We start from the raw sequence: 57671 nt of genomic DNA, 5'->3' as shown, positions 1-57671 counted from the left end.
TCCACGTTTTTATGATGTGACACTTGGAAAAATCTTAGTAGATGGAGTTGATGTAAGAGATTATAACCTTAAATCACTTCGCCAAAAGATTGGATTTATCCCCCAAAAAGCTCTTTTATTTACAGGGACAATAGGAGAGAATTTAAAATATGGAAAAGCTGATGCTACTATTGATGATCTTAGACAAGCGGTTGATATTTCTCAAGCTAAAGAGTTTATTGAGAGTCACCAAGAAGCCTTTGAAACGCATTTAGCTGAAGGTGGGAGCAATCTTTCTGGGGGTCAAAAACAACGGTTATCCATTGCTAGGGCTGTTGTTAAAGATCCAGATTTATATATTTTTGATGATTCATTTTCTGCTCTCGATTATAAGACAGACGCTACTTTAAGAGCGCGTCTAAAAGAAGTAACCGGTGATTCTACGGTTTTGATAGTTGCTCAAAGGGTGGGTACGATTATGGATGCTGATCAGATTATTGTCCTTGATGAAGGCGAAATTGTCGGTCGTGGTACCCACGCTCAATTAATAGAAAATAATGCTATTTATCGTGAAATCGCTGAGTCACAACTGAAGAACCAAAACTTATCAGAAGGAGAGTGATTGTATGAGAAAAAAATCTATTTTTTTGAGATTATGGTCTTACCTAACTCGCTACAAAGCTACTCTTTTCTTAGCGATTTTTTTGAAAGTTTTATCTAGTTTTATGAGTATTCTGGAGCCTTTTATTTTAGGGTTAGCGATAACAGAGTTGACTGCTAACCTTGTTGATATGGCTAAGGGAGTTTCTGGGGCAGAATTGAACGTTCCTTATATTGCTGGTATTCTGATTATTTATTTTTTCAGAGGTGTTTTCTATGAATTAGGTTCTTATGGCTCAAATTATTTTATGACTACTGTCGTTCAAAAAAGTATCCGTGATATCCGTCATGATTTGAATCGTAAAATCAATAAAGTTCCTGTATCGTATTTTGATAAGCACCAATTTGGAGATATGTTGGGACGTTTTACAAGTGATGTTGAAACGGTCTCAAATGCTTTACAACAGAGCTTTTTACAGATTATCAATGCTTTTTTAAGTATTATTCTAGTAGTCGTTATGGTACTTTATCTAAATGTACCATTAGCCATGATTATCATTGCTTGTATTCCTGTAACTTATTTTAGTGCACAAGCGATACTAAAAAGATCCCAACCTTACTTTAAAGAACAGGCAAAGATTCTGGGAGAACTGAATGGTTTTGTACAAGAGAAATTAACTGGTTTCAATATCATAAAATTATATGGTAGAGAAGAGGCGTCTAGTCAAGAATTTCGTGATATAACGGATAATCTACGTCATGTAGGTTTCAAAGCTAGCTTCATTTCAGGAATTATGATGCCAGTATTGAATAGTATCTCTGATTTTATTTATCTTATCATTGCATTTGTTGGCGGTTTACAAGTTATTGCTGGTACCTTAACAATTGGTAACATGCAGGCATTTGTGCAGTATGTTTGGCAAATTAGTCAACCCGTTCAAACCATTACACAATTAGCAGGTGTTTTGCAAAGTGCAAAATCTTCCTTAGAACGTATTTTTGAAGTCTTAGATGAAGAAGAGGAAGCCAATCAAGTCACTGAAAAATTGAGCCATGACTTAACCGGTCAAGTCAGCTTTCATGGTGTCGATTTTCACTATTCTCCGGATAAGCCACTTATCCGCGACTTTAACTTAGATGTAGAACCAGGGCAAATGATTGCAATTGTAGGGCCAACAGGTGCAGGTAAGACAACACTTATAAACTTACTCATGAGATTCTACGATGTTAGTGAAGGTGCTATCACCGTAGATGGTCACGATATTAGACACCTATCACGCCAAGATTTCCGGCAACAATTTGGCATGGTGTTGCAAGATGCTTGGTTATATGAAGGTACAATAAAAGAAAATCTTAGATTCGGTAATCTTGAAGCCAGTGATGAGGATATAGTTGCTGCTGCCAAAGCTGCGAATGTTGACCACTTTATTCGAACGTTACCTGGTGGCTACAATATGGTGATGAATCAAGAATCAAGCAATATCTCCTTAGGACAAAAGCAACTGTTGACTATTGCACGTGCTTTATTAGCAGATCCTAAAATTTTAATTTTAGATGAAGCGACTTCATCTGTTGATACAAGGTTGGAATTGCTTATTCAAAAAGCTATGAAAAAATTGATGGAAGGAAGAACTAGTTTTGTCATTGCACACCGTCTATCAACGATTCAAGAGGCAGACAACATTTTAGTTCTAAAGGATGGTCAAATCATCGAACAAGGTAATCACCAGAAACTCCTAGCAGATAAAGGATTTTATTACGAATTATATAATAGCCAATTTTCAAATAGTAAATGACGTCATCAATAGATAAAAAAAGGACACGAAACATGTCCTTTTAATAATTAATACGAGTAAAAGTGTAAATAGCCGAAGCTCCAATTGCTATTAATATAAAGGCTACAAATCTTCCAATGATGGCTGCTGATAAGGTAGGTTGAACCAGTAAAATAATACCTAAAATGAGTGCAATATAAGCCGAACGTTTATAGGATTTGGCACCTGGGAAATTAATTTTTTGCATTTGGAAACCACCCAAAAGTCGTAAAATACCAGATACCAGTAGCCAGTATGCTAAAATAGTCATGACAGTATTTGAAAGTGACATTGCTGAGCTGGATAGTAAAATGATACCAAAAATAATAGCAAGGATACTCTGAACCAGATACCAAGGGCTACGGTGATAAGAATCAGCTTGCAAGTAGCGTACTAAATTTGAAATGCCATAAATAAAGATAAATAAAGCAATGAACCAACCCAGAGTTGCAACAACCGTTACAGGATTTATAAAGAGATAGAAGCCAGCTAATAAGGCAATTATACCTCCAACAAGTGGGAACCATTTCATATAGATACTCCAATCAAATATTTGTCTCATTATAGAACGAAAGTCAGTAAAAGTCAAATAATTACCTTTAAAATTGCTCCTAATAATGATACCATAGCAAATAGTTGACAAGAAAATTCTGACAATTTATAATGCTAACTATATTAAAACAATACGGAGGAAAATAAATGACAAGCGGAAAGACATATGTAGCAAGTGTTTTAGAGAAAGTGAAGAAGCAAAATGAGCATGAGGAAGAATTTCTACAAGCGGTTGAAGAGGTTTTTGAGTCACTAGTACCAGTTTTTGATAAATACCCTCAGTACATTGAAGAAAATCTTTTAGAACGTTTGGTTGAGCCTGAGCGCGTGATTTCTTTTAGAGTTCCATGGGTAGATGATAAAGGCCAAGTTCAAGTTAACCGAGGATATCGTGTACAATTTTCATCAGCTATTGGTCCTTATAAAGGTGGTTTACGTTTTCACCCTACAGTAACACAATCTATTGTCAAATTTTTAGGATTTGAACAAATTTTTAAGAATTCACTGACAGGTCTACCAATTGGTGGTGGCAAAGGAGGGTCGAACTTTGATCCAAAAGGGAAATCAGATAATGAAGTGATGCGTTTCACACAAAGTTTTATGACCGAACTTCAAAAATACATTGGACCAGATTTAGATGTGCCAGCTGGCGATATTGGAGTAGGTGGACGTGAAATTGGTTATCTTTATGGTCAATATAAGCGTTTAAATGGTTATCAAAATGGGGTTTTAACCGGAAAAGGACTGACTTATGGTGGCTCTTTGGCTCGTACAGAAGCAACTGGTTATGGGGCAGTCTATTTTGCTAAAGAAATGCTGGCAGCGCGTGGTCAAGATTTAACTGGCAAAGTTGCACTGGTTTCGGGATCTGGTAACGTGGCTATTTATGCTACTGAAAAATTACAAGAGTTGGGTGCAACTGTTGTAGCTGTGTCAGATTCTTCAGGTTATGTTTATGATCCAGACGGTATTGACCTTGAAACATTGAAACAGATAAAAGAGGTTGAAAGAGCACGTATTGTTAAATATACGGAGAAACATCCAAAAGCTAATTTCACACCAGCAGATCAAGGTAGTATCTGGTCTATTAAAGCAGATTTAGCTTTCCCGTGTGCTACTCAAAACGAATTAGACGAAGAAGACGCTAAGTTATTAGTTGAAAATGGTGTCTTGGCAGTAACAGAAGGAGCAAATATGCCATCTACCTTGGGTGCTATTAAAGTTTTCCAAAAGGCAGGGGTTGCTTTTGGTCCTGCTAAAGCTGCCAATGCAGGAGGAGTAGCTGTTTCAGCGCTTGAAATGGCACAAAATTCTAGTCGTAGGGCATGGACTTTTGAAGAAGTTGATCAAGAATTGCAACGTATTATGAAAACTATTTTTGTGAATGCTTCCAAAGCGGCTGATGAATTTGGCGATAGTGGTAACCTGGTTCTAGGTGCTAACATTGCAGGCTTTTTAAAAGTTGCTCAAGCTATGTCTGCACAAGGTATTGTTTAATCTCTTATCATAGTCCTTAGCTAACCTATGGTATACTAGTATTATCATAATAGAGTTAGGTTAAAATAAATGATAAAACCAATTGTTAGAGATACTTTCTTTTTACAACAAAAATCACAAATGGCTAGTAGAGCAGATGTGAGCTTAGCAAAAGATTTACAGGATACTTTGCATGCTAATCAAAATTATTGTGTAGGTATGGCAGCCAATATGATTGGTAGTCTGAAGCGTGTCATTATCATCAATGTGGGTATTACAAATTTAGTAATGTTTAACCCTGTATTAGTTGCAAAATCGGATCCATATGAGACAGAAGAATCTTGCCTTTCTCTCGTAGGTTGCAGAAGTACACAACGATATCATCACATTACGATTTCTTATCGTGATATCAATTGGAAAGAACAGCAAATCAAGTTGACAGATTTTCCAGCTCAAATTTGTCAACACGAGTTAGATCATTTGGAAGGCATATTGATATAAAAATAGGTTTGGATATTTTATCCAAACCTATTTTTATTATTTCATATGTTTTTTCTTTGTATTTAAAGCAATTCCTATAAGTCCAACACCAAAGACAGACATAAGGAATGATTGTCCATATTCAGAGTTTGTTTTTGGTAATTGTTTTGATTTTACAGTAGTGGAGTTTGATGGTTTGCCATAATTTCTCATAGGGTTAATAGCTGTAAATTGGTGTAATTGTTTTTTGTGAATTGTAGTTACAGGGTTGATTTTTGTAGATTTTGATTTTGTTTGGTTTAAAGTGTCTGATACAATCTCTTGTGCTACAATATTTCCTTGTCGATCTAAATAAAGTTTCTTAATAATGCTATATGTACCATCATTTTGTGTAATAGTTTCATTAACCATCTTCATAGTGACATAGATTTTAGGTTTATTATTTGGAATGCTCACTTTTTTACCAGCTTTTTCTAAATCAGTGATATAGGCCATAAATACCTCTGTATCGGGATTAATGGCTCCTAGAAGTTTGGCATTTCTGAAGCTTGCAAAGCCATCACCACCACCGAATAAAAAGTCATTGATAACTAATTTGTATTTTGCATCAGGATTGATTTCCTCACCATTTGATTTATAAGCTTTTACAACTTTAAATGGTGTTTCTTCCCCGCCCTCTTTATTATCTGTGTAAGTGTATCGCAGACCAGCTATTTGAAGGAAGAAATTTTGTTTTTGGTCGTATTGTTCGTTGAGTGCTTTATAAAGATCTCTACCAGTAATTTCGACGACTTGTAAGATATTACCAAAAGGTTGAACTGCTTGTGCAGCTCCCCAGGTGATTGTTCCATCTGGTTTGATGAGTAAGTCAGCACGAATGCCACCATTATTTGTCATGGCAAAATCGATATCTGGCCAGCTTTTTCGAGCAATTGCTAGTTGAGCCTCTGTGATGAGGCTGCCTACCGGACTAACATTATCTTGATCAACAGAACGCGTAATCATGCCACTTACCTCGGCAGTACCAATTTTAGCTTCTGTTACTTGTTTAACGATAGTATTAGCTTGGTCAACAATGGCTTGAATATCGGCACTACCTGTTTTTTTACCAGGAGCAACTGCAATTACTTTAGCTGAAGGGGTTTCAATGAAATCTTGTGTATCAGTATCTAGGACACCACGTACATCAGCATAGGCTTTTCCTTGAGAGAGCGCTTGTACAATACGAGTTTTACCAACAAGACCATTTGTATATTGATGATTGTGTCCAGCAAAGACAATATCTACGCTATTTTCAGGGAAGAGTTGATTGACTTTTTTCATCATTTCTGCTGCTTCACCTTCAGCAATATCATCCTTGCTTGTTGCAGGTACATGAGCAAGGACTACAATAGCCTTGACATTTTTAGCTTGTAATTCTTTGGCGTATTTAACGATTGTTTCAGCTTCATCTAAAAATTCATATTGTTCATAATTTTTACGTAAGACAAGGTTTGGGATGTCTTTGGTAACGATTCCGATAAAGCCAACGTTCACACTTTTGTTATTTACAGGAATATTTTTAATAGTGTAAGGTTTCCAATTGTAAGGGATTTGTTTGTTAACTTTATCAATAACGTTTGCCACTACAATTTCTTGTTTTGCAGCTTCGTGTGGGTATGATTTCGTAATATTATTTATATTAGAATCTGGAGCAGGGGCCTTTCCAGTAACGATACGATTGTATTCTGCCAAACCTTCATCAAATTCATGGTTACCTAATGTGCCATACTCAACATTCATTGCATTAAATGTTTTAACGGTTGGTTCATCTTGAAGAAGCCCTGAGTTAGCTGGACTTGCTCCAACCATATCACCAGCTTGAACTCTAATGCTTTCACCATTAGGGTTAGTTTGTTTGAAATCTTTTTGAGCATCATCCATATAAGCATCTAATTGAGCAGCAGTGCCAGCATTAGTAACTTTTCCGTCAGGCATATTTGCTGTTCCAGTATTGTCAAGTGCACCATGAAAGTCATTGACGCCTATAACTTGGACGCCGACTTGGTCAGCGAATACGCTTGAGAACATAATAGAAGTCCCAGCGACTAAACCAAGGACACTACTTTTCAAAATAATTTTCTTTTTCATTTAAATCTCCTGTAAATTAAATAAGTATTACATTTGTATTTTACTATCATTTACATTAAAAATCAATATAAATTTATAATTAAAAATATAAAAAGCGAACATATATTTTTAATATTAAAAAGTAAGCGAAATCATTTTTTATTTGACGAATGATAGGTGTTTTTTAGAAATATTAATGTAAAAATAGTTCTCACGGTAACTTTTAATTGACAATTAATAAAGGTTGTTTTAAAATAGTTCTCACGATAACTATTAAAGGAGTATTATTATGGAGAATCCTCTTCAAAAAGCACGAATACTTGTTAATCAACTTGAAAAGTATTTAGATCGTTATGCAAAAGAGTATGATGTTGAACATTTAGCGGGTCCACAAGGACACTTAGTGATGCATCTCTATAAACATCCTGACAAGGATATGTCTATAAAAGATGCTGAAGAAATTTTACACATTTCTAAGTCTGTAGCGTCTAATTTGGTAAAACGGATGGAAAAAAATGGATTTATTGCGATTGTTCCATCTAAGACAGATAAGCGTGTGAAATACCTTTATTTGACTCATCTAGGTAAACAAAAGGCTACACAATTTGAAATTTTCTTAGAAAAATTGCACAGTACCATGTTAGCAGGTATTACTAAAGAAGAGATACGTACTACCAAAAAGGTTATTAGAACATTAGCTAAAAATATGGCGATGGAAGATTTTGATTAACTATTTTAGGATAATAGGATAAATATGAAAGTAAAAGGAGTTTGCGATGTTTAATATTTTCAAGCGACTCAATGGTAAAGAATGGTTGATGATTGTGGCGAGTACTATATTAGTGTGTCTAGCGGTTTGGATGGACCTAAAGACTCCAGAATATATGTCTGATATCACACGTATGTTGCAAACTAAAGGTACAAAGTTAGAGGCTCTTTGGGATCCTGGACTAAAAATGCTTGCTTTTTCATTTGGTAGTTTTTTAGTAGCAGTAATGGTAGGTTTTTTAGGTGCTAGGACAGCAGCTAGTTTTACTAGTCGATTACGTTCAGATATTTTTAACCATGTGATGGATTATTCTGATGCAGAAATTAAGCGATTTTCTATCCCCTCTCTATTAACGCGCACAACTAACGACTTGACTCAGCTACAGATCCTTATTGTAATGGGAATGCAGGTTGTTACCCGTGGACCAATTATGGCAATATGGGCCTTGACTAAAATTGGGGGTAAAAGCGATCAATGGACTGGGGCAGTTGGAGTAGCGGTTATTATCGTTATGATATTACTTAGCGTTCTACTCTTACTTGCTTTTCCGAGACAACGTCAAATCCAAGGTTTTACAGATGCGCTTAATGCAACTACTAGAGAGGCACTCTCTGGTGTTAGAGTTATTCGTGCCTACAATGCTGAAAAGTATCAAACAGATAAGTTCAAACGTGAAAATGACGATTTAACAAAATTGAACCTTTTTGTTTATAGATTGATGTCGCTTATGAATCCTGTGATGACAGTGGTTTCATCTGGATTGACTTTAGCTATTTATTGGATTGGCTCTTATTTGATTAATGATATTTCTGTGCCTAAAGTTACAGGAACAAGTGTATCTGTATTGGCTGCTAAATCAGCTATCACTGATCGAGTGGATCTTTTTTCAAACATGGTTGTTTTTTCATCTTATGCTATGCAAGTTGTTATGGGATTTATGATGATGGTAGCTATTTTTATCATCATGCCTCGTGCTTTAGTATCGGCTAGACGTATTAATGAGGTACTAACTTTAGCCCCAACAGTAACTTTTAAAGAAAATAGTCATATCCAAAGTGCACCAAAAGGTCAAATTGAGTTTCAAGATGTGTCATTTCATTATAGTAAAGATTCTGAAGCGGTTATTGAACATGTATCTTTCAAAGCAGATACTGGTCAGACAGTGGCATTTATTGGGTCTACAGGTTCTGGAAAATCCACTTTAGTCAATTTAGTTCCACGTTTTTATGACGCCACAGAGGGGTCAATTAAACTTGATGGCATTGATATAAAGGAATACTCTCACAATGATTTGAATAATAAAATTGGCTATATTCCACAGAAAGCTGTTCTCTTTAGTGGGACAGTACGTTCTAATATGATTTTTGGAGAGAGTGGCAGGGAGGAACTTAGTGATGAACAAATTTGGCAAGCACTCGAATTAGCGCAAGCTAAAGAATTTATAGAAGCTAAAGAAAAAGGATTAGATACAGAAGTCGCTCAAGGTGGTAGTAACTTTTCAGGAGGACAAAAACAACGCTTGGCAATCGCACGTGCTTTAGCACGTCACCCTGAAATTCTCATTTTTGATGACTCATTTTCAGCGTTAGATTATAAAACAGATCATATTTTACGCCATGTGCTGAAAGAAAAAACAGCTGCTATGACGAAATTAATTGTCGCTCAACGCATTTCAACTATCATGGATGCTGATCTCATTTTAGTGCTAGATCAAGGTAAAGTTGTTGGGCAAGGAACACATAAGGAATTGTTATCAAATAATGAAGTATATCAAGAGATAGCCTATTCTCAATTGTCTAAGGAGGAATTGGAAAATGAAAACTAAATCACAAAAAACGTCTTTTTTCTCTAATTTATCTCCGTACCTCAAAGGTTACAAACTTCTTTTTGCGTTAGCAATTGTGTTAGCAACTTTATCAAGCTTGACAACAGTTATAGGACCAGACCGTCTTAAAGAGATGACGGATCTTATGGTAAAAGGCTTGGCTGGTAATATTGACTTAGCCAAAATCGGTCATATTGCAGGGCAATTGGCAGTATTATATGTTTTAGGTGCATTAGTATCCTATCTAGCAAGTTTTATTGTGACGACTATTATTCAAAAATTTGCTCAAGGTATGCGCAATGCTATTGCTGATAAAATCAATAAAATACCTTTGAGTTATTTTGATAGCCATACTCAAGGTGATACTTTATCTCGTGTTACAAATGATGTGGATTTGATGACACAGTCTTTTAACCAAAGTTTAGTTACTATGGTTGCATCTACAGTGTTATTGGTTGGTTCATTAATTATGATGTTCAAAACAGATTGGCATTTAGCAACAACGGCGATTATATCGGTATTTTCAGGATTCGCTCTTTCTTCAATCATTATGGTGAAGAGTCAGCCTTTATTTAAAAAGCAACAGGTGAATTTGGCTAATATATCTGGATATGTAGAAGAAATTTACTCAGGACACAACATTGTTACTAGTCATAATGCAAGACAGCAGGCTAAGTCAGATTTTCAACTATTAAATGATAAACTTCACAGTTCCATGTGGAAATCACAATTTTTCTCTGGAATTATGATGCCTCTGATGCAGTTTATTGGTAATTTTGGTTATGTGATGGTGTGTGTGGTTGGTGCCATGTTAGCTATCAAAGGAACAATTACTATGGGTACAATTGTTGCTTTTATGACCTATGTTCGTATTTTTACACAGCCTATTGGTCAGATTGCTCAAGGAATTACACAATTACAGTCTGCTAGTGCAGCCATGGGACGTGTTTTTGAATTTTTAAATGAAACAAATATGCAAGAGGATAAACACAAAGTGTTAAATCTTCCTAAGTTTAAGGGGCATGTGTCCTTTGAACATGTCAAGTTTGGTTATAGTGATAACAAGACTATTATTCATGACTTTACTTCGGAGGCACAGCCTGGTCAGAAAGTTGCTATTGTAGGACCAACTGGCGCAGGTAAAACGACAATTGTTAATTTATTGATGCGTTTTTATGATGTTAATTCAGGTAGTATTTCCATAGATGACATCAATATCCAAGACATGAAACGTAGTCAAGTTCATGATGCTTTCTCGATGGTTCTTCAAGATACATGGTTGTTTGAGGGAACTATTAAAGAAAATTTGATTTTTAACCAGACGACAATCAGTGATGATGAGGTTCAAGAAGCTGCTAAGGCAGTCGGTATACATCATTTTATAATGACACTACCTAAAGGGTATGATACTGTCCTTGATGACGCTGTGACATTGTCAGTTGGACAAAAGCAATTATTAACCATTGCTCGAGCTCTTTTGAAAAATTCTCCCTTACTTATCTTAGATGAAGCAACTTCATCTGTTGATACACGTACAGAAGAGTTAATTCAAAAAGCTATGGACAAACTTATGGAAGGAAGAACATCATTTGTTATCGCACATCGTTTATCAACGATTAAAAACGCAGACTTGATTTTGGTCATGAAAGATGGGAATATCATTGAGCAAGGCAATCATGATGTTTTGATGTCTCAAAGTGGTTTTTATGCTGATCTGTATAATTCTCAATTCGAATCAGCTTAACATAAACATTTTAGAAGGAAATGGGAAGAAAAAATTCTCATTCCTTTTTAGTTTGCCTTAAGTTTCTATGATATAATGGAGCTTAAGAGAGAATAGGAAGGTTTCTTATGGAAACAAATATTTATGGAGATTATGGTCGATATCTACCATTAATTTTAGAAGATTTCAGTCAGCGTATCCAATTAGAAAATGATAAAGCTAAGGTTGAAACAGGCTATAAATTGTACGAACATATCATTGGTCGTATTAAGACATCAGATAGTATGATAGAGAAATGTCGTCGTAAACAGTTACCTGTAACAGTAGATTCTGCACTAAAAGTTATTAGAGATAGTATTGGAGTCCGTATTATTTGTGGTTTTGTTAACGACATTTATCAAATTGTAGAACGTATTAAGACATTTGATGATTGTCGTATTGTAGTTGAAAAAGACTATATCCAGCATGTTAAGCCAAATGGGTATCGCTCTTACCATGTGATTTTAGAAATTGATACTCCCTATCCGGACTGTTTGGGTAATTCAGAAGGTAAATATTACATGGAGATTCAGTTGCGTACAATTGCGCAAGATTCTTGGGCTAGTTTAGAACATCAGATGAAATACAAGCATGATATTGAAAATCCCGAACGAATTGTAAGAGAATTAAAACGTTGTGCTGATGAAATAGCATCTGTTGATTTAACGATGCAAACGATTCGTCAATTGATAGAGAGTGGAACAAAGAAGGAATAAAATGAGAGTATTAATTGCAGAAGATGAAGAACAGATGTCACGTGTCCTTAGTACGGCAATTAGTCATCAAGGTTATGTTGTTGATGTCGCCTACGATGGTCAGACTGCTATTGATTTAGCTAATCAAAATGCATATGATGTCATGGTTATGGATGTCATGATGCCTGTTAAAACAGGTGTTGAGGCTGTCAAAGAAATTAGACAATCAGGAAATAAATCTCACATTATTATGCTAACAGCCATGGCAGAAATTGATGATAGAGTAACAGGTCTAGATGCTGGTGCAGATGATTATTTAACAAAACCCTTCTCTCTAAAAGAATTATTAGCAAGGCTTCGCTCTATGTCCCGAAGATTGGAAGATTTCACACCTAATGTATTGTCATTGGGAAGAGTAACCTTATCAGTCGGTGAACAAGAGTTGCAATGTGAAAACACTATTCGTCTAGCGGGTAAAGAAGCTAAAATGTTAGCATTTTTCATGTTGAACCATGATAAAGAATTATCTACACAACAACTTTTCGAACATGTCTGGGGAGCAGATAAGGACCAAGAAGATGTAGATGAGGGATACATCTTTATCTATGTTTCTTATTTGAGACAAAAATTGCAGGCAATTGGTGCTAACTTGGAGATTATTGGTCAAGAAGGTAGTAGCTATAAATTAAGTGAAATAAATGGTGGCTAATGTTTAGAAATTTACGACTTCGTTTTATCGGAATAGCTGCGCTAGCTATTCTTGTTGTCTTATTTTCAGTAGTCGGTGTCCTCAACTCTGCTAATCACTATCAAACGAAGAATGAAATTTATCGTGTGTTAACTATCCTTGCAGACAACAATGGACGTATACCGAATAAACTTGAATTTAGTAAAGAATTAGGTGATGACCTATCAACGGACGCTATTTTCCAATTCCGTTATTTCAGTGCGCGAACAGATGCAAAAGGTAACGTGACTAGTTTTGATTCTAGAAATATCTTTGAAGTAAGCGATAGGCAAATAAAAAATTATGCCAAGCGTATCGTATCACAAAATAGTCATTCAGGTCATATCACCTATAATTTTAGTACTTATTCTTATCTACTAAAAAAGGTTGGTAAAAATGATTATTTAGTGGTATTTTTAGATACAACCAACCAATATCTTGATAATCAAAGATTATTGCAACTTTCAATATGGATGTCCTTGGTAAGTTTTATCGTCTTCATGGTAATTGTTTCAGTTTTATCAGGGAGAGTTATCTTACCATTTGTTGCTAACTATGAAAAGCAAAGGCGTTTTATTACCAATGCAGGACATGAACTAAAAACTCCACTTGCTATCATCTCCGCTAATAATGAATTGGTGGAAATGATGAGTGGTGAATCAGAGTGGACTAAATCTACAAATGATCAAATCCAACGTTTAACGGGTCTAATTAATGGCATGGTCAGTCTTGCCCGCTTTGAAGAACAGCCTGATATAAGTATGGTTGACTTAGACTTTTCACATATTACAAAAGATGCTGCAGAAGATTTTAAAGGTCCAATCATTAAAGATGGTAAAGACTTTATAATGAGTATCCAACCAGGTATTCATGTCAAAGCTGAAGAAAAATCATTATTTGAATTGGTTACATTATTGGTTGATAATGCTAATAAGTATTGTGATCCTATGGGGACTGTGACAGTTAAGTTATCACGTTCAAGTCGTTTGAGACGAGCTAAGCTTGAAGTTTCAAATACTTATAAGAATGGTAAAGACATAGACTATAGCAAGTTTTTTGAACGATTTTATCGAGAGGATGAGTCACATAATAACAAAAAATCGGGATATGGTATTGGTCTTTCTATCGTAACTAGTTTGGTGCATCTATTTAAAGGAAGTATCGATGTGAATTATAAACATGATACCATTACCTTTGTCATTTACATTTAAGATTAAAGGGACTGCAATTGTAGTTCCTTTAATTTATGTTATTATCACGTTAAAGTCGCTTTTTTTAAGGATTTATATTAAAATAGTAAGGTAATAGAATTGTAAAGAGAAAAAGATGAAAGAAAAGTTTGGTATAGGAAAGGCTCATAGCAAGATTATCTTGATGGGTGAGCACTCAGTAGTATATGGTTATCCAGCCATTGCTATTCCTTTAAAAAATATTGAAGTAACTTGCCTTATTGAAGAGGCTCCTCAATTAATAGCATTAGATATGACTGATCCTTTGTCGACAGCCATTTTTGCTGCCTTGGACTATTTAGGTAAAACTTCTTCTAAAATTGCATATCATATTGAGTCACAAGTCCCAGAAAGACGTGGTATGGGATCATCAGCTGCAGTTGCTATTGCAGCTATTCGTGCAGTTTTTGATTATTTTGATGAAGATTTGGAGGCAGATTTGTTAGAATGCCTTGTTAATCGAGCAGAAATGATAGCACATTCAAATCCGAGTGGATTAGATGCAAAAACTTGTCTTAGTGAAAATACTATTAAATTTATCCGCAATATTGGTTTTTCAACAGTACCCATGCATTTGAATGCTTATTTAGTTATTGCTGATACAGGAATTCATGGGCATACTAAAGAAGCAGTGGATAAGGTGAAATTATCTGGCGAGGCAGTACTACCCTTTTTAAAAGAATTAGGTTATTTAGCAGAGGCATCAGAGGATGCTATTCATAAAAGTGATTCCAAACAACTTGGTAGCTTGATGACTAAAGCACATCAAAGTTTAAAACAATTGGGTGTCTCAAGTTTAGAAGCTGATCATCTGGTAGAGGTAGCTATTAGTTGTGGTGCTCTAGGCGCTAAAATGAGTGGCGGCGGATTAGGTGGTTGTATTATCGCACTTGTAAAAGAAAAAAGAGAAGCTGAGCGCTTAAGTCAGCAATTAGAAAGAGAAGGAGCTGTCAACACATGGACGGAAAAAGTATAAGTGTTAAGTCTTATGCTAACATTGCTATTATCAAATATTGGGGAAAAGCAGATGCTGAAAAAATGATTCCAGCTACCAGTAGTATTTCTCTAACACTTGAAAACATGTACACTGAAACACGTTTGACTGCCCTTGGGAAGGATGCTAAGAAAGATGAATTTTACATCTCTGGTGTTCTTCAAAATGATCATGAACATGACAAAATGTCAGCTATCTTGGATCGCTTTCGACAAAATAGGTCCGGCTTTGTAAAGATTGAAACAACTAATAATATGCCAACAGCTGCAGGCTTATCATCGTCATCAAGTGGTTTATCAGCCTTAGTAAAGGCCTGCAATGATTTTTTTGGTACTAACCTTAGCCAATCACAGCTAGCTCAAGAAGCCAAGTTTGCTTCAGGCTCCTCTTCACGCTCTTTTTTTGGACCTGTTGCTGCTTGGGATAAAGATAGTGGTGATATCTATAAAGTTCACACTAATTTAGATTTAGCTATGATTATGCTGGTCTTAAATGACAAAAGAAAGCCGATTTCAAGCCGTGAAGGTATGAAAATCTGCACCGAAACTTCAACTACTTTTAATGAATGGGTAAGGCAATCTGAACAAGATTATCAAGATATGTTAGTATACCTAAAAAATAATGATTTTCAAAAGGTAGGTCAACTGACAGAGCGTAATGCACTTGCAATGCACTCAACAACTAAAACAGCAACTCCAGCCTTTTCATATTTGACAGAAGAGACATATAAAGCTATGGATGTTGTGAAGAAACTTCGCGAAAAAGGTCATGAATGTTATTATACGATGGATGCGGGTCCAAATGTTAAAGTACTTTGCTTACGTCAAGACCTTGAGGCATTAGCTGCTATCTTGGAGAAAGATTATCGTATTATTGTTTCAACGACAAAGGAATTAGCAGATGGTTAAGGTGCAAACAGGTGGCAAATTATATATTGCAGGTGAATACGCGATACTGTATCCTGGGCAAGTAGCTATTTTAAAGAACGTTCCTATTTATATGACTGCATTAGCTACTTTTGCAGATAACTACAGCCTTTATTCTGATATGTTTAACTATACGGCAAGCTTACAGCCAGATAAGCAATATAGTCTCATTCAGGAAACGATATTGCTTATGGAAGAATGGTTGATTAATTTTGGCAAAAATATAAAACCGATTCACCTCGAAATTACGGGAAAATTAGAGCGCTATGGACTTAAATTTGGTATAGGCTCTAGCGGAAGTGTTGTCGTTTTGACTATTAAAGCTATGGCTGCGCTTTATGAGATAGAGATGCCAAGCGACTTGCTTTTTAAATTATCTGCCTATGTTCTCTTAAAAAGAGGTGATAATGGCTCAATGGGAGATATTGCTTGTATTGCTTATGAGCATTTAATTTCTTATTCAGCTTTTGATCGTAGGGCTGTTTCAAAAATGATTGAAACAAAACCTTTGGAACAAGTATTGGAAGCTGAATGGGGTTATCGTATTACCAAAATACAAGCTTTATTGGAGATGGATTTTTTAGTGGGATGGACAATGCAACCGTCCATTTCAAAAGAAATGATAAATATAGTTAAATCAACTATTACGCAGCGTTTTTTAGATGATACAAAGTATCAAGTTGTCCAGTTACTTTCAGCCTTTAAAGAAGGAGATAAAGAAGCGATTAAGAGATGTTTAGAAGAAATTAGCTTGCTATTATTTAATCTTCATCCATCTATTTACACCGATAAACTTCAAAAGCTTAAAGAGGCAAGCAAAGGCCTAGATATAGTCACAAAATCTTCAGGATCTGGAGGAGGCGATTGTGGTATAGCCATATCCTTTAATAAAAATGATAATCAAACTCTAATCAAGCGTTGGGAGAGTGCTGGTATTGAACTACTTAGTAAGGAGACACTGTCATGACAAATCGAAAAGATGATCACATAAAATATGCTCTTAAATATCAGTCGCATTATAATAGTTTTGACGATATTGAGTTAATACATTCATCCTTACCAAAATATAATGTCAACGATATCGATTTATCAACACATTTTGCTGGTCAAAGCTTTGAATTTCCTTTTTATATCAATGCTATGACAGGCGGTAGTGAAAAAGGGAAAGCAGTCAATCATAAATTGGCACAGGTTGCTCAAGCTACAGGGATTGTTATGGTGACAGGTTCATATTCGGCAGCTCTCAAAAACGATGAAGATGATTCCTACCCAACAACAGACTTGTATCCTGATTTAAAACTGGCGACAAATATAGGGTTAGACAAGCCTGTACCAGCAGCAGAGTCAACCGTTAAGGCTATGAACCCCATTTTTTTACAAGTTCATGTTAATGTGATGCAAGAACTTTTGATGCCTGAAGGAGAGCGTGAATTTCACATGTGGCGTTCTCACTTAAAAGAATACGTCGACAATATCCAATGCCCACTTATTTTAAAAGAGGTTGGTTTTGGGATGGATTTACAATCAATAAAGGATGCTTACGATATAGGTATCACAACTGTAGATATTTCGGGGCGTGGGGGGACTAGTTTTGCTTACATCGAAAATCAACGTGGACGCGACCGTTCGTATCTCAATACCTGGGGGCAAACAACAGCTCAATCCTTAATAAACGCTCAATCTATGATGGACAAAATGGATATCCTAGCATCTGGTGGCATTCGTCATCCTTTAGATATGGTAAAATGTTTAGTGTTGGGTGCTAAAGCTGTTGGACTTTCTAGAACAGTTTTAGAATTAGTTGAGCGTTATCCTGTAGATGATGTTATTGCAATTCTCAATTCTTGGAAAGAAGATTTAAGAATGATAATGTGTGCACTGAATTGTAAAAAAATAACTGATTTACGACAAGTCAATTATATATTGTATGGTCAATTGAAGGAAGCCAATGCTAAATGATATTATTTTTGTGAAGTAGATATAGCTTCCTGTCAAAGTTTCCTTGTAAAACGTCAGAGGTAATAAGATGATTAAACTGTATTATAAAGATGCTTACGACACTGAACGATGCCAAGTTTTTGAAAATCCAAATGATTTTATTCGAGTTTTAATGGGATGTGTTACTGTTCCTGACAATTATCCTATTACGAAAATGACTTATAAAGATAAAGATATTGCTTACAGTGGTACTTATGGAGATCTCTTCAAGACTTTTATTGAATTTGATTGGTCCACTTTGGACTAGTATAGCTAAAAAGCTAAGGCTGTGAATTGCCTTAGCTTTTTAGCTTTATTTTTCCCATTTTGCCATATTTGGACCTGTTGGGACGATGGTATGATGACGAACAGCTCTTCCAAATTTGCCTAAGTAATAGTTATTTTTTATGGATTGTGGATTGGTTAATGTTTTTAAATTAAAGTCATTGTATAAAGTTTTAGCCCAAGAAAAAATATTTGGGTAGTCTTCTAGCGCTTTCTGATTAAGTAGTAGAAGATCACGCCCAGCAATATCCCATCGGACTAATGGTGTAAAGAAATGAATATCAACCTCACTTAGATTATCTCCGAGCAAGAAAGGACGTTGTCCTAGTAAGTGTTCTTTTTGATCTAGAAAAGTGAAGAATTCCTTACTATAAGTATCATAATCTGCTTGTTTATCAAGAAAAGCTAACTTATACATTAAGCTTTGGAAGTTCTTATTAATGTCTTTAATGTCATTATCAATAAGTGAAGCAGTTTCTTGGCTGAAAAGGACAGGAGCATCCTCTTGATGCAAATCAGAGAAATCTGTAGTAAAAAGTCGAAGCAAATCTGCAGATTCCTTACAGACAATACGATTATCGGTCTTGTCAATTAAAATTGGGATAGTATAAGGACCTTGGTAGGTCGGGTCAGTCAAATGATAAATATCACGAAGCGACTTAGCACCAGTGACCTGTTCTGGTTGGCTAAAAATAAGTCCTATATCACTTGGAACATCATCCACAAAACTGATAGAAATATGTTTATCCAAACCAAGCAGTTGGCGCGCAATCTGCGGACGTTGTGCATAAGGACAAAATTCCCCAACAATCATATGGTAGCGACCTGATTCTACTGGGACTTCCCACTCTTGGTCAATAAATTTAGCAGTAAATGTTGTCATCGTATACTTCCTTTCAATGATATTTATTGCTTTAAGTATAACAAAAAAGAACCTAGACAGATAGTATTTACTCTAATACTTATGTCTAGGTCCTTTTATATTATGGTAATGAGTTAGGAATGATAAACTTTAAGGCTTTAGGGATGACTTCAACTTTTACAGGTAATTGGTCACCTGGATCGCCATCAATACGAACTTTAGGGATAGCTGATTTTTTACGTTTAAAAGTTGAAATAGTCAGATTATTGGTATGAAAATGTTTTATCTCCTTTGCTTGACTAAAATCTCCCTTACGAAATTGTCTTAGATGCAACAATAATTTGAAGAAGTGAATATGTTCCATAGTGTAGACTCTAAAAAGTCCATCATCAATTGTTGCTTCTGGAGAGAAGGCTGGCATACCGGCAATCGAATTGGTCATGGTAATAAGGAGTAACCGCGTGCGTAAAGACCGTACATTATTATCGTAAGCAAGAGTGATAGAATATGATCGATTACGCTTTAATATACGGTAGGCATCACCTAAGAAAGCAAAAGGGCCTAATTTACGCTTCATTTCAGAAGTGACATTAGCAGCAATATCAGCAAGGAGACCAAGTGTTAAACTGCTAATCATGTAATCGTCATTAACTTTACAGATATCTACGGACTTTACATGACCGTTTAGAAGGTTTTCAAGAGCGAGATTCCTCTCTTGCGGGATGTTCAAAGCTTTTGAAAAGTTATTGACGGTCCCGGCAGGTACTAGTCCGATAGTAGGATAAGCACCACCAGCGTAGACACCACCACAGATTTTATTAATAGTGCCATCTCCCCCTAAAGGAATAACCAAGTCGATATGGTCTTCAGATGCTTTTTTTGCTAAGGCGACAGCTTCCTCAACAGATGAAGGTGTAATAATACGAACATAATCGTCTTGAAAATCATGTTCTATTAAATAAGATTTTACTTCTTTTGCCAATGCTTGTTCATCTTTACCAGATTTTGGATTAAAAAAGATATAAGCACTTTTCATATGTCCACGCCTTCTCTCTAAGATTTAGATGATTATTATTATATCATGGTTTAGCAAAAAAATAATCAATAAAATGTAGTTAAATTTTATAGCATGAAGTAGACAATTCCAATGTATTGTAAAATAGAAGCTAATAGAATAAAAAGGTGCCAAATCATGTGATCATAAGGACGTTTGCGAGCATAAAAGAGTGCACCGATAGTATAGCAAATACCACCAGCCAAGAGTAATCCCCAAAAAGCTGGTCCAGTTTTTGTGATAATAGCAGGGAAAATAAAGATAACCAGCCATCCCATAATGAGGTAAAGTACAAGGCTAAATTTATCATTGATTTTGGGAGCGAAGATTTTATAAAGGATACCAAATAATGTAATCCCCCATTGTAAAAAAATGATGAGATATCCTAACCAGCCGCCAATAAGTGACAATGCGACAGGAGTATAACTACCTGCAATAGCAATATAAATCATAGAGTGATCAATCATGCGTAGAACATATTTTTGAAGACTGTTATAAGTCATGGAGTGGTAAATACTTGATGATAAAAACATCAAAAATAAAGAAGTGACGAATATTGAGGTACCAAGTGCTGCTTGTAATCCGAAGTGGTTGTGACTATAGACAGCGGTGATTGGTAATAGGATTAGCATAAGCAAAGCTCCTACAGCGTGAGTGATACTATTTGCAAGCTCTTCGCCAAAGGAAAGTTGAGGACTTAATTTGATAGACATTTCTTTAAGCATTTTTATTTTTTCCTCCTAGTTCTAAAACTAATTTTTGTGTTTCTTGATAAAGGTTCAACGTCTGACAGGCACTAATGACAACTGGTGGTAAATCGTGAACCTCTTCTTTGTTCATACAAGCAGCAAATCCGTTATATGCTTCTTCAGAATGATTGTCAGCTGTCAGAAGTTCTAATGTTTGACTGATTTCTTGAATAGCAAAAATTTGTTTAAAAGCTGTAATAACAATCAATCGTGCTACTTGACGGCGATTGTATTTTTTTTTTATAGGTTTGGATATATAATTATGTTTGACATAATTGTTGATCATCGAAGCGGTGAGTAGTTTATCGTTAGTTATTGTTTTAGGATTAATTAATTGATTCACATAGAGAAGTACTTGGTCAAGATACAAATCTAGTTCAGGTAATTCTTCCCATTTTGGGTATTGATTTTTATTCATTTTAAAACTCCATATAATCTAGTCTTTATAACTAGATTATACACTTATGGAAATTCAAGTCAAGTAAAAAAAGAATTTGAGATGATTTTTCTCAAATTCTTTTTTTACTTTTAGTAAGTTTATTGACAATTTTTTGTGCTGTCTCTAGATTCATGTGTTTAGAGTCTAGAAGCTGTTTAACGACTTCTGAAATTTGTTCTTCTTTAGCTCCAGCAAGTAGTGCCAACGACTTTGCTTGAAGTTTCATGTGACCAGCTTGAATTCCTGTGCTAACCAATGCCTTAAGAGCCGCAAAATTTTGAGCTAGTCCAATCGAAAGAATAATACTTGCCAACTCTTTAGCATTAGGACGACCTAGTAGATCGTGAGCTAGGTGGACACTAGGGTTAATACCAATGGATCCACCTTTTGTTGCAACAGGCATCGGTAGCGTCAGAGTACCTTCTAGGCAATTATCATCAACCTTATAAGACCATCTAGATAATCCTCGATATTGCCCATCTTTGACAGCATAGGTATGCGCTCCAGCTTCAATAGCTCGCCAATCATTTCCAGTAGCTAAGACGATAGCATCAATGCCATTAAAAATACCTTTATTATGTGTGCTAGCACGATAAGGGTCTACTTGAGCTAATTGACTTGCCATCGTCATTTTTTGAGCTAACTTGATGGCCTCCTCTTTTTGGCGACTTAGAAATCTTAAATCAACTCGGCATGTAGCAGTCACTAAAGATTCGGTAGCATAGTTAGATAAAATTGACATTAAGCTTTTGCCTTTTGAAATGTCTTCTAATGGCGAAGATAATGCTTCCATCATGGTGTTAACCATATTAGCACCCATGGCTTCTTTTGTATCAACCATAAGGTAAACAATCAAAAAGTCTTCTTTAATCTCAATAGTTAGGTCGCAAGCACCGCCTCCACGCTTGACTATTGATGGATGAGCAGCGTTGGCTATTTCTAATAATTGCTGTTTTTGATTTAATATAGATTCTTTAGTGTGTTGACTATCTTGTACATCATAAAGGGCTACTTGTCCAATCATTTTACGATTATGGACGGTTGTCAGAAAACCACCAGATCGTTTTATAATTTTAGCAGCAAAACTTGCAGCAGCAACAACTGACGGTTCTTCAGTGACATATGGGACTTGATAGACTTTACCGTTAACCAAAACATCTGGGACAAGTGAAAATGGTAAGGCTATTCGACCGATGACATTTTCAGCCATTTGATTGGCTAGTGATAAAGAGAGTAAGTCCTGATTCGTCACTATTTCTAGGGAAGAATCAGCTAAAAAATCTTGTTCTTCAAGGTAATGAATACGTTCTTCAGGGGATTTTTTTGAAAATCCTGTCCAGGAAATTTTTGTCATATTAATTATTAATTTTCTTGTAGATACGTTGATGTTCGCAAATAGAGTCTAGAGAAAAAGTGCCAGTCCGGTAGGTGTTGAAGTTAGCATTTCCATTTTCGTCTAGGATTGTTTTTTCAAAGAAGAGTTTCTCATACTCAGTTACTGTAATTTTTTGACGTTTATTGAGTTGATCCATACGATCGCTCTGAAGTTTATTTTGGTAGCCGTCTACTAACTGACCGGTAAAAATTTCAGCAACAGCTCCGCTACCGTATGAAAAGAAGGCAATTTGATCACCTGCTTTTAAATTTTGACTATTTTCTAGTAACGATAGAAGTCCTAGATACAATGAGCCAGTATAGCAATTTCCAATTTTCTTACTATAGGTAATAGAGTGCTCAAAATTTTCTTGTAGTTCAGCTTTCTTTTGTTCATCTAAGTTATTATCTAGAATTTTATTAAAGCCCTTTAAAGCTAATTTTGGAAAAGGAATATGGAAACAAAAAGCAGCATAGTCACTTAGACTAGTATTAAAACGTTTTTGATATACTTTCCAAGTAGTTTTTAGCATATCTAGATATTGTTTTGTTGAAAACATGCCATTAACATAAGGAACATCAGAATAATTTGGTCGCCAAAAGTCCATAATATCACGGGTTTGCGCTAGATGGTCCTCTTTTAGCTCTAGAATGGATGGATTTTGACTAATAAGCATAGCGATACTGCCTGCACCTTGAGTGGATTCTCCAGTAGATTTAATGCCATATTTAGCAATATCTGAAGCTATCACTAATACTTTAGAATCTGGATGTTTTTCTACATGTAATTTAGCGTAATCAAGAGCAGCAGTTGCGCTATAGCATGCTTCTTTCATCTCGAATGACCTTGCGAAAGGTTGAATCTCTAAAAGTTGATGTACATAGACAGAAGCCGCCTTACTCTGATCGATACTTGATTCTGTAGCGACAATCACCATATCAATAGTTTCTTTGTCCTCATCAGATAAAATATCATTAGCTGCAGAAGCTGCAAGTGTAACGATATCTTCTGTAACTGGCGTAATACTAAGTGAATCTAACAATAATCCCTTGCTGAATTTTTCAGGGTCAACTTGGCGAGCAATAGCCAAATCAGTCATTTCAAGGACATATTGACTGGTTGCAAAACCAATCTTATCAATTCCTATTTTCATTGGTAAACCTTTCTGAATAAAAGTCATTTTTGCTAAATTCCATTTTACCATAAAGAAGCTAAAAATATGAAAAAAAGCTTTAACCTTCAAAGTCTTGTTTCTCACTAGAATATCTTTTTAAAATCTGATAAAATAAGACTTTGGAGGTATCTCATGACAAAAGCCGATTTATTATTTAAAGACAATATCACGAAAATTATGTCTGAAGGTGTATTTAGCGAGCAAGCCAGACCTAGATATAAAAATGGGGAAATGGCTAATTCTAAGTATATTACAGGTGCCTTTGCAGAGTATGATTTATCAAAGGGTGAATTTCCTATTACAACTCTACGTCCAATTCCAATAAAATCTGCTATTAAAGAAATTTTCTGGATTTATCAAGATCAGACAAATGATTTAGCAGTTTTGAATGATAAATATGGTGTGACATACTGGAATGATTGGGAAGTTGGCCATACTGGCACGATAGGTCAGCGCTACGGTGCAGTTGTTAAAAAACATAATATTATATCAAAACTCTTAAAACAGCTTGAAGATAACCCTTGGAATCGTCGTAATGTTATTTCATTATGGGACTATGAAGCATTTGAAGAAACAGAAGGCCTACTACCTTGTGCTTTTCAAACGATGTTTGATGTGAGACGCGTTAATGGTGAGCTTTATTTGGATGCCACATTAACACAACGTTCTAATGACATGTTAGTTGCACATCATATTAATGCTATGCAGTATGTAGCACTTCAGATGATGATTGCAAAGCATTTTGGTTGGAGAGTTGGGAAGTTTTTCTATTTTATCAATAATCTTCATATTTATGATAACCAGTTTGAACAAGCTCAGGAACTCTTAAAACGCCAACCGTCTGAGTGTAACCCCAAACTAGTATTGAATGTTCCAGATGGAACAGACTTTTTTGATATTAAACCAGATGATTTTGCGTTAGTTGATTATGACCCAATTAAACCTCAATTACGTTTTGATTTAGCAATCTAACTATCTCATGTTTTTTAACAAGCAATTTGAGGTAAAATTTGTTAGAATATCTAGAGATAAGTTAGTGAGGAAAAAAGTCATGACAAAGCAAATAATTGCCATTTGGGCTGAAGATGAAGACCATTTGATTGGAGTTAATGGCGGTTTACCATGGAGGCTTCCTAAAGAGTTACATCACTTCAAAGAAACGACCATGGGGCAGGCTTTGCTTATGGGACGAAAGACCTTTGATGGAATGAACCGTCGTGTTTTACCTGGTAGAGAGACAATCATCTTAACAAAAGATGAACAATTCCAAGCAGATGGAGTGACAGTCCTAAATAGTGTTGAACAAGTTATAAAATGGTTTCAGGAACATAATAAGACCTTATTTATTGTAGGTGGTGCAAGTATTTATAAAGCATTTCTGCCTTATTGTGAAGCAATCATAAAAACTAAAGTTCATGGAAAATTCAAAGGTGATACCTATTTTCCTGATGTTAATCTATCTGAGTTTAAAGTTATCTCTAGAGATTATTTTGAAAAGGATGAGCAGAATGCTCATGCTTTTACTGTGACATATTTTGAAAAATAAGGAAGGAATACTATTCAATGCAACGTAGCCTTTTTGGGGTCTTTACCGCATTTTTAGCTGTGATTTGTGTTTTATGTGCAATTCCTGCTATAAAGAAAAAAAGATATGGATTAGGAACAGTTTTTTTGATGAATGCTTTCACTAACCTTGTCAACACAATCCATGCCTTTTATGGAACATTATTTTAAATTAAATGAATAGAAAAGTTGAGGAAAAAATGGCTGGGAATCGTAATAACGATATGAATGTCTATTGTTCATTTTGTGGCAAAAGCCAAGATGAAGTAAAAAAAATTATTGCAGGTAATGGTGTTTTCATTTGTAATGAATGTGTGGCCTTATCACAAGAAATTATTAAGGAAGAATTAGCTGAGGAAGTACTGGCTGATTTAGCAGAAGTACCAAAACCTAAGGAACTATTAGAAATATTAAATCAATATGTTGTAGGGCAAGATCGTGCTAAACGTGCTTTAGCAGTTGCTGTCTACAATCATTACAAGCGTGTTAGTTATACCGAGAGTAGTGACGATGATGTAGATTTGCAAAAATCCAACATTTTGATGATTGGTCCAACTGGCTCAGGAAAAACCTTCTTAGCACAAACACTGGCTAAAAGCCTTAATGTACCGTTTGCTATTGCAGATGCGACTTCATTGACCGAAGCAGGATACGTTGGAGAAGATGTTGAGAATATTCTTCTTAAATTGATTCAAGCTGCTGATTATAATGTCGAACGTGCTGAGCGTGGTATTATCTACGTTGATGAAATAGATAAAATTGCTAAGAAAGGCGAAAATGTTTCTATCACACGTGATGTGTCTGGTGAAGGTGTACAGCAAGCCCTTCTTAAAATTATTGAGGGTACGGTAGCAAGTGTTCCCCCACAGGGTGGGCGTAAACATCCTAACCAAGAAATGATTCAAATTAATACCAAGAACATCCTTTTTATTGTCGGTGGTGCTTTTGATGGTATTGAAGACCTTGTGAAGCAACGTTTAGGCGAAAAAGTTATTGGTTTTGGACAGACAAGCCGTAAAATTGATGACAACGCTTCTTATATGCAAGAGATAATTTCTGAGGATATTCAAAAGTTTGGACTGATTCCAGAGTTTATTGGCCGTTTACCAGTAGTTGCAGCGTTAGAACTTCTTACTGCAGAAGATCTGGTTCGTATTCTGACAGAACCACGCAATGCTTTGGTTAAACAATACCAAACCTTATTATCTTATGATGGTGTAGAATTGGAATTTGACCAGGATGCTCTATTGGCTATCGCTGATAAGGCTATCGAGCGCAAGACTGGTGCACGTGGTTTACGTTCTATTATTGAAGAAACGATGCTTGATATCATGTTTGAAATTCCAAGCCAAGAAGATGTAACAAAAGTTCGTATCACAAAGGCTGCTGTTGAGGGTACTGACAAGCCTGTTTTAGAGACGGCTTAGGGAGATAGAGATGGCAGAAGAATTTTTAAATACTCATAATGCGTCTATTTTATTGAGTGCAGCTAACAAGTCACATTATCCTCAGGATGATCTCCCAGAAGTTGCTCTCGCTGGTCGTTCAAATGTTGGTAAATCAAGCTTTATCAACACGCTTCTTGGTCGTAAAAACCTAGCGCGTACGTCGAGTAAGCCAGGTAAGACACAACTGCTCAACTTTTATAACATTGATGACAAACTGCGTTTTGTCGATGTCCCTGGATATGGCTACGCTAAGGTGTCTAAAACTGAGCGTGCTAAGTGGGGCAAGATGATTGAAGAGTACCTTGTAACACGTGATAACCTTCGTGTTGTTGTTAGTTTAGTTGATTTTCGTCATGATCCAAGTGCGGACGATATTCAAATGTATGAATTTCTTAAGTACTATGAGATTCCAGTAATTATTGTAGCGACAAAGGCAGATAAAATACCTCGTGGCAAGTGGAATAAACATGAGTCGTCTATTAAGAAGAAGTTAAACTTTGATAAAAAGGACCATTTCATCGTCTTTTCATCTGTTGACCGCACAGGTCTTGATGAATCATGGGATACTATTTTATCTGAGTTATAATTTGAGAGTTTATGACAAAAAGAGCTTTGCAGTAGCTGTTGAGACTACTGCAAAGCTCTTTTTAATTTTTTAAATGATTGATAATATCGAAGGAAACTTGAGTTAATTCTTCGATACTTGTTTGGCAGTCCTGATGAATCCACTCAATTAGAACACTGAAAATACCACCAATCGCAAATCGCTGAGCATAGGTATTGGAAGATAAATCACCACGACCTAACTCTATCAAATCAATATGTCGGAACCAGGATTGTTGAAATTGAGGGAGTAGGTCATTCTTTCTAAGAATGAGAAGAAGGGATTTATAATCAGACCAATAACTAAAAAAATTTTGGAAAACTTGGCTAAAAGTAGGTTGCTCCAATTGACCAAGTTGCTTAAAGAGATTTAATGTTAGTCTTTCGATGAAAAGGGTAAGTAGGTCATCTCGACTGTCAAAGTGTCGGTAAAAGGTCCTTCTAGCATAGCCAGATTTCTTGGCAATTTGGCTAATCTGAATTTTCTCATAGGGATACTCTTCCAAAAGTTGGCCAAAAGCTGTTAAGATATCCTCTTGTGTTTGAGTGATTTGTTTTATTCTCTTTTTATTAACTGTCACACTTTCAGTCATTTGTGCATAAAACCTCCAAAGGTATTGATATTATAGGTTCACTTGATTATACTATATGGTATCAAATGTCACAAATCTTGGAGGTCATCTTATGAAAGCATTGATAACAAAATGGTACCTCTTTTGTCCCTATCTTGCTTCTCTTTTTGCCTTAGCATTATTTTTTGGAAATTGAGATTTACGAGTGCAGTCACTACTTATTTCGGGACTTTTTATTCAATTACACTTTTTCGAAGAATTTGGTTTCCCTGGAGGTTTTCCGCTTATCACTATGCTAGTTGAACTTAAATCGGTTGAAACTGATACTAGTAAGTGGGACTTAAACCATCTATCAGCCTTTTTCGGGAATCAGTGGTTTGCAGTGATTGTTTATCTTTTGCCGATTTTTTGTCCCAATATACCATTTTTAACACTTGCAGTCATGATTTTTGCATTTGCAGAACTTGCCATGCATCTTTTCTTTTTTAATCTTTCCTTGAAGAAGTGGTATAATCCAGGACTTCTTACGACCTTAGTAGGTCTTGTCCCTGTTTCTGTCTATTATTTAGCTCATGATTGGAAGTTGTATTCTGGACTTGATTGGTTTTTAGGCTGATATGGATTGTTCTTAACTACTTTATAGCCTTTCGTTCCCCAATCTATAAGCGTTTAGGTCGACATTCAAATTACGCATTTAGTGATGTTGATCTTTCACGCTCAAAACCATTTTTAACACATTTTCGTGAAACACAGTTTAAATAGGAGGTATTATCATGTCATATTTTAGAAATTACTGGTATCGTTTTGGAGCAATTTTATTTATTATTTTAGCAGTAATATTGCTTGTTTTTAGACCTGACTGGTCAATGCTTCACTATCTATTGTATTTTTACTTTATGGCACTTCTAGCGCATCAATTTGAAGAATATCAGTTTCCCGGTGGGGCATCACCTATCATTAACTATGTTGTTTATGATGAAGAAGAGCTGATGGATTGTTTTCCAGGCAATACTCAGTCTATTATGTTGGTTAATACTATTGCTTGGTTGCTTTACATTGCTAGTATTGCTTTTCCTCAAGCTTATTGGCTTGGATTAGGAGTCATGTTCTTTAGTCTAACGCAGCTCTTGGGTCATGGTTTTCAGATGAATATTAAACTTAAAACTTGGTATAATCCTGGTCTAGCAACGACAGTATTTCTCCTAGTACCAATAGCTTGCGCATACATCTATCAAGCTAGTGCAGAAGGAATGCTCACTTGGGGAGATTGGCTAGGTGGTTTTATCATGTTGATTGTCTGTGTACTAACTAGCATTATTGCACCTGTACAGCTATTGAAGGATAAGGAGACCAATTATATTATTAGTCCTTGGCAAATGGACCGTTTTCATAAGGTCGTTAATTTTGTAAGGATAAAAAAATAAGGTTACCGCTATTTATGATTCGCTGATTTTTTGTAATAGTTTTTCTTTATCATATATGATAGCTAATACCTATTCCCCAATACGACTAGATTGTGGTAGGATAAAAGTATTAGTTTCTTGGAGGTTGTTATGGAAAATCATCGTTATGAAGATGAAGGTAAATTCCAGCGTAAGATGACCAGTCGTCATCTCTTTATGTTATCGCTAGGTGGTGTTATCGGGACTGGGCTTTTCTTGAGTTCAGGTTATACCATTGCACAGGCTGGTCCGCTTGGAGCTGTGCTGTCTTATTTGATTGGTGCCGTTGTGGTTTATTTGGTCATGCTATCACTTGGGGAATTGGCGGTTGCCATGCCGGTGACGGGGTCATTCCACACTTATGCCACTAAGTTTATCAGTCCTGGAACAGGTTTTACTGTTGCTTGGCTATATTGGATTTGTTGGACGGTCGCCTTGGGGACTGAATTTTTAGGTGCTGCCATGCTGATGCAGCGCTGGTTCCCAAATGTGCCGGCTTGGGCATTTGCTTCCTTTTTTGCCCTTGTGATTTTTGGTTTAAATGCTCTTAGCGTACGCTTTTTTGCAGAAGCAGAGTCTTTCTTCTCAAGTATTAAGGTTATTGCTATCATTATCTTTATTATCTTGGGCTTAGGTGCTATGTTTGGTCTAGTTTCCTTTGAAGGTCAGCACAAGGCTATTCTCTTCACTCATCTGACTGCCAATGGTGCCTTTCCAAATGGTATCGTTGCAGTTGTCTCAGTCATGTTGGCTGTTAACTATGCCTTCTCTGGTACTGAGTTAATTGGTATTGCGGCTGGTGAAACGGATAATCCCAAAGAAGCTGTACCAAGGGCTATTAAAACGACAATCGGTCGCTTGGTTGTTTTCTTTGTACTGACAATTGTTGTCCTAGCTTCGCTATTGCCAATGAAAGAGGCAGGCGTATCCACAGCACCATTCGTTGATGTCTTTGACAAGATGGGAATCCCTTTTACGGCGGATATCATGAACTTCGTTATCTTGACAGCCATCCTGTCTGCTGGTAACTCAGGTCTCTACGCATCAAGCCGTATGCTCTGGTCCCTTGCCAATGAAGGTATGTTGTCAAAATCTGTTGTGAAAATCAATAAACACGGTGTCCCAATGCGTGCTCTTCTCTTGTCAATGGCAGGAGCAGTGCTGTCGCTCTTTTCAAGTATTTACGCTGCAGACACAGTTTATCTAGCCTTGGTTTCAATCGCGGGCTTTGCTGTTGTTGTCGTATGGCTAGCCATTCCAGTCGCACAAATCAATTTCCGCAAGGAATTCTTGAAAGAGAATCAACTAGAAGATTTGTCTTACAAAACACCTTTTACACCAGTTCTCCCTTATATCACAATCATTTTGCTCTTGATTTCGATTGTAGGGATTGCTTGGGATAGCTCACAACGTGCTGGGCTTTACTTCGGTGTTCCATTTATTATTTTCTGCTATATTTATCACAAACTACGTTACAAGAAATGGTGATCTTATGGGAAGATTTAAAGAACTTTTAGAGAGTAAAAAAACTCTCATCCTACATGGTGCCTTGGGGACCGAGCTTGAGAGTAGAGGTTGTGATGTTTCTGGGAAACTTTGGTCAGCCAAATATCTGATTGAGGATCCAGCAGCTATTCAGACCATTCATGAAGATTATATTCGTGCTGGCGCTGATATTGTGACGACATCAACTTATCAGGCGACTTTACAAGGACTAGCTCAAGTTGGTGTCTCTGAAAGTCAGGCAGAAGATTTGATTCGCTTGACTGTTCAGTTGGCAAAAGCTGCGCGTGAGCAAGTTTGGAAAAGTTTGACAAAAGAAGAAAAATCAGAGAGAATCTATCCTTTGATTTCTGGGGATGTTGGTCCCTACGCTGCCTTTTTAGCGGATGGCTCTGAGTACACTGGACTCTACGATATTGATAAGCAAGGTCTTAAAAACTTCCATCGCCATCGTATTGAGCTTCTTTTAGATGAGGGTGTTGACATTCTGGCACTTGAAACCATTCCAAACGCTCAGGAGGCTGAGGCTCTTATTGAGCTACTTGCCGAGGATTTCCCTCAGGTTGAGGCTTATATGTCATTCACCTCTCAAGATGGTAAGACCATCTCAGATGGTAGTGCTGTTGCAGACTTGGCGAAAGCTATTGATGTTAGCCCACAGGTCGTGGCGCTGGGCATTAACTGTTCAAGTCCATCGTTAGTTGCTGATTTCTTGCAAGCAATAGCAGAGCAGACTAACAAGCCTCTTGTGACCTATCCAAACTCTGGAGAGGTTTATGATGGGGCAAGCCAATCTTGGCAATCTAGCCCTGATCATTCACACACCCTACTTGAAAATACAAGTGACTGGCAAAAACTTGGCGCCCAAGTTGTCGGAGGTTGTTGCCGAACTAGACCAGCTGATATTGCTGACCTCTCTGCACATTTAAAATAAGTAAAGTATCTTGAAGAAGGTTAGGGTAAGTTTGATTTCCTTTTTCAATCCACTAGAAAACCCGCTTGGATTCTTCCAAACGGGTTTTGTTTTTATCTTTCAGAAATGACGATTTGGCCATCTTGCAAATTAGCTTTTAGGTGTTTAACGTCTGTATGATCGAGATAGTAGTCTGTGATGCGATCTCGAATTTCTTGCTCGATGACACGGCGCAATGGACGTACTCCCATTGCTTCGTCATAACCCAGTTCAATTAAGTGTGATTTAACATTTTCATCTACCACAAGGTCAATTCCTTTTTTGCCAATTGTTTGGTTAACTTCATCAAGCATCAAATCTACAATTTCGCTTAAGTCATCTTTGCTTAGGTGAGAGAATTCAATAACACCATTGAAACGATTTAGAAATTCTGGACGGAAATATGGAGAAATTCGTTCCATAATTTTCAAGTCTTTATCGCTGTCACCTGTAAATGCTTCGTTTCCAAAACCTGCATTTGAGGTTGCAATGATAACAGTATTTTTAAAGTTAATAGTGTTTCCTTGACCATCAGTTAAACGGCCATCATCTAGAACTTGAAGGAGAAGCGTGATAACTTGCGGGTCAGCTTTTTCGATTTCATCAAGAAGAACAATAGAATAAGGATTTCGACGGATACGTTCTGTTAGTGTATTACTATTGTCGTCATAACCAACGTAACCAGCAGTCGCTCCAATTAGCTTAGAAACTGCTGTACGATCATTATATTCAGACATATCAAGTCTAACGATAGCATCCTTTGATCCGAACATATCAAAAGCTAATTGCTTTGCTAGCTCGGTTTTACCAACTCCAGTTGGTCCAACAAATAGAAAGCTACCAATCGGACGATTACCATCATCGAAACCAGCACGATTTCGGCGAATAGCTCTCGCAACTGCCTCAACAGCATCATTTTGACCAATGACTTTACCTTTTAGACGATTGCCAAGTTCTTTTAAGCGTTCAATATCACTAGCACCCATATTTGATACAGGAACTCCAGTTAGACGCTCAATTGACATAGCGATATCGTTGATAGTTGCAGTGACTTTTTGTCCTTCGGTATGATTATCAATCTGGTTTTGTAACTCTTCAATGCGTGTCTTGACCTTAAGAGCTTCTTCAAAATCTTCAGTATTGACAGCTTTTTCTTGCTTGTCTCTTTGCTCAGCGATTTCTTTTTCTAAGGATTTAAGGTCAGTTACGGGATGTTGCGCAGCTAGGTGTGCAGCAGTCATATCAATAAGGTCAATTGCTTTATCAGGGAGACTTCTTTGTGGGATGTATTGAATAGATAAATCTACAGCTGCTTTCAAAACAGAGTCAGGTAAAACAACATTATGATGTTGCTCATAGAGGTTTCTTATCCCCATAAGGATATTGAAAGTATCTTGTGCAGAAGGTGCATTGACTTTAACTTCGTTAAAGCGACGTGCTAAGGCAGCATTCTTGAGAATGGTGTTACGATATTCATCTTGAGTAGTTGCACCTATAACCGTTAACTCACCACGTGAAAGTGCAGGCTTAAGTATATCTGCGAGCCCCTTAGAGCCACTATCACCACCAGTTGAACCGGCTCCTAATATTTGGTGTATTTCATCAAAGAAGAGAATAATATTTCCTGTTTCCTTAACTTCTTTTATGATATTTTGAATATTTTCTTCAAAACTACCCCTATATTGGGTGCCAGCTTCAAGGCTAGAAATATCTATCGAAATGATTTCTTTATTTTTGATAGCAGCAGGGACATCACCATTTATAATTGCTTGTGCCAAACCTTCAATAACAGCTGTTTTACCAACACCTGCATCACCAACCAGAACAGGATTATTTTTAGTACGACGAGCTAGAATTTCTGCAGTTTCCTGAATTTCTTTGTTTCGTCCAATAACTGGATCTAGCAAATGCTGACGTGCTTGATCGGTTAAATTAGTTCCTAATTTAGTCAAAACACTATCTGCAGAGACTTGGTTTGTAGGAGTGTTTTGGTTATTTAGCTCTTGACCGGGGAGTTTTCCAGTTTGACGATATTGACTGAATTCTTCAGGAGTAACTTCCCGTCCATTGATTAAGTATCGCTTATTCTCACTGTTATAGCCCCCCATATTTCCCATTAGAGAATTAAAAATATCATCCATATTTCCAAAAGGGTCACGATTATAAAAATTATTATTTGCCATATATTAAATACCTCAATTGATTTTAATTTTTGAAAGTTAATTATTGATTCCTATACTTTAATACATATAGAGAGGTCTAATTTAAATATTTAATTATCTTTCTGGTACTATAATACACCTTTAGTCAGTAAAGGTCAATAAATAAATACTAAAATATTATTTTTTTGATATAAAGATAACTATTTTAGTATTTTTTGGTACTATAAAATTATTTCAGAAAAATAATAAAAATTATTGACAATGCTAGAATTATAAGTTATACTATTTAAAGTTTCTGATGAAACTGACCTAAGACAGTAGGGGAGCAGTGCTCATAATATTCCTACCGAGGCACAAAACGTCATTATAAAATAACGTATTGTACTTTCGTGTCTAGGTTTAGGTGCGATTTTTTTGTGCCTATCCCAAAAAATAAAAACGGAGGTAAAACTAATGAGTGAAGCAATTATTGCAAAAAAAGCTGAACAAGTTGAACTTATTGCTGAGAAAATGAAAGCAGCAGCAAGTATCGTTGTTGTTGATTCACGTGGTCTTACTGTTGAGCAAGATACTAACTTACGTCGTTCACTTCGTGAAAGCGATGTTGAGTTTAAAGTTATCAAAAACTCAATTTTAACTCGTGCAGCTGAAAAAGCAGGTCTTGAAGACCTTAAAGAACTTTTTGTTGGTCCATCAGCAGTTGCGTTTTCTAACGAAGATGTTATTGCACCAGCTAAAGTTATTAGCGATTTCGCTAAAGATGCAGAAGCTCTTGAAATCAAAGGTGGTTCAGTAGACGGTAAATTCACTTCAGTTGAAGAAATTAACGCTCTTGCTAAATTACCAAACAAAGAAGGTATGCTTTCAATGCTCCTTTCAGTACTTCAAGCGCCAGTACGCAACATTGCATATGCTGTCAAAGCAGTTGCAGAAAAAGACGAAGAAGTGGCATAAGCACTCTTCAAGTAGCCTAGCTACATAATTTTATATTAAAACATATTTTTGGAGGAAATAACAATGGCATTAAACATTGAAAATATTATTGCTGAAATTAAAGAAGCTACAATTCTTGAACTTAACGATCTTGTAAAAGCTATCGAAGAAGAATTTGGTGTAACTGCTGCTGCTCCTGTAGCTGCTGCCGCTGCTGGTGGTGAAGCTGCTGCTGCTAAAGACTCATTTGACGTTGAATTAACAGCTGCTGGAGACAAAAAAGTTGGCGTTATCAAAGTTGTTCGTGAAATCACAGGCGAAGGTCTTAAAGAAGCTAAAGCTATCGTTGATAACGCACCATCAGTTATCAAAGAAGGTGCTTCAGAAGCAGAAGCTAACGAAATCAAAGAAAAACTTGAAGCTGCAGGTGCTTCAGTTACTCTTAAATAAAAGAGTACCGCAATTTGATTGTGGAAGCCTAGTAAATCACGGTTTAAACTCGATTTCATGGTGATAAAATGGTGGGAAAAATTTTAGTTCCCCACCACAACCCCACTAAGTTTTATTCTTGGTGGGGTTTTATTTTTGGTATTTAAAGATTTCAATTCAAGGTTATCTTTATCATTGAATTTCATTATACTATGAGTGAAATAGTGGTATAATAGAAAGCAAGCACTTATTTTCTGTAATAACTAGTAATTATTGTTATAGAATGCGCATTAAAAATCAATTAAGGAGTTATATTTGAAGTCAATTGAATTATTTGCAGGTGCTGGAGGTCTGGCACTAGGTATTGAAAAAGCGGGTTTTGATACAATTGGATTAGTCGAATTTGATAGCGCTGCTTCTGAAACGTTGAAATATAATCGACCAAATTGGAATGTGATTCATGATGATGTTGCTAATATTTCAAAACTTGATTTGGAAGAATATTTTTTAATTAAAAAAGGAGAATTAGACTTACTTAGTGGAGGAGCTCCTTGTCAGTCTTTTTCTTATGCAGGGAAACGGTTAGGCTTGGAAGATACTCGTGGTACTTTGTTTTATCACTATGCTGTTTTCTTGGAAAAGTTGCAACCTAAAATGTTTCTTTTTGAAAACGTAAAAGGTTTGACCAGCCACGATAAGGGTAAGACCTACAAGACTATTTTGAATGTCTTTGAGGAAGAAGGCTATACAGTGCAATCAAAAGTTCTGAATGCATGGGATTATGGTGTTGCTCAGAAGAGAGAACGGATGATTATGGTTGGAATCCGTAATGATTTAGTAAATATGACGTCTTTTGAATATCCAAAACCTCATGATTATAAGCCAGTATTAAGGGATATTTTACTTGATTGTCCACCAAGTCAAGGAATGCAATATTCAGAACAGAAGAGAAAAATATTTGAACTAGTACCTCCAGGAGGATACTGGAAAGACATTCCAGAGAGCATTGCAAAAGAATATATGAAATCAACTTGGTATATGGGTGGTGGTCGTACGGGTATTTTAAGAAGATTGAGTTTAGATGAACCCTCTTTGACTGTCCTCACCTCTCCAACTCAAAAGCAGACAGAGCGCTGTCACCCACTGGAAGTACGTCCGTTCACTATTCGTGAAAATGCACGCATACAAAGTTTTCCAGATGATTGGGAATTTCAAGGAAGTGTAGGAAATCAATATAAACAAGTTGGAAATGCTGTTCCTGTAAATCTAGCTTATGAAGTAGGATTGAAGATAAAAGAAAGTTTGGAGGTATTATAAATGTGGGGCTTATCATTTATTAGTGAAGAAGATTTTTATAATCATGTTCAATTGACTATAGACAAGTATGGCAAAAAATTACAATCCTTTGATTTGAAACGATTTAATAAAAATATTGTTGATCCAATAAAATTGATTTTTGATAAATCTGTTTATAGAAGTTCGTGGGAACAAATTATAAGTAACGAGATTTTTAGACAACGTGATAAATCAAACAATAATGATATTGGATATTTTCATCAAACTATTTTCCAATACATAGAGCACTGTCGAGTTCCGAATAATGGAGAAGAGGGTGGTTGGGATGTCATTTTTGAAAATCCAAATGGTATAACAATGCCAGATGGTTCTCAAGTCAGTCGTGTCTATGTGGAAATGAAAAATAAGCATAACACAATGAATTCTGCTTCTTCTGGTAAAACTTTTATGAAAATGCAAAATCAGCTATTACAAGATGATGATTGTGCGTGTTTTTTAGTTGAGGCAATTGCAAAAAATTCTCAAAATATCCAATGGGAGCCAAAAGTTGATGGTCGAAAAATGGGACATAAATATATAAGACGTGTTAGTTTAGACCAATTCTATTCACTTGTGACGGGACAGGAAGATGCCTTCTATAATATGTGCATGGTTTTGCCAGAAGTCATTAATAAGGCTGTATCAGAATTAGATTCTTCAATTATTCCAAATGATACAGTATTTGATGAAATTAGAGACATTAGTGCTCAACAAAACTATGATTCTGAAGATTTATCTATTGCAATGTCATTCTATTTACTAGGTTTTTCTAGTTATTTAGGTTTTGAATGATATAATTTGAATGGATGTTTATATTGTAGCAATATGAATAGTGGGAGAAAAATAGAATTGATTTCTGTAAATAACAATGCAAAACTATTGAATGGCATAGTGAGTATTGAAAGAGATTATACTAGTTACTTTGGAAAAGAGTTTGCTATTGATTATGAACATCTTTACAAAGAAAGTTTTGATGATAGGTTGAGTCAGCTATGTTCTAGTTTACACCATCAGTTAGTGGAAACATTAAGAATATTGAATGATAGTATAAATGGAGGGAGACATTTTTGGGCTGACCCAAGTAGAGATTTGATAAAAGCCATTTCACTATCTAACAGATTTGTGAATAATCTTAAGAATTGTGGGGAGAATGTCATTATTGCTGAATACTATGATAAAGTATTTAAAATTTGTAATGATTTTCTATCATCATCTGGTGGAAGTTCAGTGCCAGATGATATGGTTGAAATTGAAATATATTATGAGCTCCCAATTTTTGAAGTATCTGATATAATCCAGTTACCTAATAATTCATTACAGAATTTTCAATTGAAGCCAGTTGGTAAAGGTTCTTATGCTACTGTCTTTTGTTATTTTGATGAGAATTACAACAAAACTTTTGCATTAAAACGTGCGAGTAAAATAATTTCATCGAAAGATTTAGAGAGATTTTATTTAGAATTTGACACGATGAAAAAGCTACACTCTCCATATATACTGGAAGTTTATTCTATTGATAAAACAAAAAATGAGTATATTATGGAGTATGCGAACACGACCCTTTTGAAATACATCACAACTCATAATCAAAAATTGACATTTGATGAGAGGAAGTCTATATGCCATCAGATTATAAAAGGATTTGAATATTTATCTGAGAAAGGAATACTTCATAGAGATATCTCTCCAAATAATATTTTGATAAAAGAATATGAGGATGTAAAGATAATTAAAATTGCAGATTTAGGGAATGTAAAGTTGAGTGATAGTATATTAACGTCTTTAGATACAGAAATAAGAGGTGCGTTTAATGATTATTCCGGACTTCAACGAGTAGGATATAGTAACTATAATTTTTATTTTGAAGGTTTTGCTTTGTCAAAATTATTGTATTTTGTTTTAACAGGACGGTATAGGAATTTTACAAAATTTGAATTTAGTAATTTAGAGGAATTTGTTAATAAAGGCACAAATCCAGACTTGTATCAGCGATTTAATAATATTCATGAACTAAAAAATGCATTTTCTCAGATTAAACCGAAATAGGTTTTAATAAAAAGGCTTCAACTATCATTTAGTAGTTGAAGCCTTTTTTGCTATTAATATTTATAAATTTGACCGTCATTTTCTGATTCATCTTCAAGGTATTCTATTCTCTTAAAAGCTGAAAGGTCTCCCCCACTATGAGATTCAAATTTTTCAAGTAATTTATCGATGGTAGTGACACCTGTAGGATACTTATCTAAAGCTAAGATTGATAAGGCAATTGATTGGGTATAATTTTCTAACTCAACCGAGAGACTTTGAAGACCATTTTCTTGTTCCAGTTGTATGTTTCTTAGAGTATTACAATAATCAATAGTAGCATCTAGAAGATCTTTGTTTGGTTGTGAAATTGTGGTTTGAAAGATTTGACTAGTAATGTATATTCCACCATCTACTTTAAATAACTCATAGACTCTTTTACCGAGAGAATTTTCATCGGTTACCATGTGTTTTAAGCGAGGCTTTAAATACATATTTACGAAATTTTTAAATTCGGTCTGCATATTTTTAAACTCAACTTCTTTTTTATTTTTAGAAAGAAAATCAAAAAACATATCTGTAAGTGAGTATTGATTTTTAAACTGTTGATATAGTCTTGAAATTGCTTCGGAGAGAGTTTTTTGCGTCTCTTTTAAATTAGGCAAATCAGGATAATAATCAAAAATTGAAACAGCATTTGGGGGCAAACTTGAATCGATTTCATTTAGTGCTGTTAAGTAAGCATAAGGAACATAGTCAATCAGTATACTTTCAATAAAGTTTTTATCGTCAATGGAATTTAGCATATCCTTGATGATTGCATAGAAAAATAATTCTTCATTCTTATAGAGTTCTTCATCTGTTCCCCAATAAATTTCTGAAACAGATTCAAATTCATATTTACAAGAGTCAATACCATCTATATTTAGTTGTCTAATAAAATCCTCTTCAGGTTTACAGAAATTTAATATATCTTCTGTAAGTGCTGGTGTGATAAAATTAGGATTCCTTTGGGTGATTTTATTATTTAAAGCTCGAGAGAACTCTTTTGTATAGTCAAGTGTAATAGCATTTCTACTAATTTTTGGTTTTCTAGCTGTATTTCTATTAGCAGCTAGACGACTAGAAGTATAACCATATTCATCAATTAATTGGTTAATTGAGTCCATTTTTTCCTTTATTCTCTTTGAACAATTGTAATAAAAGAAATTGGCACTATATGTAAATTTAATCATAAAAAGCTCCTAAAAAATTTTGTACTTCTATTATAACCTAATAATGTTCTTTGCTAAGGGGAGAATTTGGACTTCTTATTCTCTATTTTTTCCCCTTAGCAAAGAATTTGCTTCCTTGTATAATGAGAATAGAGCTGACAGCCACTCCCAATCAAATGTTTTTGGGGGCGAAAATAGTAAACTAAAAGTTTGAAAACTCCCCCTACCAAAGTTCTCTGTTCTCTATATATTAAGGTTAATATTAGGTAGCTAGTTCTCAAATTAAAGTAACAGAGGAACGACCATAGAATTTTATAGCTATAAAGTCTAATCAATGCTTGTCGGCTTAGTTAAGACATAAATAATTTATATAGAGGTAAATAACATTGAAAAAAATCAATTTAAATAGTACAAAACTTGGAGAACTTCGTTTTTCAGTAAATGAAATTGAAGCTCCTCAAGTAGCAATAGTCACCAATGCTAGAAGAGTAGCAAAAAGAGACGGCAATGGTGAAGTTATTGATGGAACAATCGCAAAGCTTACGATTTTAGTTTTAGATATTAAGCTATATCAACTTATGAATCAACAAGGATTAGATGTTTCAAGTGTTGTACCTATTACAGTAGAAGTCGTAGGTGATGAAAATTATCTAAAACAGATTATTGTTGAAGATATAATTGGAAAAGTTATTGATTTACGTTCAGCCTATGTAGGTTTGAAATGGGTTTCTAGAGGCAATTCAGGAAACTGGGGTGGATTAAAATTAATTTTAGAAGAATTGAAATTTGTTAATTTAAATAAAGATAACTAAAAATTAAATAGGAATATTAGGGATAGGGGGTAGCAATGCTACATGGGTATATATTTTTAACAAGGAAAAAATTAATGATGAAAACAATATTTAAAGAAATAATAAGTACTTACTCACTAAAAAATAAGAAAGTAGCAACTATCATAGTGAGCAGGACACGAAAACAACGCTGTCAGCTATTGACTAATATTTTGTTGTCTATCTTATCAGTTGAGATGATGTTTGGCTTACTATACCTGCTCTTTGATTTTGTGAACTCTAACCAAATTTCAATATCAATCATATTTAGCTTAGTAGGCTTAGTTTGCTTGGAAAGTATTATGGTTCTGAACTGGTTATTCTTAAACTCTAAGTTTTCTCCTATTGAAAAATGGAAGGTGTCAGCCTTATTAAAGCTCTTTCCTGAAGAAAATGATATTTTGAGAAAACATAAATCAGAAATTGATACAACACAAAGCGTTAGATGGGAATATTGGATAGATAATGGCTTGATATTTTTGAAATTATATCACGGTGGTCATGTTCCAAAAGGCAAATTGGAGGAAATCCCAACTAATATTCTATCATTTTTCATTAAAGAAACACGTGATGAATGGTTTTTAGAAGATAAGAACCTAGCAGATGGATATGTGAAGGTTGTCTTGTCTCACAAACCAGATAAATCACTTTATATAAAAGGGCGTGAAGATTTTATAGAATCAAAGACATTAAAGATTCGATTGACTGAAAGACTGAATTGGACATTATCACAAACTAATGCTCTTATTGTTGGACCGTCAAACTCTGGTAAAACAACCTTACTGAAATATCTAATTCTAGCATTCTTGATAAATAATAAGAAAAATGAAGTTTATACGATTGATGGTAAATCAGCCTATCTAAGTAATGCGATGCGACACATTGGTGAAGTAGCAACTACAGGGCAACAGGCGTTTGATATGATTTCTAAAGTTGAAGCTATTATGGAAGAACGTTATGCTGAAATCAATCAAAATTCTGATGATGAAGCAGATGTGACACATAATGAAAAATTTGGGCAAGGAAATATTTTGCTAGTTATTGATGAGTATTTAGCTCTAGCTACAGAAATGCAAGCAGAGGATAAATTAAAGAAACCTGCTGATAGACTGTTTCCACAATTTAATGCCAAACTTTTGAAATTAATTGTTAAATGTAGACAAGCTTCTATTATGGTTGTTGTTTCGGGTCAGCTGTTGCCTACGTCTATTTTGAGCTCTGAGAGTAGAGATTCACTTGGTTTACGTATTGCTTTGGGTCGTATTAGTCAATCTCAATCAACAGAAATTTTTAATATAGGAAAATCAGAATTGCCCAGTGTGGACTCAAGTAAACGAGAAGGTGTTATCTACTTAGATGGTATTGGATTAGAGCACCCAATTACTTTCAAGACACCATTTTATGATGATTCTAGGCTACCATTCAAGGGGGCGTTACGTGTTCTGAAATCAGAGCGGAGCTAGCTCCGCTCTGATTCTAGGAATAAATAAGGATACTTTTGGCTGGCTACTTGACAGACAGCCAAGATAAGCTGAGGGTATGATAGAAAGTTGGTAAATTATGAGTGACTAGTGAATACAATTTAAAAGTTATAAATTTTGGAGACCATGTTGAGGTAATAAAATATGGTTATCTAAAACAAAGAGTATCAGGTAATAATAGACCTACCAACCATGAAAGACAAATACGTACAGAAGAGGAACAAGAGATATATAATTTTCAGCAAGCTCAAAAAATTCAACGAAGAATTAGATATTACTGTGAGTGTAACGATTTTGATTTATTCTGGACATTAACTTTTGATGATGAAAAAGTTAATGCAAAAGATTATGAATATGCGAAAAAGAAATTAAGAGCTTGGTTGAAATATCAGCGTGAAAAATATGGAAAATTTGACTATATTTTTATACCAGAATTACATAAGAATGGTAGAATCCATTTTCACGGAATAACTTTTGGATTCTCACCACCATTAATAGAAGCAAGGAACCCAAAAACGGATAAATTGATAAAAAAGAATGGTTTGCAAATATATAATGCTGAAACTTGGAAAGATGGTTTCAGTACCGTATCAAAAATTGATAGCAAGGTAAAAACAGCAAATTATATATCGAAGTATATTACAAAAGATTTGATTGCTATTCCTTCGGCGTATAGACAGCCAAAATATTTTGTTAGTCGTGGTTTGAAAAAACCTGAAATAGAATTTCAGCAGATTGATGAAAATGAACTTCAAGAGTTTACCCCTAATTTCATAGTAGGTAACTTATATATTGAAGAACAAAAATTTGAAAAAGATGTCTCAATTTACCTGTTAGAATTAGATGATGAGAATAAATTTTTTCAAAAGAAAAAACCTGAAACAGTCGTAAGAAGTAGATTGAAAAGTAAGAATGATGAGAATATTGAGAATGTTTCAGATGAGAATGAATAAGAAAATTAGGATTATTAATATGACAAATACAAAAGTAACAGTAAAACATATTGACTTAATGAAAATCGGATTCCCAGAGAATACAGCTAGAGAAATTATAAAGCAAGCAAAAGCGATTGCAGTACAGAGATTTGAAAATAATATACAGGAAACAGGAAAAGTGATACAATTAGGACAATCACCATTTGATAATGTGAGATTAAACCTAGCCCCAGCTAGTATAGTTGAGGAATTGCTTGGCTTTGAGTTGCCTTTACTAGAAAAGGAAGGTGCTTAAAGATGGCAAGTAAAAAATATAGCGGAGTATCCAGAGATAAGAAAAATAGAATTTACTTTCAAACAGAATTTGGGAAAGACCCTGTAACGGGAAAACGAAGACGTAAGAAGTCCTATAAGGATAAAAATGGAAATCCATTCCGTACTGAAAAACAGGCTTATGATGAACTTTGTCGAGTTAGAGCCGAAGTCAGGTCACAAGATGAACTTGCACAAAAACAGACAGTTCCAGTATTAACGTTAGAAGATTTTATTAACACGGTATTTTTACCGTATTATATCAAAACTGTTGAATCGTCTACCTATAAAACAGCATTGACACACTTTGATATTTTTAAAGAAGAACTAGGGCAGTACTTACTTTCAGATATATCTGTTCAGTTTTGTGAACGGTTCCGTCTTTCATTACAAGATAAGTATTCACCAAACTATGCAAAAAATGTTTGGCTTAGATTTAAAAAATGCTTAACTTACGCAGAGCGTTTGGAATATATTGAATTTAACCCTTGTACTAAACTAGACAATATCAAAGGTGAGAGAACAGTGACTTCATTTTGGACGGTAGAAGATTTTCAGAAAGCAGTCAATGCATTTGATAGAACAACATATCAAGGTGTTTATTACTATACAGTAATCTGGCTATATTTTATGACAGGATTACGAGTTTCTGAAGGATTGAGCCTAATTTGGTCTGATATTGATTTTGAATCTAAATTATTGCACGTGCAATCAACTTTAGAATATGATGAAAATGGGAATCCATTTCGTAAAAACAAGACTAAGACCGAAGCAGGTACGAGATATGTTGAATTAGATGATATGACACTTCAAACGCTAAAAGAGTGGAAAGAAGTACAGATTCATAATAGTTTAGGTGATTTTGTTTTAGCTCGTGAAGAAGTTCCTATGCATAAAACTACCCTAACTCGTCTTTTGAAACGTGTAGCAAAAGAGCAAGATTTACCAGTTATGGCTGGTAAAGGTCTTAGACATTCGCATGATAGCTTTTTGATTAATGTTCTTCACAAAGATGTTTTATATGTATCAGCCCGTTCTGGAAGAACAGATAAAGCTACAACACTCAATACATATGCCCATATTTACGCTAAGAAAAAAGCTGAAGGTGGTAGAGAAATAACGAAGGCTTTAGAATCGTTTGGATTTGATAACCCCACCAAGACCCCACCAAGCAAAGAAGAGATAGCGGAAACACTTGAAATAACAAGGTTTAATTGAAAAACGCAACTGTTACTCTTAAATAATCATCTATTGGTTGTTTAAAGGTGAAAGCCTAGTTTTAAAGTCTTTTCGTTAAAGTTAAGGCGATTAAAAAAGGAAAGATTCAATTGAATCTTCCCCACAAACACCCCCACAATATTTTGTGGGGGTGTTTTGTTTAATATGGATTTAGAATATCATTATAAAGTATTTCTTGAATAATTAAACGATTTTCTAATTGAAGTTTTGTGAATAAATTTCTGCCATGATTCTTATTATTAAAAGTATCTCCATATTTTTCAATTAATTTATGTACTGCATGAACTTGTTGAGATTTAATTTGTTCCCTAATATTCTCGTTATAACAACTCCAATAGAAAATTAGTACAGTGTCACTGGAATAAAGATTAATTGAGTCAAAAATTGATTGAAAATAAGAATAGTCTGCTTCACCCAGACCATGACCATAAAATTTTATAAAAGTTAGTTCAGAGGGAATTGGATATTGAAATATATTTCCGTTCTGTAATATCCTGTATGATTTGGTAAATTCAACAGGCAGGGTAACATTTTTATCTTTTTGTATATCAATTAAAGAATCATAATCTATTCCAAAAATAATATTTTTATCATTCAGGGTTCCATGAATATTACGTTGTAATTTATCTATTCTAGGTAATGTATAATTAAAATTCAATATTGATGTTTCAACATTAAATTCATTATTACTTTCTAAGTCATAAATGTAGCTAAGAAATCCTTCATAGGAATTGAAACAATTTTCGTTATGAAAATCATGTAGTGCAACAAAAGAATTACATGTGAATGCACTAGAAATATTACTTTTATACAAGAGTTCAAAAATAATTCGAGATTTTAATAAGTAATTATTTCCCAAATTAGTTATATCTTTAAAATAATCATCTTTTGATTGTTCCTGGATCTCTATTTGATTAGTTAAATAAGAACAAAACTCATCTTCGACTATTTTTAAATCTTTTTGAATTAGTAATAATAAATTATCTAGTTCTGGAACAATAGGTATACCATTATGATTCCACAAAAAATTATGGAGTGCTTTTTGCGTTAGCTCCTCACTGGTAGAGTAATCATTTCTTGAGTAATCAGTGCTTAATGTTTCGATATATATACTCTCAATATCTTTGCCACTTAAAATTGTTTCGTTATTATATAGTGTTATAATGTTTTTTAGATGTACTGAAATTAATTTCTCAATATCACTCCATAAATCGCTAGACAATTTTTTATTATAACATGATCTCAAAATATAATACCAAAAACTACTAGTACTGTCTGAATCTTTAAATCTAAAATTGAAAAAATCCATATATCCTGACTTTAAATCCGAAGCTCTATCAAATCCATTTCCTAAAATTATTAATTGGTTTACCATTTCTTAAGTCTCCTAAATAATCTAAATATATTATAATTCATTATTAGATTATTTGTTATAGAAAATTTATTTAAAAAGATTGAAAAGGCAACACTTTTCTGTACAACATTTATAAAGTGTTTTTCTAGGCAATTAATCTTTTAGTCATTGGTGTTTGGTAGTTGAGACTACCATGAATGCGGTGGTAATTCCACCAATGAACATAGTCTTTAGTCTTAAGAGCTAGTTCTTCCAGCAATTGAAAGGTTTCTTGATAAACAAATTCAATTTTGAAAGCACGATACGTACTTTCAGCTACGGCATTGTCATAAGGACAACCAGCCTGACTAAGCGAACGTGTGATTCCAAAGGCTTCCAATATTTCATCAATTAACTGATTATCAAACTCTTTGCCACGATCTGAATGGAACATCTTGACTTTGGTCAGGGCGTAAGGGATGCTTTGTATGGCTTGCTTAACGAGTTCAGCGGTCTTGTGCCAACCAAGAGACAGGCCGATGATTTCACGGTTGTATAGGTCAATGATGAGGCAAACATAAGCCCAACGATTGCCTACACGAACATAGGTTAAGTCAGTGACTAAGGCCTGTAGTGGTCTTTCTTGCTTAAATTGCCTGTCTAAGTGGTTGGGAATAGGGGCTTCATTCTTGCCTCTAGAATGTGGTTTGAAGGTGGCTTTCTGATAAACAGAAACCAAATTGAGTCGCTTCATAATGCGTCGAATCCGACGACGTGAAAGTGTGATACCTTCGTTATTCAAGCATATTTTGATTTTTCTGGATCCGTATCTGGACTCGCTATCGAGGAAAATTCTTTTAATAGTTTCTTCAAACTCCGTTTCAGATACTGACTCCACGGCTTGATAGTAATAACTTGAGTGTGGCATATTCAGCCAGCGACACATCTTTGAAATGCTGTATTTATCCTTATTAGCAGTGATTATTTCCCTTTTTGTGCCATAATCACCGCTGCTTGCTTTAGGATATCTAATTGCATTTCGAGTTCTTTATTGTGTTTTCTGAGTTCAATTAGCTCCCGCTGTTCATCTGTCAGATTATCAACAGACTTGAATGAACCAGTTGTTTTGGCTTGTCTAACCCACTTATCGAAGGTGGAAGGGGTTAGCTCATATACCTTGATGAGACTGCTACGCTTTCTACCAACATTGTAAAGGTCAACAATTTGTTGCTTAAAATCATCGGTGAAGTGACGACGTACTTTTCTAGACATGGTTTTTCTCCAGTTTTTCTTAAGTGTAGAACACTTTATAATTTCTGTCTAGTTTAGTGTAACCTATTCAAATTCTTCCTTCAGAGATTTTTGTGTCATAGTCTCTTTGAAGAATGACCTTGATAGACTTCACACCAAGTCTTTTGTTCGCTTTGGTATAAATCTCAAGTATTTGTTTTCTATAAATTTGATTATCCAATTCTCTTTTTGAGGGCTTATGTTTTAGAAATTTATAGTAAGTGGAGCGATTGACACGTAAAACACGACACAAGGTTGTTGTGGCGTGTTCAAAGCGTAACCGATAGACAGCGAGGAGTCTTACTTTAAGTTTTGCATGAATATGGCACTTGCTTTTTTTAGGATAAGGTTCTCCTCTTCAAGCTGCGCATTACGTTTTTGTAACTCTTGTATTTGCTTGGCAGTAAGTACAGAATTATCTTCGAGTTTGACTTGGGAATACTGTTTGATCCATTTTGCAAGCGTAGAAGTGGATACCCCATAGTCTTTACAGAGTTCAGACTGAGTTTTTCCAGTTTGATAAAGGTTAACAAGAGATTGTTTGAATTCTTCATCATAGCGTTTAAATGTTGATATAGGTTGTCCTTTCGTTTTTGTGTCTTTTAAAACAGATTGTAACACACAAAGTTTTGTCTACTTTTATAGTATACATCCATCTTTCTGAAAGACTTGAAGAATTTAAAACAGAGGCATTTGACTTTAAAACTCGAGCAAGTTATGTCACAGCAAAATTATTCTTTTTAGGTAATATGATAAAGCATAATACCAACTCTTCAAAAGAATTAATAAGATCACTAAAGAATGATAAATCAGTTCTTGCAATGATTCCTCATAAAGAGTTATTTAACCGCTCAACATTGGACAAAAAGTCTCTATCTTATATGATGTCTGATAAAGAATTATATTCAAGAGATAGTAAATTCTTCAAAGAAATTGATTTTACATTTAGGAAAATTACTGATAAACTATAAATATAATTACAAATATAAACATAGTTATATACATAAATATGACTATGTTTATAAGAAAGAGGATGAATATGGCATTTGAACCAAAAAATTCGGAACTAACAAAAGTTCTAAAAGAAAGTTTAGATGAAGAAAAGAAAGAAATTTTCTCATCTGAAATGAATATTAGGGACTTTGAACGTACAAAACAATATCAATTTACACTTCAACCTTCAGTCCGAAAAAAAATTGATAGGCTATCAAAAGAAAAAGGCTATCGTTCAGCATCATCTTTTATAAATGACTTTTTTAAAAATTTGTAAACAAAGTTTGAATTATATTTATTATGGAAATCATTATTAGATGGGAAAAATGGTTAAGAAAAAAGTGGTTGTGGTGGATGTTTAAGTTTAATAATAGTGATAATTATTGTTAGTAGTGTTATAAATTTATTTACAGGTTCTGAAAGCAGTAATACTTCTAAAAAGAATAAGACAAATCCTAGTGGTGCGACAAGTGCAAAAGTCGTTAAACACAAAAAAACTGATGAAGAACGAGCAGAAGATTATATAAAAACGTTAGGATTAAACCCGAGTGATTATATAAAAGAAATGGATTATTCAAAGGTTGATTTTAGGGGGGATTTATCATCAGTATCAGGTAATTATAATAATTTTACTGTTGAAAACATCAATCAAACTTTTGAAAAAGGTGATAAATCTTTAAAAGATATTATTGAAATTTTTGGAAAGCCTGATACAATTTGGGTTAATTACGTTGACAATCAGTACAATACTGATTTGTACTGGAAAAAAGATGACACAGATGATTCTAATTATATTCATGCAGAATGGTCTGAGCCAAAAGATGAATATGATGTTCAAAGTTTAAGTGGCACGGCTTCAAATTCAGGTACTGGCAAGTTTCAGTCATTCATTGGATTAGATGGATTTGAGCCTGCACAGTAGGATAAATAGAAAGATCACGTTATTAAATGTGGTCTTTTACTTTAACTTTTCGAATAAAAAATAGCAATAATATTCTAATCCTGTAACAAAAATTGTAAAATATTATCATGGAAGTTAAAAAATTCTCGGAAAAAGATTTTGTAAATGAAATAAATAAAATAAAACAGAAACAATTTTTAAGTCAAATTGAACAGTATGAAAGCTATATCGCTCCTCAAATGAGAACGAAAGGCTATAAGAGGATCAATCAGTCTGAACGTACGGTTGTTTTCTCTTTTGGAGAAATAACATTTAGTAGGAGTCGCTGGACAAATGGCTTTGAAACTAGAATACCAGTAGATGAGTGGTTAGGTCTTGAAAAATATAAGAGATATTCAATAGAATTCTTATATCATGTTGCAAAATTGGCTACAATGATGCCTTATCGTCAAGTTTGCAAAGTAATAGATAGCACTTTGCAAACAATCATAACAAAAGACTGTGTTTTAAAAGCAGTAAAATTTGTAGAAAAATTGTTAAAAGAAAAAGAACGCTATCGTTTTTATTTGGAAGAGCCACCCGAACGTAAAAAAGTGAAAAAACTGTATGTTGAGGGTGATGGAGTCATGATTAAAAGCACAGATTCTAGAGAGGAAAGAAGGTATTTAGATTTAACACATTTTGTTATTCATACAGGCTCAAAAAAAGTTTCTACTAAAAGATATGAATTGCGGGACAAGCACGAAATATTACAGCTTAATTATGATAAAGCTAAATATAATCTTTTAGATTATATTTATAATAACTATGAAGTAGATGACGATACTATTTTAATCACTAACTCTGATATGGGTAAAGGCTATACTAGTAGAGTTTTTAAGGAATTAGGAAAAGCACTTAAGGTAAAGAAACATGAGCATTTTTGGGATATCTATCATGTTAAAGAAAAGTTAAGTTCATACCTTAGAAAATATCCAATTGAATTAACCGATTTTGCTTTAGATGCGGTAAAAAAATATAATTCTGATAAGCTTGAATTAGTTTTTGATACTGTTGAATCACTGATTTGTGATGAACTTGAAGATCAAGAATTTCAGAAGTTTAAGAAAAAAGTATTAAATAATTTCAAATATATAAAACCAGCTCATCTTAGAAATCTTTCAAATCGTGGTATTGGTATCATGGAATCACAACACAGAAAGATAACGTATAGAATGAAGCGACGTGGCATGTATTGGTCAAAGTGGGGAATCTCCACAATGGCAAATATGATTATACTTGAAAGAGCTAACGGTTTACGAGAATTATTTTTCGGTTCTTGGAGAAAGGTATACAGTGAGTATAAAGAAGGTTCATTTAGTGCAGGGCGACTTTTTAAAAAGACAGATGAATTAGATAAATTTTCTAAGCCCCTTCTAAAAAATGGCAGAAAATGGAGTATAACAGGAATCAAAACAAAATAGAAAAAGTCTAAAGATACCTTTATTTCTAGCGTTTTTTTGCATGTTTTAACTTGCATTAAATCTTCTAAAGTAGTATAATTATATTAAAGAAAAGCAAAAAAGGTGAAGGAGCGCGAACTCCTACACCAAACCGATTAAGACAAATACCACTTGCTTAATCAGTCGAACCTTATTGTAGCATAACTAAAACAATACCGTCAAGACTGAACAAGCAAAAAATACTTGTTTTGGTCTTTTTAAGAATAATTCAAGTTTTCTTAAATTTATGAGGTATCGACTAATCTCAAAATTTCAGACACATACCTGAGTGAACATCAAGAGAGAACCGATCGGTTCTCTCTTGATGTCTAAAAGAATGAGGTTAAGGAGGTCACAAACTAAACAACTCTTAAAAAGATGACCTTTACTAATAATCGTCTTTGTTTTATAATAAAGATGTTAGTAATATAATTGATAAATGAGATACATTTAATCATTATGGCAAAAGCAAGAAAAATAGCTGTGTCATATGCAAATAACCCCTGTTTGCTCTTTAAAAAAGACGTTATCCTTATTTCTCTACACACAGACGGATAGCTAGGAGAGAATCGTTTGATTCTCTCTTTTCTTAATGGTCATAAAGACAAAGTCTCTCATCATGAAAGGACGACACATTGCGTAAAAAACAAAAACTACCATTTGATAAACTTGCCATTGCGCTTATATCTACGAGCATCTTGCTCAATGCACAATCAGACATTAAAGCAAATACTGTGACAGAAGACACTCCTGCTACCGAACAAGCCGTAGAACCCCCACAACCAATAGCAGTTTCTGAGGAATCACGATCATCAAAGGAAACTAAAACCTCACAAACTCCTAGTGATGTAGGAGAAACAGTAGCAGATGACGCTAATGATCTAGCCCCTCAAGCTCCTGCTAAAACTGCTGATACACCAGCAACCTCAAAAGCGACTATTAGGGATTTGAACGACCCTTCTCATGTCAAAACCCTGCAGGAAAAAGCAGGCAAGGGAGCTGGGACCGTTGTTGCAGTGATTGATGCTGGTTTTGATAAAAATCATGAAGCGTGGCGCTTAACAGACAAAACTAAAGCACGTTACCAATCAAAAGAAAATCTTGAAAAAGCTAAAAAAGAGCACGGTATTACCTATGGCGAGTGGGTCAATGATAAGGTTGCTTATTACCACGACTATAGTAAAGATGGTAAAAACGCTGTTGATCAAGAACACGGCACACACGTGTCAGGAAATGCTCCATCTGAAATGAAAGAACCTTACCGCCTAGAAGGTGCGATGCCTGAGGCTCAATTGCTTTTGATGCGTGTCGAAATTGTAAATGGACTAGCAGACTATGCTCGTAACTACGCTCAAGCTATCAGAGATGCTGTCAACTTGGGAGCTAAGGTGATTAATATGAGCTTTGGTAATGCTGCACTAGCTTACGCCAACCTTCCAGACGAAACCAAAAAAGCCTTTGACTATGCCAAATCAAAAGGTGTTAGCATTGTGACCTCAGCTGGTAATGATAGTAGCTTTGGGGGCAAGCCCCGTCTACCTCTAGCAGATCATCCTGATTATGGGGTGGTTGGGACACCTGCAGCGGCAGATTCAACATTGACAGTTGCTTCTTACAGCCCAGATAAACAGCTCACTGAAACTGCTACGGTCAAAACAGACGATCATCAAGATAAAGAAATGCCTGTTATTTCAACAAACCGTTTTGAGCCAAACAAGGCTTACGACTATGCTTATGCTAATCGTGGTACGAAAGAGGATGATTTTAAGGATGTCGAAGGTAAGATTGCCCTTATTGAACGTGGCGATATTGATTTCAAAGATAAGATTGCAAACGCTAAAAAAGCTGGTGCTGTAGGGGTCTTGATCTATGACAATCAAGACAAGGGCTTCCCGATTGAATTGCCAAATGTTGACCAGATGCCTGCGGCCTTTATCAGTCGAAGAGACGGTCTCTTATTAAAAGACAATCCCCCAAAAACCATTACCTTCAATGCGACACCTAAGGTATTGCCAACAGCAAGTGGCACCAAACTAAGCCGCTTCTCAAGCTGGGGTCTGACAGCTGACGGCAATATTAAGCCGGATATTGCAGCACCCGGCCAAGATATTTTGTCATCAGTGGCTAACAACAAGTATGCCAAACTTTCTGGAACTAGTATGTCTGCACCATTGGTAGCGGGTATCATGGGACTGTTGCAAAAGCAATATGAGACACAGTATCCTGATATGACACCATCAGAGCGTCTTGATTTAGCTAAGAAAGTATTGATGAGCTCAGCAACTGCCCTATATGATGAAGATGAAAAAGCTTATTTTTCTCCTCGCCAACAGGGAGCAGGAGCAGTCGATGCTAAAAAAGCTTCAGCAGCAACGATGTATGTAACAGATAAGGACAATACCTCAAGCAAGGTTCACCTGAACAATGTTTCTGATAAATTTGAAGTAACAGTAACAGTTCACAACAAATCTGATAAACCTCAAGAGTTGTATTACCAAGTAACTGTTCAAACAGATAAAGTAGATGGAAAACACTTTGCCTTGGCTCCTAAAGCATTGTATGAGACATCATGGCAAAAAATCACAATTCCAGCCAATAGCAGCAAACAAGTCACCGTTCCAATCGATGCTAGTCGATTTAGCAAGGACTTGCTTGCCCAAATGAAAAATGGCTATTTCTTAGAAGGTTTTGTTCGTTTCAAACAAGATCCTACAAAAGAAGAGCTTATGAGCATTCCATATATTGGTTTCCGAGGTGATTTTGGCAATCTGTCAGCCTTAGAAAAACCAATCTATGATAGCAAAGACGGTAGCAGCTACTATCATGAAGCAAATAGTGATGCCAAAGACCAATTAGATGGTGATGGATTACAGTTTTACGCTCTGAAAAATAACTTTACAGCACTTACCACAGAGTCTAACCCATGGACGATTATTAAAGCTGTCAAAGAAGGGGTTGAAAACATAGAGGATATCGAATCTTCAGAGATCACAGAAACCATTTTTGCAGGTACTTTTGCAAAACAAGACGATGATAGCCACTACTATATCCACCGTCACGCTAATGGCAAACCATATGCTGCGATCTCTCCAAATGGGGACGGTAACAGAGATTATGTCCAATTCCAAGGTACTTTCTTGCGTAATGTTAAAAACCTTGTGGCTGAAGTCTTGGACAAAGAAGGAAATGTTGTTTGGACAAGTGAGGTAACCGAGCAAGTTGTTAAAAACTACAACAATGACTTGGCAAGCACACTTGGTTCAACCCGTTTTGAAAAAACGCGTTGGGACGGTAAAGATAAAGACGGCAAAGTTGTTGCTAACGGAACCTACACCTATCGTGTTCGCTACACGCCGATTAGCTCAGGTGCAAAAGAACAACACACTGATTTTGATGTGATTGTAGACAATACGACACCTGAAGTCGCAACATCGGCAACATTCTCAACAGAAGATAGTCGTTTGACACTTGCATCTAAACCAAAAACCAGCCAACCGGTTTACCGTGAGCGTATTGCTTACACTTATATGGATGAGGATCTGCCAACAACAGAGTATATTTCTCCAAATGAAGATGGTACCTTTACTCTTCCTGAAGAGGCTGAAACAATGGAAGGCGCTACTGTTCCATTGAAAATGTCAGACTTTACTTATGTTGTTGAAGATATGGCTGGTAACATCACTTATACACCAGTGACTAAGCTATTGGAGGGCCACTCTAATAAGCCAGAACAAGACGGTTCAGATCAAGCACCAGACAAAAAACCAGAAGCTAAACCAGAACAAGACGGTTCAGGTCAAACACCAGATAAAAAAAAAGAAACTAAACCAGAAAAAGATAGTTCAGGTCAAACACCAGGTAAAACTCCTCAAAAAGGTCAATCTTCTCGTACTCTAGAGAAACGATCTTCTAAGCGTGCTTTAGCTACAAAAGCATCAACAAGAGATCAGTTACCAACGACTAATGACAAGGATACAAATCGTTTACATCTCCTTAAGTTAGTTATGACCACTTTCTTCTTGGGATTAGCAGCTCATATATTTAAAACAAAACGCCAAAAAGAAACTAAAAAATAGTATTACTTAAACTGATAAGAGCTTATTTAATAGAGAGAACCAATTTGGTTCTCTCTATTTTTTTATAGTACGACGGGCATGTCGTACATCTGAGGTGCAAGTCCTCTGTGGGCACCCGCTACCGGTGAACCCAATAGCGACTCCCAAGCTTGACTATCGTGAGGTAGCGGGGAGAGGAAGGGATAGCGAAATCGTGGCTCTACGAACAGAAACGTGATATGAAGGCGTATATAGCGGATGAGGGGGCTATAAACTCTAAAGTCCAAATAGGTAGTCGTAACCTATATACGTAAATCACGAGAGTAAACGAGGAAAGATGTCCGACTTATCCCGTGAGGTCCTGTCAAGGGTAAAACCTAGTAACAACGAACGACAAGAAGTCAGCCGAACCCATAGTAGTGATGAAGTTTCTGTAATGGAAATGGAACGAAGGGGTGAACAACTAATCGAAGTAATCCTACTTCACTTGTGTCTGTAAAACAAACGGTCTGATAGAACTAGATGCGGTTACGTATTGACTAGAGGAAGGTTCACCAATGTAAGATATCATGCAGACAACGAAAAAAGAAAGGAATACGCACATGTCAGAATTGCTAGATAAGATATCATCTCGGAACAATATGCTCGAAGCTTACAAGCAAGTGAAATCAAACAAAGGTTCTGCTGGTATCGATGGGGTCACTATCGAGCAGATGGATGACTATCTTCACCAAAATTGGCGAGAAACCAAGAAACTCATCAAAGAGAGGAGCTATAAACCTCAACCGGTTCTCAGGGTTGAAATCCCAAAACCAAACGGAGGAGTTCGTAACCTAGGTATCCCGACGGCTATGGATAGAATGATTCAGCAGGCCATCGTTCAAGTTTTGAGTCCACTCTGCGAAAAACATTTTTCAGAGTATAGCTATGGGTTCAGACCCAATCGCTCCTGCGAAACAGCCATTGTTCAGCTACTTGAGTATTTAAACGATGGCTACGAGTGGATTGTGGACATTGACTTGGAAAAGTTCTTCGATACTGTTCCGCAAGACAGATTGATGTCCCTGGTTCATAATATCATTCAAGATGGCGATACGGAGTCACTGATTCGTAAGTACTTCCATTCGGGAGTTGTTATTAACGGACAGCGACATAAGACTTTAGTCGGGACACCTCAAGGCGGGAATCTATCACCCCTCCTATCTAATATTATGCTTAATGAGTTAGACAAAGGGTTGGAAAAGCGAGGTCTTCGCTTTGTCCGTTACGCCGATGACTGTGTCATCACTGTCGGAAGCGAAGCAGCTGCTAAGCGGGTCATGCATTCGGTCAGTAGCTATATTGAGAAGCGATTAGGGTTGAAAGTCAACATGACTAAGACCAAGATTGTCAGACCGAACAAACTCAAATACCTCGGATTTGGTTTCTGGAAATCTCCAAAAGGTTGGAAGTGTCGTCCTCACCAAGACAGCGTTCAGGCTTTAAGCGAAAACTGAAGCAACTGACGATGAGGAAATGGAGCATTGACCTGATAACTCGCATTGAACGATTGAACTGGGTCATTCGAGGATGGATAAACTATTTCTCGCTTGGCAATATGAAGAGTATCATGACACAAATAGATGAGCGTCTGCGAACCCGTATTCGAGTGATTATCTGGAAGCAATGGAAGAAGAAAGCAAAGCGCCTATGGGGACTCTTAAAACTAGGAGTTGCTAGATGGATAGCCGATAAAGTTTCTGGATGGGGTGACCACTATCAGTTGGTAGCTCAGAAGTCGGTACTCAAACGTGCTATATCAAAACCAGCCCTCGCAAAGCGAGGACTGGTCAGTTGCTTAGATTACTATCTTGAACGACATGCGTTAAAAGTTAGTTGAACCGCCGTATGCCGAACGGCACGTACGGTGGTGTGAGAGGGGCTAGAGATTAGCCTCTACTCGATTGTGCTACCTCATCAAAAAGAAGTTAGGACAAATAGCTGTCAACAATTGCCTTTTGCTTATCCCTTCAGTTGATGTGATAAAAGATGGTAGTTGTCATTGACAAAGCATTGATAAAGGAGTAAAATTAACTGGTTAATAACTGGTTAAATTATAATTGAGGAGGTACTATGAAAAAAGTTTTTTTTCTCATGGCTATGGTTGTGAGTTTAGTAATGATAGCAGGGTGTGATAAGTCAGCAAACCCCAAACAGCCTACGCAAGGCATGTCAGTTGTAACCAGCTTTTACCCAATGTATGCGATGACAAAAGAAGTATCTGGAGATCTAAATGATGTGAGGATGATCCAATCAGGTGCAGGCATTCATTCCTTTGAACCGTCTGTAAATGATGTGGCAGCTATTTATGACGCGGATTTGTTTGTTTACCATTCACATACCTTAGAAGCTTGGGCAAGGGATCTAGACCCTAATTTAAAAAAATCAAAGGTTAATGTGTTTGAAGCGTCAAAACCTCTGACACTAGATAGAGTCAAAGGGCTAGAAGATATGGAAGTCACACAAGGCATTGACCCTGCGACACTTTATGACCCACATACCTGGACGGATCCCGTTTTAGCTGGTGAGGAAGCTGTTAATATCGCTAAAGAGCTAGGACATTTGGATCCTAAACACAAAGACAGTTACACTAAAAAGGCTAAGGCTTTCAAAAAAGAAGCAGAGCAACTAACTGAAGAATACACTCAAAAATTTAAAAAGGTGCGCTCAAAAACATTTGTGACGCAACACACGGCATTTTCTTATCTGGCTAAACGATTCGGCTTGAAACAACTTGGTATCTCGGGTA

The 57671-nt window shown here is 35.6% G+C and carries 51 protein-coding genes, 3 pseudogenes and 1 other annotated feature (2 of these 55 only partly in view); of the genes and pseudogenes, 40 read left to right on the top strand and 14 right to left on the bottom strand.

The window, feature by feature from the left end; all coding sequences use genetic code 11:
- Window positions 1-601 carry the final stretch of an ABC transporter ATP-binding protein gene (locus A6J68_RS08220; RefSeq protein ID WP_000323510.1) on the top strand. Its footprint begins 1139 nt before the window's first position, so the window shows 601 of its 1740 coding nt (coding positions 1140-1740); its start codon lies off the left edge, out of view; the stop codon is at window positions 599-601.
- 4 nt (window positions 602-605) lie between these two features.
- Entirely contained in the window at window positions 606-2375 is a 1770-nt protein-coding gene (locus A6J68_RS08215; RefSeq protein WP_001227900.1) for an ABC transporter ATP-binding protein, read from the top strand.
- A 40-nt stretch (window positions 2376-2415) separates the two neighbouring features.
- Here the strand turns inward: A6J68_RS08215 and A6J68_RS08210 are convergent, their stop codons facing one another.
- Complete coding sequence (locus A6J68_RS08210; protein ID WP_000870956.1) at window positions 2416-2925, bottom strand: HdeD family acid-resistance protein; 510 nt, start codon at window positions 2923-2925, stop codon at window positions 2416-2418.
- Between the two features lie 167 nt (window positions 2926-3092).
- On the opposite strand from A6J68_RS08210, the gene gdhA reads away from it, so the two are divergent.
- A complete protein-coding gene (gene gdhA, locus A6J68_RS08205) occupies window positions 3093-4442 on the top strand; it encodes an NADP-specific glutamate dehydrogenase (RefSeq protein ID WP_000200442.1) in 1350 nt (449 codons plus the stop codon).
- A gap of 69 nt (window positions 4443-4511) precedes the next feature.
- Entirely contained in the window at window positions 4512-4922 is a 411-nt protein-coding gene (locus A6J68_RS08200; protein WP_000594935.1) for a peptide deformylase, read from the top strand.
- A 36-nt stretch (window positions 4923-4958) separates the two neighbouring features.
- Here the strand turns inward: A6J68_RS08200 and A6J68_RS08195 are convergent, their stop codons facing one another.
- Window positions 4959-7031, bottom strand: coding sequence for a surface-anchored 5'-nucleotidase (locus tag A6J68_RS08195; RefSeq protein ID WP_000726928.1), 2073 nt, complete (start codon window positions 7029-7031; stop codon window positions 4959-4961).
- 268 nt (window positions 7032-7299) lie between these two features.
- On the opposite strand from A6J68_RS08195, the gene A6J68_RS08190 reads away from it, so the two are divergent.
- The 11 genes from A6J68_RS08190 to A6J68_RS08140 all read left to right on the top strand — a co-directional run bounded on the left by A6J68_RS08190 (window position 7300) and on the right by A6J68_RS08140 (window position 18182).
- Window positions 7300-7740: a MarR family winged helix-turn-helix transcriptional regulator gene (locus A6J68_RS08190; RefSeq protein ID WP_000431168.1), complete on the top strand. Its 441-nt coding sequence runs from the start codon at window positions 7300-7302 to the stop codon at window positions 7738-7740.
- Window positions 7741-7786: 46 nt separating this feature from the next.
- A complete protein-coding gene (locus A6J68_RS08185; protein WP_000481812.1) occupies window positions 7787-9604 on the top strand; it encodes an ABC transporter ATP-binding protein in 1818 nt (605 codons plus the stop codon).
- Entirely contained in the window at window positions 9594-11348 is a 1755-nt protein-coding gene (locus A6J68_RS08180; protein WP_000851088.1) for an ABC transporter ATP-binding protein, read from the top strand. The genes A6J68_RS08185 and A6J68_RS08180 overlap by 11 nt, the downstream gene beginning before the upstream one ends.
- Before the next feature lie 107 nt (window positions 11349-11455).
- Window positions 11456-12082: a GTP pyrophosphokinase family protein gene (locus tag A6J68_RS08175; RefSeq protein ID WP_000449644.1), complete on the top strand. Its 627-nt coding sequence runs from the start codon at window positions 11456-11458 to the stop codon at window positions 12080-12082.
- Window position 12083: 1 nt separating this feature from the next.
- Window positions 12084-12770 (top strand): response regulator transcription factor, encoded by a 687-nt coding sequence (locus A6J68_RS08170; protein ID WP_001264417.1) that lies wholly within the window; start codon window positions 12084-12086, stop codon window positions 12768-12770.
- Window positions 12770-13999, top strand: coding sequence for a sensor histidine kinase (locus tag A6J68_RS08165; RefSeq protein WP_000489528.1), 1230 nt, complete (start codon window positions 12770-12772; stop codon window positions 13997-13999). Before A6J68_RS08170 ends, A6J68_RS08165 begins: the two co-directional genes overlap by 1 nt.
- 115 nt (window positions 14000-14114) lie before the next feature.
- Window positions 14115-14993 (top strand): mevalonate kinase, encoded by an 879-nt coding sequence (mvk, locus tag A6J68_RS08160; protein WP_070469352.1) that lies wholly within the window; start codon window positions 14115-14117, stop codon window positions 14991-14993.
- Window positions 14975-15919 (top strand): diphosphomevalonate decarboxylase, encoded by a 945-nt coding sequence (mvaD, locus tag A6J68_RS08155; RefSeq protein ID WP_000348822.1) that lies wholly within the window; start codon window positions 14975-14977, stop codon window positions 15917-15919. Before mvk ends, mvaD begins: the two co-directional genes overlap by 19 nt.
- Window positions 15912-16904, top strand: coding sequence for a phosphomevalonate kinase (locus A6J68_RS08150; protein ID WP_000241524.1), 993 nt, complete (start codon window positions 15912-15914; stop codon window positions 16902-16904). The genes mvaD and A6J68_RS08150 overlap by 8 nt, the downstream gene beginning before the upstream one ends.
- Entirely contained in the window at window positions 16901-17896 is a 996-nt protein-coding gene (fni, locus tag A6J68_RS08145; protein ID WP_000184890.1) for a type 2 isopentenyl-diphosphate Delta-isomerase, read from the top strand. The genes A6J68_RS08150 and fni overlap by 4 nt, the downstream gene beginning before the upstream one ends.
- A gap of 67 nt (window positions 17897-17963) precedes the next feature.
- Window positions 17964-18182 carry a DUF4649 family protein gene (locus A6J68_RS08140; protein ID WP_000594209.1) on the top strand — a complete coding sequence of 73 codons (219 nt, stop codon included), beginning with the start codon at window positions 17964-17966 and terminating at the stop codon, window positions 18180-18182.
- Between the two features lie 45 nt (window positions 18183-18227).
- Here A6J68_RS08140 and A6J68_RS08135 read toward each other — a convergent pair whose 3' ends face one another.
- The 6 genes from A6J68_RS08135 to A6J68_RS08110 form a co-directional block, all read right to left on the bottom strand.
- On the bottom strand, window positions 18228-19082 hold the full coding sequence (locus A6J68_RS08135) for a glutathione S-transferase C-terminal domain-containing protein (protein ID WP_000206690.1): 855 nt from the start codon (window positions 19080-19082) through the stop codon (window positions 18228-18230).
- A 100-nt stretch (window positions 19083-19182) separates the two neighbouring features.
- Entirely contained in the window at window positions 19183-20097 is a 915-nt protein-coding gene (locus A6J68_RS08130; protein WP_000833755.1) for a diacylglycerol/lipid kinase family protein, read from the bottom strand.
- An 86-nt stretch (window positions 20098-20183) separates the two neighbouring features.
- Complete coding sequence (gene trhA / locus A6J68_RS08125) at window positions 20184-20840, bottom strand: PAQR family membrane homeostasis protein TrhA (RefSeq protein ID WP_000910676.1); 657 nt, start codon at window positions 20838-20840, stop codon at window positions 20184-20186.
- Entirely contained in the window at window positions 20833-21282 is a 450-nt protein-coding gene (locus tag A6J68_RS08120; RefSeq protein WP_001039192.1) for a DUF1836 domain-containing protein, read from the bottom strand. Before A6J68_RS08120 ends, trhA begins: the two co-directional genes overlap by 8 nt.
- Before the next feature lie 91 nt (window positions 21283-21373).
- Window positions 21374-22657, bottom strand: a complete 1284-nt coding sequence (locus tag A6J68_RS08115) for a hydroxymethylglutaryl-CoA reductase, degradative (RefSeq protein WP_000161690.1) — start codon at window positions 22655-22657, stop codon at window positions 21374-21376.
- 1 nt (window position 22658) lies between these two features.
- Window positions 22659-23831, bottom strand: coding sequence for a hydroxymethylglutaryl-CoA synthase (locus A6J68_RS08110; RefSeq protein ID WP_001874012.1), 1173 nt, complete (start codon window positions 23829-23831; stop codon window positions 22659-22661).
- Between the two features lie 153 nt (window positions 23832-23984).
- Here A6J68_RS08110 and A6J68_RS08105 point away from each other — a divergent pair, with 153 nt between their 5' ends.
- The 4 genes from A6J68_RS08105 to yihA all read left to right on the top strand — a co-directional run bounded on the left by A6J68_RS08105 (window position 23985) and on the right by yihA (window position 27449).
- Entirely contained in the window at window positions 23985-24824 is an 840-nt protein-coding gene (locus tag A6J68_RS08105) for a thymidylate synthase (protein WP_000158595.1), read from the top strand.
- A gap of 79 nt (window positions 24825-24903) precedes the next feature.
- Window positions 24904-25398 carry a dihydrofolate reductase gene (locus A6J68_RS08100; RefSeq protein WP_000166043.1) on the top strand — a complete coding sequence of 165 codons (495 nt, stop codon included), beginning with the start codon at window positions 24904-24906 and terminating at the stop codon, window positions 25396-25398.
- 217 nt (window positions 25399-25615) lie between these two features.
- Entirely contained in the window at window positions 25616-26842 is a 1227-nt protein-coding gene (gene clpX, locus A6J68_RS08090) for an ATP-dependent Clp protease ATP-binding subunit ClpX (protein ID WP_000918415.1), read from the top strand.
- Between the two features lie 10 nt (window positions 26843-26852).
- Window positions 26853-27449: a ribosome biogenesis GTP-binding protein YihA/YsxC gene (yihA, locus tag A6J68_RS08085; RefSeq protein WP_000796925.1), complete on the top strand. Its 597-nt coding sequence runs from the start codon at window positions 26853-26855 to the stop codon at window positions 27447-27449.
- A gap of 61 nt (window positions 27450-27510) precedes the next feature.
- On the opposite strand, the gene A6J68_RS08080 is transcribed toward yihA, so the two are convergent.
- Entirely contained in the window at window positions 27511-28059 is a 549-nt protein-coding gene (locus tag A6J68_RS08080) for a TetR/AcrR family transcriptional regulator (protein ID WP_000140663.1), read from the bottom strand.
- 184 nt (window positions 28060-28243) lie between these two features.
- Here A6J68_RS08080 and A6J68_RS11645 point away from each other — a divergent pair, with 184 nt between their 5' ends.
- The 4 genes from A6J68_RS11645 (at window position 28244) to mmuM (ending at window position 31917) form a co-directional block, all read left to right on the top strand.
- A complete protein-coding gene (locus tag A6J68_RS11645) occupies window positions 28244-28654 on the top strand; it encodes an HXXEE domain-containing protein (RefSeq protein WP_001191111.1) in 411 nt (136 codons plus the stop codon).
- A 157-nt stretch (window positions 28655-28811) separates the two neighbouring features.
- Entirely contained in the window at window positions 28812-29462 is a 651-nt protein-coding gene (locus tag A6J68_RS08065; RefSeq protein ID WP_000120093.1) for an HXXEE domain-containing protein, read from the top strand.
- 129 nt (window positions 29463-29591) lie between these two features.
- Window positions 29592-30968 carry an amino acid permease gene (locus tag A6J68_RS08060; RefSeq protein WP_000427485.1) on the top strand — a complete coding sequence of 459 codons (1377 nt, stop codon included), beginning with the start codon at window positions 29592-29594 and terminating at the stop codon, window positions 30966-30968.
- A gap of 4 nt (window positions 30969-30972) precedes the next feature.
- Window positions 30973-31917, top strand: coding sequence for a homocysteine S-methyltransferase (gene mmuM / locus A6J68_RS08055; protein ID WP_000532340.1), 945 nt, complete (start codon window positions 30973-30975; stop codon window positions 31915-31917).
- A gap of 92 nt (window positions 31918-32009) precedes the next feature.
- On the opposite strand, the gene A6J68_RS08045 is transcribed toward mmuM, so the two are convergent.
- Window positions 32010-34118: an AAA family ATPase gene (locus tag A6J68_RS08045; protein ID WP_000002813.1), complete on the bottom strand. Its 2109-nt coding sequence runs from the start codon at window positions 34116-34118 to the stop codon at window positions 32010-32012.
- A gap of 269 nt (window positions 34119-34387) precedes the next feature.
- Window positions 34388-34521 (top strand) — a sequence feature (ribosomal protein L10 leader region).
- Window positions 34522-34550: 29 nt separating this feature from the next.
- Here A6J68_RS08045 and rplJ point away from each other — a divergent pair.
- From rplJ to A6J68_RS08020, 5 genes are all read left to right on the top strand, one after another.
- On the top strand, window positions 34551-35051 hold the full coding sequence (gene rplJ / locus A6J68_RS08040; RefSeq protein ID WP_001287287.1) for a 50S ribosomal protein L10: 501 nt from the start codon (window positions 34551-34553) through the stop codon (window positions 35049-35051).
- 63 nt (window positions 35052-35114) lie between these two features.
- On the top strand, window positions 35115-35480 hold the full coding sequence (gene rplL, locus A6J68_RS08035) for a 50S ribosomal protein L7/L12 (RefSeq protein ID WP_001196973.1): 366 nt from the start codon (window positions 35115-35117) through the stop codon (window positions 35478-35480).
- A gap of 294 nt (window positions 35481-35774) precedes the next feature.
- Window positions 35775-36776, top strand: coding sequence for a DNA cytosine methyltransferase (locus A6J68_RS08030; protein WP_000835391.1), 1002 nt, complete (start codon window positions 35775-35777; stop codon window positions 36774-36776).
- Window positions 36777-37586, top strand: coding sequence for an Eco47II family restriction endonuclease (locus A6J68_RS08025; protein WP_000264509.1), 810 nt, complete (start codon window positions 36777-36779; stop codon window positions 37584-37586).
- Between the two features lie 57 nt (window positions 37587-37643).
- Window positions 37644-38840, top strand: coding sequence for a protein kinase family protein (locus A6J68_RS08020; protein WP_000626555.1), 1197 nt, complete (start codon window positions 37644-37646; stop codon window positions 38838-38840).
- A 53-nt stretch (window positions 38841-38893) separates the two neighbouring features.
- Here A6J68_RS08020 and A6J68_RS08015 read toward each other — a convergent pair whose 3' ends face one another.
- The gene (locus A6J68_RS08015; RefSeq protein ID WP_000589504.1) at window positions 38894-40054 is read right to left on the bottom strand and encodes a hypothetical protein; all 1161 of its coding nucleotides are present in this window, start codon (window positions 40052-40054) and stop codon (window positions 38894-38896) included.
- Between the two features lie 365 nt (window positions 40055-40419).
- Here A6J68_RS08015 and A6J68_RS08010 point away from each other — a divergent pair, with 365 nt between their 5' ends.
- From A6J68_RS08010 to A6J68_RS07990, 5 genes are all read left to right on the top strand, one after another.
- Window positions 40420-40845 (top strand): hypothetical protein, encoded by a 426-nt coding sequence (locus A6J68_RS08010; RefSeq protein ID WP_000723565.1) that lies wholly within the window; start codon window positions 40420-40422, stop codon window positions 40843-40845.
- 74 nt (window positions 40846-40919) lie between these two features.
- Window positions 40920-42326 carry an FtsK/SpoIIIE domain-containing protein gene (locus tag A6J68_RS08005; RefSeq protein WP_000978304.1) on the top strand — a complete coding sequence of 469 codons (1407 nt, stop codon included), beginning with the start codon at window positions 40920-40922 and terminating at the stop codon, window positions 42324-42326.
- Window positions 42327-42427: 101 nt separating this feature from the next.
- Window positions 42428-43297: a hypothetical protein gene (locus A6J68_RS08000; protein WP_105253174.1), complete on the top strand. Its 870-nt coding sequence runs from the start codon at window positions 42428-42430 to the stop codon at window positions 43295-43297.
- Window positions 43275-43574, top strand: a complete 300-nt coding sequence (locus A6J68_RS07995; protein WP_000487305.1) for a DUF3173 family protein — start codon at window positions 43275-43277, stop codon at window positions 43572-43574. Before A6J68_RS08000 ends, A6J68_RS07995 begins: the two co-directional genes overlap by 23 nt.
- A 2-nt stretch (window positions 43575-43576) precedes the next feature.
- Window positions 43577-44809 (top strand): tyrosine-type recombinase/integrase, encoded by a 1233-nt coding sequence (locus A6J68_RS07990; protein ID WP_000157136.1) that lies wholly within the window; start codon window positions 43577-43579, stop codon window positions 44807-44809.
- Window positions 44810-44969: 160 nt separating this feature from the next.
- Here the strand turns inward: A6J68_RS07990 and A6J68_RS07985 are convergent, their stop codons facing one another.
- From A6J68_RS07985 to A6J68_RS07975, 3 genes and pseudogenes are all read right to left on the bottom strand, one after another.
- On the bottom strand, window positions 44970-46205 hold the full coding sequence (locus tag A6J68_RS07985; RefSeq protein ID WP_000248015.1) for an AbiH family protein: 1236 nt from the start codon (window positions 46203-46205) through the stop codon (window positions 44970-44972).
- Between the two features lie 124 nt (window positions 46206-46329).
- Window positions 46330-47435, bottom strand: a protein-coding gene (locus A6J68_RS07980; RefSeq protein WP_088197863.1) for an IS3-like element ISSag2 family transposase whose coding sequence is annotated in 2 segments (ribosomal slippage) — window positions 46330-47159 and window positions 47159-47435 — 1107 coding nt in all. Because the reading frame shifts where the segments join, the coding sequence is not laid out codon by codon here.
- A gap of 70 nt (window positions 47436-47505) precedes the next feature.
- Window positions 47506-48029, bottom strand: a pseudogene (locus A6J68_RS07975) (transposase); the annotation flags it as partial.
- Window positions 48030-48064: 35 nt separating this feature from the next.
- On the opposite strand from A6J68_RS07975, the pseudogene A6J68_RS07970 reads away from it, so the two are divergent.
- The 7 genes and pseudogenes from A6J68_RS07970 to lmb all read left to right on the top strand — a co-directional run.
- Window positions 48065-48424 (top strand): annotated as a pseudogene (locus A6J68_RS07970) (ParA family protein); the annotation flags it as partial.
- A gap of 68 nt (window positions 48425-48492) precedes the next feature.
- Window positions 48493-48723, top strand: coding sequence for a hypothetical protein (locus tag A6J68_RS07965; RefSeq protein WP_000863581.1), 231 nt, complete (start codon window positions 48493-48495; stop codon window positions 48721-48723).
- 96 nt (window positions 48724-48819) lie between these two features.
- A complete protein-coding gene (locus tag A6J68_RS07960) occupies window positions 48820-49368 on the top strand; it encodes a hypothetical protein (protein WP_000584204.1) in 549 nt (182 codons plus the stop codon).
- A 107-nt stretch (window positions 49369-49475) separates the two neighbouring features.
- Window positions 49476-50810 (top strand): ISLre2 family transposase, encoded by a 1335-nt coding sequence (locus A6J68_RS07955; protein ID WP_000453221.1) that lies wholly within the window; start codon window positions 49476-49478, stop codon window positions 50808-50810.
- A gap of 653 nt (window positions 50811-51463) precedes the next feature.
- Window positions 51464-54904, top strand: a complete 3441-nt coding sequence (locus A6J68_RS07950; RefSeq protein WP_105253173.1) for a S8 family serine peptidase — start codon at window positions 51464-51466, stop codon at window positions 54902-54904.
- A gap of 581 nt (window positions 54905-55485) precedes the next feature.
- A pseudogene (gene ltrA, locus A6J68_RS07945) lies at window positions 55486-56762 on the top strand (group II intron reverse transcriptase/maturase).
- 233 nt (window positions 56763-56995) lie between these two features.
- Window positions 56996-57671, top strand: the 5' portion of a protein-coding gene (gene lmb / locus A6J68_RS07940) for a metal ABC transporter substrate-binding lipoprotein/laminin-binding adhesin Lmb (protein ID WP_000755138.1). 245 nt of this gene lie beyond the right edge of the window; 676 of the gene's 921 nt are visible here — the first part of the coding sequence; its start codon is at window positions 56996-56998; the stop codon falls past the right edge of the window.

Source organism: Streptococcus sp. 'group B', from assembly GCF_002073795.1.
Lineage (GTDB): Bacteria > Bacillota > Bacilli > Lactobacillales > Streptococcaceae > Streptococcus > Streptococcus agalactiae.
This window is presented reverse-complemented; position numbering and strand designations above follow the sequence as displayed.

What these genes read in the sequence shown, in the direction of transcription:
- A6J68_RS08215 (WP_001227900.1), top strand. Translation starts at nt 606, where the DNA reads ATGAGAAAAAAATCTATTTTTTTGAGATTATGGTCTTACCTAACTCGC.
- A6J68_RS08210 (WP_000870956.1), bottom strand. Translation starts at nt 2,925, where the DNA reads ATGAAATGGTTCCCACTTGTTGGAGGTATAATTGCCTTATTAGCTGGC.
- gdhA (WP_000200442.1), top strand. Translation starts at nt 3,093, where the DNA reads ATGACAAGCGGAAAGACATATGTAGCAAGTGTTTTAGAGAAAGTGAAG.
- A6J68_RS08200 (WP_000594935.1), top strand. Translation starts at nt 4,512, where the DNA reads ATGATAAAACCAATTGTTAGAGATACTTTCTTTTTACAACAAAAATCA.
- A6J68_RS08195 (WP_000726928.1), bottom strand. Translation starts at nt 7,031, where the DNA reads ATGAAAAAGAAAATTATTTTGAAAAGTAGTGTCCTTGGTTTAGTCGCT.
- A6J68_RS08190 (WP_000431168.1), top strand. Translation starts at nt 7,300, where the DNA reads ATGGAGAATCCTCTTCAAAAAGCACGAATACTTGTTAATCAACTTGAA.
- A6J68_RS08185 (WP_000481812.1), top strand. Translation starts at nt 7,787, where the DNA reads ATGTTTAATATTTTCAAGCGACTCAATGGTAAAGAATGGTTGATGATT.
- A6J68_RS08180 (WP_000851088.1), top strand. Translation starts at nt 9,594, where the DNA reads ATGAAAACTAAATCACAAAAAACGTCTTTTTTCTCTAATTTATCTCCG.
- A6J68_RS08175 (WP_000449644.1), top strand. Translation starts at nt 11,456, where the DNA reads ATGGAAACAAATATTTATGGAGATTATGGTCGATATCTACCATTAATT.
- A6J68_RS08170 (WP_001264417.1), top strand. Translation starts at nt 12,084, where the DNA reads ATGAGAGTATTAATTGCAGAAGATGAAGAACAGATGTCACGTGTCCTT.
- A6J68_RS08165 (WP_000489528.1), top strand. Translation starts at nt 12,770, where the DNA reads ATGTTTAGAAATTTACGACTTCGTTTTATCGGAATAGCTGCGCTAGCT.
- mvk (WP_070469352.1), top strand. Translation starts at nt 14,115, where the DNA reads ATGAAAGAAAAGTTTGGTATAGGAAAGGCTCATAGCAAGATTATCTTG.
- mvaD (WP_000348822.1), top strand. Translation starts at nt 14,975, where the DNA reads ATGGACGGAAAAAGTATAAGTGTTAAGTCTTATGCTAACATTGCTATT.
- A6J68_RS08150 (WP_000241524.1), top strand. Translation starts at nt 15,912, where the DNA reads ATGGTTAAGGTGCAAACAGGTGGCAAATTATATATTGCAGGTGAATAC.
- fni (WP_000184890.1), top strand. Translation starts at nt 16,901, where the DNA reads ATGACAAATCGAAAAGATGATCACATAAAATATGCTCTTAAATATCAG.
- A6J68_RS08140 (WP_000594209.1), top strand. Translation starts at nt 17,964, where the DNA reads ATGATTAAACTGTATTATAAAGATGCTTACGACACTGAACGATGCCAA.
- A6J68_RS08135 (WP_000206690.1), bottom strand. Translation starts at nt 19,082, where the DNA reads ATGACAACATTTACTGCTAAATTTATTGACCAAGAGTGGGAAGTCCCA.
- A6J68_RS08130 (WP_000833755.1), bottom strand. Translation starts at nt 20,097, where the DNA reads ATGAAAAGTGCTTATATCTTTTTTAATCCAAAATCTGGTAAAGATGAA.
- trhA (WP_000910676.1), bottom strand. Translation starts at nt 20,840, where the DNA reads ATGCTTAAAGAAATGTCTATCAAATTAAGTCCTCAACTTTCCTTTGGC.
- A6J68_RS08120 (WP_001039192.1), bottom strand. Translation starts at nt 21,282, where the DNA reads ATGAATAAAAATCAATACCCAAAATGGGAAGAATTACCTGAACTAGAT.
- A6J68_RS08115 (WP_000161690.1), bottom strand. Translation starts at nt 22,657, where the DNA reads ATGACAAAAATTTCCTGGACAGGATTTTCAAAAAAATCCCCTGAAGAA.
- A6J68_RS08110 (WP_001874012.1), bottom strand. Translation starts at nt 23,831, where the DNA reads ATGAAAATAGGAATTGATAAGATTGGTTTTGCAACCAGTCAATATGTC.
- A6J68_RS08105 (WP_000158595.1), top strand. Translation starts at nt 23,985, where the DNA reads ATGACAAAAGCCGATTTATTATTTAAAGACAATATCACGAAAATTATG.
- A6J68_RS08100 (WP_000166043.1), top strand. Translation starts at nt 24,904, where the DNA reads ATGACAAAGCAAATAATTGCCATTTGGGCTGAAGATGAAGACCATTTG.
- clpX (WP_000918415.1), top strand. Translation starts at nt 25,616, where the DNA reads ATGGCTGGGAATCGTAATAACGATATGAATGTCTATTGTTCATTTTGT.
- yihA (WP_000796925.1), top strand. Translation starts at nt 26,853, where the DNA reads ATGGCAGAAGAATTTTTAAATACTCATAATGCGTCTATTTTATTGAGT.
- A6J68_RS08080 (WP_000140663.1), bottom strand. Translation starts at nt 28,059, where the DNA reads ATGACTGAAAGTGTGACAGTTAATAAAAAGAGAATAAAACAAATCACT.
- A6J68_RS08065 (WP_000120093.1), top strand. Translation starts at nt 28,812, where the DNA reads ATGTCATATTTTAGAAATTACTGGTATCGTTTTGGAGCAATTTTATTT.
- A6J68_RS08060 (WP_000427485.1), top strand. Translation starts at nt 29,592, where the DNA reads ATGGAAAATCATCGTTATGAAGATGAAGGTAAATTCCAGCGTAAGATG.
- mmuM (WP_000532340.1), top strand. Translation starts at nt 30,973, where the DNA reads ATGGGAAGATTTAAAGAACTTTTAGAGAGTAAAAAAACTCTCATCCTA.
- A6J68_RS08045 (WP_000002813.1), bottom strand. Translation starts at nt 34,118, where the DNA reads ATGGCAAATAATAATTTTTATAATCGTGACCCTTTTGGAAATATGGAT.
- rplJ (WP_001287287.1), top strand. Translation starts at nt 34,551, where the DNA reads ATGAGTGAAGCAATTATTGCAAAAAAAGCTGAACAAGTTGAACTTATT.
- rplL (WP_001196973.1), top strand. Translation starts at nt 35,115, where the DNA reads ATGGCATTAAACATTGAAAATATTATTGCTGAAATTAAAGAAGCTACA.
- A6J68_RS08025 (WP_000264509.1), top strand. Translation starts at nt 36,777, where the DNA reads ATGTGGGGCTTATCATTTATTAGTGAAGAAGATTTTTATAATCATGTT.
- A6J68_RS08015 (WP_000589504.1), bottom strand. Translation starts at nt 40,054, where the DNA reads ATGATTAAATTTACATATAGTGCCAATTTCTTTTATTACAATTGTTCA.
- A6J68_RS08005 (WP_000978304.1), top strand. Translation starts at nt 40,920, where the DNA reads ATGATGAAAACAATATTTAAAGAAATAATAAGTACTTACTCACTAAAA.
- A6J68_RS07995 (WP_000487305.1), top strand. Translation starts at nt 43,275, where the DNA reads ATGTTTCAGATGAGAATGAATAAGAAAATTAGGATTATTAATATGACA.
- A6J68_RS07990 (WP_000157136.1), top strand. Translation starts at nt 43,577, where the DNA reads ATGGCAAGTAAAAAATATAGCGGAGTATCCAGAGATAAGAAAAATAGA.
- A6J68_RS07985 (WP_000248015.1), bottom strand. Translation starts at nt 46,205, where the DNA reads ATGGTAAACCAATTAATAATTTTAGGAAATGGATTTGATAGAGCTTCG.
- A6J68_RS07965 (WP_000863581.1), top strand. Translation starts at nt 48,493, where the DNA reads ATGGCATTTGAACCAAAAAATTCGGAACTAACAAAAGTTCTAAAAGAA.
- A6J68_RS07955 (WP_000453221.1), top strand. Translation starts at nt 49,476, where the DNA reads ATGGAAGTTAAAAAATTCTCGGAAAAAGATTTTGTAAATGAAATAAAT.